Source organism: Lactobacillus sp. A27 (assembly GCF_016742815.1).
In the GTDB taxonomy this organism is placed as follows: Bacteria; Bacillota; Bacilli; order Lactobacillales; family Lactobacillaceae; genus Lactobacillus; species Lactobacillus gallinarum.
In genome coordinates this window covers 1-57,671 of sequence record NZ_JAEHNT010000037.1, presented here as the reverse complement: position 1 = coordinate 57,671, position 57,671 = coordinate 1, and the positions used below count along the sequence as shown (strand labels likewise).

57 protein-coding genes, 1 tRNA gene, 1 riboswitch and 1 other annotated feature (1 of these 60 running past the window's edge) are annotated in these 57,671 nt (G+C 36.8%); of the genes, 45 read left to right on the top strand and 13 right to left on the bottom strand.

Annotated elements, in window-relative coordinates; all coding sequences use genetic code 11:
- On the top strand, positions 1-257 hold the 3' end of the coding sequence (locus JEM49_RS06095; RefSeq protein ID WP_255404982.1) for a GNAT family N-acetyltransferase. The gene continues 277 nt to the left of window position 1, outside the view; the window shows 257 of its 534 coding nt (coding positions 278-534); its start codon lies beyond the left edge, outside the window; it ends in the stop codon at positions 255-257.
- A gap of 56 nt (positions 258-313) precedes the next feature.
- Positions 314-1,150, top strand: a complete 837-nt coding sequence (locus tag JEM49_RS06090) for an aldo/keto reductase (RefSeq protein ID WP_201874131.1) — start codon at positions 314-316, stop codon at positions 1,148-1,150.
- A 57-nt stretch (positions 1,151-1,207) separates the two neighbouring features.
- On the opposite strand, the gene JEM49_RS06085 is transcribed toward JEM49_RS06090, so the two are convergent.
- From JEM49_RS06085 to JEM49_RS06075, 3 genes are all read right to left on the bottom strand, one after another.
- Positions 1,208-2,536 (bottom strand): solute carrier family 23 protein, encoded by a 1,329-nt coding sequence (locus tag JEM49_RS06085; protein WP_098036887.1) that lies wholly within the window; start codon positions 2,534-2,536, stop codon positions 1,208-1,210.
- A gap of 10 nt (positions 2,537-2,546) precedes the next feature.
- Positions 2,547-3,077: a bifunctional pyr operon transcriptional regulator/uracil phosphoribosyltransferase PyrR gene (gene pyrR / locus JEM49_RS06080; protein WP_098045702.1), complete on the bottom strand. Its 531-nt coding sequence runs from the start codon at positions 3,075-3,077 to the stop codon at positions 2,547-2,549.
- A gap of 198 nt (positions 3,078-3,275) precedes the next feature.
- Positions 3,276-4,067 carry a Cof-type HAD-IIB family hydrolase gene (locus JEM49_RS06075; RefSeq protein WP_201874129.1) on the bottom strand — a complete coding sequence of 264 codons (792 nt, stop codon included), beginning with the start codon at positions 4,065-4,067 and terminating at the stop codon, positions 3,276-3,278.
- Positions 4,068-4,195: 128 nt separating this feature from the next.
- Here JEM49_RS06075 and JEM49_RS06070 point away from each other — a divergent pair, with 128 nt between their 5' ends.
- Positions 4,196-5,665: an MFS transporter gene (locus JEM49_RS06070; protein ID WP_201874127.1), complete on the top strand. Its 1,470-nt coding sequence runs from the start codon at positions 4,196-4,198 to the stop codon at positions 5,663-5,665.
- A gap of 31 nt (positions 5,666-5,696) precedes the next feature.
- Here the strand turns inward: JEM49_RS06070 and JEM49_RS06065 are convergent, their stop codons facing one another.
- Positions 5,697-6,896, bottom strand: a complete 1,200-nt coding sequence (locus JEM49_RS06065; RefSeq protein WP_087235680.1) for an MFS transporter — start codon at positions 6,894-6,896, stop codon at positions 5,697-5,699.
- 91 nt (positions 6,897-6,987) lie between these two features.
- Here JEM49_RS06065 and JEM49_RS06060 point away from each other — a divergent pair, with 91 nt between their 5' ends.
- The 4 genes from JEM49_RS06060 to JEM49_RS06045 all read left to right on the top strand — a co-directional run bounded on the left by JEM49_RS06060 (position 6,988) and on the right by JEM49_RS06045 (position 11,428).
- Entirely contained in the window at positions 6,988-8,070 is a 1,083-nt protein-coding gene (locus tag JEM49_RS06060; protein WP_201874125.1) for a M42 family metallopeptidase, read from the top strand.
- A 105-nt stretch (positions 8,071-8,175) separates the two neighbouring features.
- Positions 8,176-9,798, top strand: coding sequence for an ABC-F family ATP-binding cassette domain-containing protein (locus JEM49_RS06055; RefSeq protein WP_201874123.1), 1,623 nt, complete (start codon positions 8,176-8,178; stop codon positions 9,796-9,798).
- A gap of 156 nt (positions 9,799-9,954) precedes the next feature.
- Positions 9,955-10,746, top strand: a complete 792-nt coding sequence (locus JEM49_RS06050; protein ID WP_201874109.1) for an XRE family transcriptional regulator — start codon at positions 9,955-9,957, stop codon at positions 10,744-10,746.
- Between the two features lie 13 nt (positions 10,747-10,759).
- The gene (locus JEM49_RS06045; protein ID WP_191335482.1) at positions 10,760-11,428 is read left to right on the top strand and encodes a type 1 glutamine amidotransferase; all 669 of its coding nucleotides are present in this window, start codon (positions 10,760-10,762) and stop codon (positions 11,426-11,428) included.
- Positions 11,429-11,471: 43 nt separating this feature from the next.
- Here JEM49_RS06045 and JEM49_RS06040 read toward each other — a convergent pair whose 3' ends face one another.
- Positions 11,472-12,290: a transporter substrate-binding domain-containing protein gene (locus tag JEM49_RS06040; protein ID WP_087175908.1), complete on the bottom strand. Its 819-nt coding sequence runs from the start codon at positions 12,288-12,290 to the stop codon at positions 11,472-11,474.
- Between the two features lie 142 nt (positions 12,291-12,432).
- On the opposite strand from JEM49_RS06040, the gene JEM49_RS06035 reads away from it, so the two are divergent.
- From JEM49_RS06035 to JEM49_RS06015, 5 genes are all read left to right on the top strand, one after another.
- A complete protein-coding gene (locus tag JEM49_RS06035) occupies positions 12,433-12,894 on the top strand; it encodes a MarR family winged helix-turn-helix transcriptional regulator (RefSeq protein ID WP_025005428.1) in 462 nt (153 codons plus the stop codon).
- On the top strand, positions 12,873-14,603 hold the full coding sequence (locus tag JEM49_RS06030) for an ABC transporter ATP-binding protein (protein WP_201874107.1): 1,731 nt from the start codon (positions 12,873-12,875) through the stop codon (positions 14,601-14,603). The genes JEM49_RS06035 and JEM49_RS06030 overlap by 22 nt, the downstream gene beginning before the upstream one ends.
- On the top strand, positions 14,603-16,372 hold the full coding sequence (locus JEM49_RS06025) for an ABC transporter ATP-binding protein (RefSeq protein WP_201874105.1): 1,770 nt from the start codon (positions 14,603-14,605) through the stop codon (positions 16,370-16,372). Before JEM49_RS06030 ends, JEM49_RS06025 begins: the two co-directional genes overlap by 1 nt.
- A 27-nt stretch (positions 16,373-16,399) precedes the next feature.
- A riboswitch (TPP riboswitch) is annotated at positions 16,400-16,490 on the top strand.
- 47 nt (positions 16,491-16,537) lie between these two features.
- Positions 16,538-17,116 (top strand): ECF transporter S component, encoded by a 579-nt coding sequence (locus JEM49_RS06020; RefSeq protein ID WP_201874103.1) that lies wholly within the window; start codon positions 16,538-16,540, stop codon positions 17,114-17,116.
- 310 nt (positions 17,117-17,426) lie between these two features.
- Positions 17,427-19,130 carry an MFS transporter gene (locus JEM49_RS06015; RefSeq protein WP_201874101.1) on the top strand — a complete coding sequence of 568 codons (1,704 nt, stop codon included), beginning with the start codon at positions 17,427-17,429 and terminating at the stop codon, positions 19,128-19,130.
- 35 nt (positions 19,131-19,165) lie between these two features.
- On the opposite strand, the gene udk is transcribed toward JEM49_RS06015, so the two are convergent.
- The gene (gene udk, locus JEM49_RS06010) at positions 19,166-19,798 is read right to left on the bottom strand and encodes a uridine kinase (protein ID WP_201874099.1); all 633 of its coding nucleotides are present in this window, start codon (positions 19,796-19,798) and stop codon (positions 19,166-19,168) included.
- Positions 19,799-19,955: 157 nt separating this feature from the next.
- Positions 19,956-20,200: a binding site (T-box leader), on the top strand.
- A gap of 247 nt (positions 20,201-20,447) precedes the next feature.
- On the opposite strand from udk, the gene JEM49_RS06005 reads away from it, so the two are divergent.
- The 5 genes from JEM49_RS06005 (at position 20,448) to JEM49_RS05985 (ending at position 24,320) form a co-directional block, all read left to right on the top strand.
- A complete protein-coding gene (locus JEM49_RS06005; RefSeq protein ID WP_087175915.1) occupies positions 20,448-21,188 on the top strand; it encodes an amino acid ABC transporter ATP-binding protein in 741 nt (246 codons plus the stop codon).
- A 10-nt stretch (positions 21,189-21,198) separates the two neighbouring features.
- Positions 21,199-22,017 (top strand): transporter substrate-binding domain-containing protein, encoded by an 819-nt coding sequence (locus JEM49_RS06000; protein WP_087175916.1) that lies wholly within the window; start codon positions 21,199-21,201, stop codon positions 22,015-22,017.
- Positions 22,017-22,658, top strand: coding sequence for an amino acid ABC transporter permease (locus JEM49_RS05995; RefSeq protein ID WP_087175917.1), 642 nt, complete (start codon positions 22,017-22,019; stop codon positions 22,656-22,658). The genes JEM49_RS06000 and JEM49_RS05995 overlap by 1 nt, the downstream gene beginning before the upstream one ends.
- A gap of 14 nt (positions 22,659-22,672) precedes the next feature.
- Positions 22,673-23,326, top strand: coding sequence for an amino acid ABC transporter permease (locus JEM49_RS05990; protein WP_087175918.1), 654 nt, complete (start codon positions 22,673-22,675; stop codon positions 23,324-23,326).
- Between the two features lie 76 nt (positions 23,327-23,402).
- The gene (locus JEM49_RS05985) at positions 23,403-24,320 is read left to right on the top strand and encodes a DUF2974 domain-containing protein (RefSeq protein WP_201874097.1); all 918 of its coding nucleotides are present in this window, start codon (positions 23,403-23,405) and stop codon (positions 24,318-24,320) included.
- An 80-nt stretch (positions 24,321-24,400) separates the two neighbouring features.
- Here the strand turns inward: JEM49_RS05985 and JEM49_RS05980 are convergent, their stop codons facing one another.
- Complete coding sequence (locus tag JEM49_RS05980) at positions 24,401-25,702, bottom strand: extracellular solute-binding protein (RefSeq protein ID WP_201874095.1); 1,302 nt, start codon at positions 25,700-25,702, stop codon at positions 24,401-24,403.
- Positions 25,703-25,855: 153 nt separating this feature from the next.
- On the opposite strand from JEM49_RS05980, the gene JEM49_RS05975 reads away from it, so the two are divergent.
- The 8 genes from JEM49_RS05975 to JEM49_RS05940 all read left to right on the top strand — a co-directional run bounded on the left by JEM49_RS05975 (position 25,856) and on the right by JEM49_RS05940 (position 33,018).
- Entirely contained in the window at positions 25,856-26,659 is an 804-nt protein-coding gene (locus JEM49_RS05975; RefSeq protein ID WP_025005439.1) for a DUF4931 domain-containing protein, read from the top strand.
- A gap of 85 nt (positions 26,660-26,744) precedes the next feature.
- Positions 26,745-27,671 (top strand): ribokinase, encoded by a 927-nt coding sequence (gene rbsK / locus JEM49_RS05970; RefSeq protein WP_098036911.1) that lies wholly within the window; start codon positions 26,745-26,747, stop codon positions 27,669-27,671.
- Positions 27,671-28,363, top strand: coding sequence for a ribose-5-phosphate isomerase RpiA (rpiA, locus tag JEM49_RS05965; RefSeq protein WP_056945570.1), 693 nt, complete (start codon positions 27,671-27,673; stop codon positions 28,361-28,363). Before rbsK ends, rpiA begins: the two co-directional genes overlap by 1 nt.
- Before the next feature lie 150 nt (positions 28,364-28,513).
- Positions 28,514-30,529, top strand: a complete 2,016-nt coding sequence (locus JEM49_RS05960; RefSeq protein ID WP_201874093.1) for a KUP/HAK/KT family potassium transporter — start codon at positions 28,514-28,516, stop codon at positions 30,527-30,529.
- Positions 30,530-30,648: 119 nt separating this feature from the next.
- Entirely contained in the window at positions 30,649-31,575 is a 927-nt protein-coding gene (locus tag JEM49_RS05955; protein WP_191335606.1) for a nucleoside hydrolase, read from the top strand.
- Positions 31,575-32,300: a GntR family transcriptional regulator gene (locus tag JEM49_RS05950; protein WP_087175925.1), complete on the top strand. Its 726-nt coding sequence runs from the start codon at positions 31,575-31,577 to the stop codon at positions 32,298-32,300. Before JEM49_RS05955 ends, JEM49_RS05950 begins: the two co-directional genes overlap by 1 nt.
- 102 nt (positions 32,301-32,402) lie before the next feature.
- A complete protein-coding gene (locus tag JEM49_RS05945; RefSeq protein WP_025005444.1) occupies positions 32,403-32,642 on the top strand; it encodes a hypothetical protein in 240 nt (79 codons plus the stop codon).
- Positions 32,643-32,847: 205 nt separating this feature from the next.
- Positions 32,848-33,018, top strand: a complete 171-nt coding sequence (locus tag JEM49_RS05940) for a hypothetical protein (protein WP_199161198.1) — start codon at positions 32,848-32,850, stop codon at positions 33,016-33,018.
- 77 nt (positions 33,019-33,095) lie between these two features.
- Here JEM49_RS05940 and JEM49_RS05935 read toward each other — a convergent pair whose 3' ends face one another.
- The 3 genes from JEM49_RS05935 to JEM49_RS05925 form a co-directional block, all read right to left on the bottom strand.
- Positions 33,096-33,914, bottom strand: a complete 819-nt coding sequence (locus JEM49_RS05935; protein ID WP_087175926.1) for a Cof-type HAD-IIB family hydrolase — start codon at positions 33,912-33,914, stop codon at positions 33,096-33,098.
- A 133-nt stretch (positions 33,915-34,047) separates the two neighbouring features.
- Positions 34,048-34,401: a bacteriocin immunity protein gene (locus tag JEM49_RS05930; RefSeq protein WP_087175953.1), complete on the bottom strand. Its 354-nt coding sequence runs from the start codon at positions 34,399-34,401 to the stop codon at positions 34,048-34,050.
- A 5-nt stretch (positions 34,402-34,406) separates the two neighbouring features.
- A complete protein-coding gene (locus JEM49_RS05925) occupies positions 34,407-35,171 on the bottom strand; it encodes a DeoR/GlpR family DNA-binding transcription regulator (RefSeq protein WP_201874091.1) in 765 nt (254 codons plus the stop codon).
- Between the two features lie 296 nt (positions 35,172-35,467).
- On the opposite strand from JEM49_RS05925, the gene JEM49_RS05920 reads away from it, so the two are divergent.
- The 7 genes from JEM49_RS05920 (at position 35,468) to JEM49_RS10525 (ending at position 42,759) form a co-directional block, all read left to right on the top strand.
- On the top strand, positions 35,468-37,864 hold the full coding sequence (locus JEM49_RS05920) for a phosphoketolase family protein (RefSeq protein WP_201874089.1): 2,397 nt from the start codon (positions 35,468-35,470) through the stop codon (positions 37,862-37,864).
- A 63-nt stretch (positions 37,865-37,927) separates the two neighbouring features.
- Complete coding sequence (locus tag JEM49_RS05915) at positions 37,928-38,776, top strand: patatin-like phospholipase family protein (protein WP_201874086.1); 849 nt, start codon at positions 37,928-37,930, stop codon at positions 38,774-38,776.
- A 336-nt stretch (positions 38,777-39,112) separates the two neighbouring features.
- Complete coding sequence (locus tag JEM49_RS05910; RefSeq protein ID WP_158227432.1) at positions 39,113-39,586, top strand: CPBP family intramembrane glutamic endopeptidase; 474 nt, start codon at positions 39,113-39,115, stop codon at positions 39,584-39,586.
- 464 nt (positions 39,587-40,050) lie between these two features.
- A complete protein-coding gene (locus tag JEM49_RS10370; RefSeq protein ID WP_207187926.1) occupies positions 40,051-40,347 on the top strand; it encodes a hypothetical protein in 297 nt (98 codons plus the stop codon).
- Between the two features lie 78 nt (positions 40,348-40,425).
- Positions 40,426-40,839, top strand: coding sequence for a hypothetical protein (locus JEM49_RS10365; protein WP_207187925.1), 414 nt, complete (start codon positions 40,426-40,428; stop codon positions 40,837-40,839).
- 8 nt (positions 40,840-40,847) lie between these two features.
- Complete coding sequence (locus tag JEM49_RS05900) at positions 40,848-41,630, top strand: LytR/AlgR family response regulator transcription factor (RefSeq protein WP_098045960.1); 783 nt, start codon at positions 40,848-40,850, stop codon at positions 41,628-41,630.
- A 151-nt stretch (positions 41,631-41,781) separates the two neighbouring features.
- Positions 41,782-42,759 (top strand): CPBP family intramembrane glutamic endopeptidase, encoded by a 978-nt coding sequence (locus tag JEM49_RS10525; RefSeq protein ID WP_242509785.1) that lies wholly within the window; start codon positions 41,782-41,784, stop codon positions 42,757-42,759.
- Between the two features lie 158 nt (positions 42,760-42,917).
- Here JEM49_RS10525 and JEM49_RS05890 read toward each other — a convergent pair whose 3' ends face one another.
- Positions 42,918-43,724, bottom strand: a complete 807-nt coding sequence (locus JEM49_RS05890) for a Cof-type HAD-IIB family hydrolase (RefSeq protein WP_201874084.1) — start codon at positions 43,722-43,724, stop codon at positions 42,918-42,920.
- Between the two features lie 522 nt (positions 43,725-44,246).
- Here JEM49_RS05890 and JEM49_RS05885 point away from each other — a divergent pair.
- The 8 genes from JEM49_RS05885 (at position 44,247) to hpt (ending at position 51,236) form a co-directional block, all read left to right on the top strand.
- Entirely contained in the window at positions 44,247-46,127 is a 1,881-nt protein-coding gene (locus JEM49_RS05885; protein WP_087175933.1) for an alpha-glucoside-specific PTS transporter subunit IIBC, read from the top strand.
- Between the two features lie 61 nt (positions 46,128-46,188).
- Positions 46,189-46,998, top strand: a complete 810-nt coding sequence (locus JEM49_RS05880) for a MurR/RpiR family transcriptional regulator (protein WP_087175934.1) — start codon at positions 46,189-46,191, stop codon at positions 46,996-46,998.
- Positions 46,985-47,482: a hypothetical protein gene (locus JEM49_RS05875; protein ID WP_025005454.1), complete on the top strand. Its 498-nt coding sequence runs from the start codon at positions 46,985-46,987 to the stop codon at positions 47,480-47,482. Before JEM49_RS05880 ends, JEM49_RS05875 begins: the two co-directional genes overlap by 14 nt.
- A 19-nt stretch (positions 47,483-47,501) precedes the next feature.
- Positions 47,502-47,984 carry a PTS sugar transporter subunit IIA gene (locus JEM49_RS05870; RefSeq protein ID WP_025005455.1) on the top strand — a complete coding sequence of 161 codons (483 nt, stop codon included), beginning with the start codon at positions 47,502-47,504 and terminating at the stop codon, positions 47,982-47,984.
- A gap of 126 nt (positions 47,985-48,110) precedes the next feature.
- Positions 48,111-48,416 (top strand): hypothetical protein, encoded by a 306-nt coding sequence (locus JEM49_RS05865; protein WP_201874082.1) that lies wholly within the window; start codon positions 48,111-48,113, stop codon positions 48,414-48,416.
- Positions 48,417-48,449: 33 nt separating this feature from the next.
- A complete protein-coding gene (locus JEM49_RS05860; protein ID WP_087175935.1) occupies positions 48,450-49,106 on the top strand; it encodes a nitroreductase in 657 nt (218 codons plus the stop codon).
- Between the two features lie 91 nt (positions 49,107-49,197).
- A complete protein-coding gene (locus JEM49_RS05855; protein WP_087235415.1) occupies positions 49,198-50,559 on the top strand; it encodes a hemolysin family protein in 1,362 nt (453 codons plus the stop codon).
- A 107-nt stretch (positions 50,560-50,666) separates the two neighbouring features.
- Complete coding sequence (gene hpt / locus JEM49_RS05850) at positions 50,667-51,236, top strand: hypoxanthine phosphoribosyltransferase (protein ID WP_201874080.1); 570 nt, start codon at positions 50,667-50,669, stop codon at positions 51,234-51,236.
- Positions 51,237-51,253: 17 nt separating this feature from the next.
- Here hpt and JEM49_RS05845 read toward each other — a convergent pair whose 3' ends face one another.
- Positions 51,254-52,564 carry an APC family permease gene (locus tag JEM49_RS05845; protein WP_025005460.1) on the bottom strand — a complete coding sequence of 437 codons (1,311 nt, stop codon included), beginning with the start codon at positions 52,562-52,564 and terminating at the stop codon, positions 51,254-51,256.
- A gap of 109 nt (positions 52,565-52,673) precedes the next feature.
- Between JEM49_RS05845 and JEM49_RS05840 the strand changes: the two genes are divergently transcribed.
- From JEM49_RS05840 to JEM49_RS05825, 4 genes are all read left to right on the top strand, one after another.
- Positions 52,674-53,378, top strand: a complete 705-nt coding sequence (locus JEM49_RS05840; protein WP_087175937.1) for a GH25 family lysozyme — start codon at positions 52,674-52,676, stop codon at positions 53,376-53,378.
- Entirely contained in the window at positions 53,378-54,613 is a 1,236-nt protein-coding gene (locus JEM49_RS05835; RefSeq protein ID WP_087175938.1) for a DEAD/DEAH box helicase, read from the top strand. The genes JEM49_RS05840 and JEM49_RS05835 overlap by 1 nt, the downstream gene beginning before the upstream one ends.
- Entirely contained in the window at positions 54,610-55,938 is a 1,329-nt protein-coding gene (locus JEM49_RS05830; protein WP_201874078.1) for a PTS sugar transporter subunit IIC, read from the top strand. The genes JEM49_RS05835 and JEM49_RS05830 overlap by 4 nt, the downstream gene beginning before the upstream one ends.
- Before the next feature lie 51 nt (positions 55,939-55,989).
- Positions 55,990-56,062, top strand: a tRNA-Arg gene (locus tag JEM49_RS05825).
- Positions 56,063-56,105: 43 nt separating this feature from the next.
- On the opposite strand, the gene JEM49_RS05820 is transcribed toward JEM49_RS05825, so the two are convergent.
- Positions 56,106-56,294, bottom strand: a complete 189-nt coding sequence (locus JEM49_RS05820) for a hypothetical protein (RefSeq protein WP_025005464.1) — start codon at positions 56,292-56,294, stop codon at positions 56,106-56,108.
- Positions 56,295-56,401: 107 nt separating this feature from the next.
- Here JEM49_RS05820 and wecB point away from each other — a divergent pair, with 107 nt between their 5' ends.
- Positions 56,402-57,544, top strand: a complete 1,143-nt coding sequence (gene wecB / locus JEM49_RS05815; RefSeq protein WP_191451028.1) for a non-hydrolyzing UDP-N-acetylglucosamine 2-epimerase — start codon at positions 56,402-56,404, stop codon at positions 57,542-57,544.
- Positions 57,545-57,671 lie beyond the last annotated feature (127 nt).

Genomic DNA, 57,671 nt, shown 5'->3' with positions numbered 1-57,671 from the left:
TTGAAGATCGTTTTCCAGATAAGCAAATTGTGATTGATATTGAGCCAGTAACTTCAAAGGCGAAGAATTATAAACAGCGAGTTAGCCGACTTAAGTTCTATGAGCGGAATGGTTTCCATAGAACGGATCAAAAGTTGAAAGATCCTGATGGAGAATTTGAGGCGCTAACGACAGGGAAGAAGCTGGATAAGGAAAGCTTCATTGATACCTTGCGTCAGATGAGCTTCGGCTTTTATCAGGCAAAAGTTGAAAAATAATGGAGGAGTGAAGCCGTTGTGGTTTTACTCTTTTTTCTTAAATAAGGAATAACATCATGGAAAAATATGTAACTTTAAATAATGGCGTAAAAATGCCGCGCCTTGGCTTTGGCGTTTATCAAATTAATGATCTAGCTCAAACGCAGCAAGTCGTAGAAGATGGACTTGAAGTCGGCTACCGTCTAGTCGATACTGCGCAAATTTACGGCAATGAACAAGCTGTGGGGGATGCAATTAAGCACAGTAATGTCCCTCGAGAAGATATTTTCGTCACTTCCAAGGTCTGGGTCGACGATTACGGCTATGATGCAACGCTCAAGGCTTTTGATGAGACGATGAAGAAATTGCAGCTAGATTATCTTGATCTGTATCTAATTCATAAGCCTTATAACGATTATTATGGCACGTGGCGGGCAATGGAACGTTTATACAAAGAAGGCCGCATTCGTGCAATCGGTGTTAGCAGTTTTTGGAATGAACGGTTAGCTGATTTAATTACCTTCAATAATGTGAAGCCAGCGGTAAATCAAATTGAAACAAATGTCTGGAATCAAGAGTGGAAATCACAGGCATATATGGAAAAAGAAGGTGTACAGCCTGAAGCATGGGCCCCATTTGCGGAAGGTGCTGAGCATATTTTTACCAATCCTGTTTTAGCAGAAATTGCGCAAAAGCATGCTAAAACTACAGCCCAAGTGATGATTAGATGGTTCTTGCAAAGAAATTATGTTGTAATTCCAAAATCTGTTCATAAAGCAAGATTAGCTGAAAACTTCGATGTCTTTGATTTTGAGATTGATGCTGAAGACATGGCAAAGATTAAGACACTGGATCAAGGACATAGCGTTTTAGAAGATGAGATGGACCCAGAGATTGCTGAAAGTTTTAGATAAAAATAAAAACAGTTAGTTATCGTTAGTGATAGCTAACTGCTTTTTGCTTAATATTAATTATTGGTAAATCTTACCATCTTGCTTTTGCTTATTCTTTTCTTCAAGTGCCTTTTCACTGGCAGCTTTCTTAGGAAGAACCCAGTTCAAGATCATACCGATAATGGTTGAAAGGGCAACTGAAGTTAATTGGAAGTTGCCAAGTTGGAGGTATGCACCACCGATACCGATAACCAAGATAACTGAAGCGATTAACATGTTGCGTTTTTCACCAAAGTCAACCTTATCGTCAACTAAGATCTTCAAACCGTTAGAAGCGATTGTACCAAAGAGTAAGAATGAAATTCCTCCAATTACTGGCATTGGAATTGATTCGATTAACGCAGCAAGCTTACCAACAAAACTGAAGATGATCGCACAAACTGCGGCACCGGCAAGGACCCAAACAGAGTGCACCTTAGTCATAGCTAACACACCGATGTTTTCACCGTATGAAGTTGTAGGAGGACCACCGATGAAACCGGCGATAATCGTTGAAATACCGTCACCCATCATAGTTCTGTGAAGACCAGGATCTTTAAAGAAGTTACGCTTAGTCAATGAGTTAAGCACCATAATGTGTCCCATGTGTTCCGTCATCGTCACGAAGGCGATTGGTGCCATGGCTAAGATAGCAGCTGGATACCATTTGAAGTGGTAGCTAATGCCCATCACATCAAGTGAAGGAATAGAGAACCAAGCGGCTTTTTCAACACCTGAGAAGTCTACAATGCCTAAGAAGCAGGCTAAGATATAACCACAGATGATGCCGAGCATGATTGAAACTAAGCTCGTGAAGCCTTTGAAACACATTTGGAAGACCAAAGTCATGACCAATGTGAAAATGGCAACGCCAAAGTAGGTTAAATCATACTTTTGGTTGTTCATCATCGCATCATTGGCAGCAGTCGTAGCAAGAGACAAACCAATAACGATGATAATTGGTCCTACAACGATTGGTGGCAAAACCTTGTTAACCCAACCAGAACCAACCTTGGCAATGATCAAAGCCACGATTACGTAAACTAAACCAGAGGCAATCGCACCTTGAGCAACAGCGGGATAACCGTCAGTCTTCATCAATGCTTGCATAGTTGCAACGAAAGCAAAACTTGAACCTAAGTATGCTGGGATCTTAAAGTGGGTCAAGATCATGTGGACTAAAGTACCGACGCCTGATGAAAGCAGGGCGATACTTGGGTTGATTCCGATTAAGATTGGAACCAAAACGGTAGAACCGAACATGGCAAACATATGCTGCAAGGAGAGCAGGATACCTTGACCAAGTTCAGGCTTTTCGTAGACGTCTAAAATCGCGTCCGGGTTTCTAAACTTTTCTTTTTCACTCATTCAAATACTCCTATTTGTTCATGATATCAATGCCGTCTTTATCATCGACTTCGGTCAATGATACCTTAACTTCCTCATCCATTGCGGTAGGGATGTTCTTACCGATAAAGTCAGGACGAATTGGCAATTCACGGTGACCACGGTCGGTCAAAACTGCCAAGTTGATCTTAGCTGGACGACCTTGATCCATGATTGCATCAAGCGCAGCTCTAATAGTTCTACCGGTGAACAAAACGTCGTCGACTAAAACAACGTTTTTGTCGGTGATATCAAAGTCGAGTTGTTGACCATGAATCATCTTTTCCTTTTCGCTTTCTGGCAGGTCATCACGATATTGAGAAACATCGATTGCTCCCACAGGAACATCAACATCTTCAAGATTCTTAAGGTTCTTAGCAATTCTTTGCGCTAAGTAAAGACCACGAGTCTTGATTCCGATTAAAACTAAGTTTTCAGTACCTTTGTTGCGTTCGATAATTTCGTAGGTCATTCGCATTAAGGCACGTTTCATACTAATTGCATCAACAATTTCTTTTGCCATATATTTTTCCTTTCTTGGATGACCAAAAGAAAAAGACCACCAAGGACACTGAGTCCAAGATGGTCTTTCTGTTTCTACTAGCACAAAAAAGACTAGCTCACGCAGATTTCCTTCTTAGCCTCACAGGACTAACTTTAAAGGTCATCACTATATTTTTATTATATTAAACTAGCAAAAGCGGATATTGTCAAGCAGATTCTAAAGAATGTTTTTTTCGATGTAGTTCAAAACGCCTTCTTCATCGTTAGTGTCAGTCACGTGGTTAGCCACTTCAAGAAGGGCTGGAACGGCGTTCTTCATTGCGACGCCATCGCCAACTTCTCGTAGCATCTCTAGATCGTTTCCACCGTCACCGAATGCGCACATTTCGCTTAACTTAATGCCTAAAATATCACCCAATTCTTTTAAGCCGTTAGCTTTGTGAATGTCAGGTTGGATGATGTCGATGTCTCCGTGACCGCTGCTTGTAACGCCGCTATATTGACTCAAGTTGTCCTTGAATAATTGAACAAAATAGTCGGTTTTTTCATCGGGACATTGAACTGCAAATTTTAGGATTTTATCGTGAATGTCACTAAAGCTCTTAATTTTTTCTAAGTGATGATAGTAATGGCTAGACATCTTAAAGTATTTTTCTGGCAAGATATCTAGGCCATAAGCTGCTTGTTCACCACAGACTAAGAAATTAAGATTGGGTACTTGATCTAATAAAAATTTTTCGATGGCTTTAACAGCTTCAGTAGGGTAAGAGTGTACTGCATAAACCTTTTCTGGATTACGGATAAGTGCACCATTTTCAGCTACGTAGTCAATATCATCATAATCGGTGAAAAAATCTTTTAATTGATAATATTGGTTACCACTAGCTACGACAAAATGAATACCTTTTTCATCAAGTTTAGAATGAATCTCCTTGAATCTGACTTCGTTGTATTTACTTTGTGAGTTTAAAAAAGTTCCGTCCATATCGACAGCGATTAATTTAATCATAGAAAATCTCTCCTATAAAAAGTAGGTATTTATATTTTATCATGAAACCGTTTACTATTTTGACAATTATAAAGGTAACTTGCATAATGTTCTAGTTAAAAAGTTTCTAAGTAAAAGGGTGAGATTGAATGAATAAAAAGCAAATTTCGATGGTAACTTGGTCCTTACTTTTGGCTAATATCATGTCAGGACTAGACGCTACCATTATTAATACGGCAATTCCTGCGATCGTTTCTGATCTGCACGGAATTCAATATATGGGCTGGATTGTTGCCTGCTTCTTGCTGGGGATGTCCGTTTCAGTACCAATTTGGAGCAAATTAGGTGAAAGAATGGGCAATAAATTTGCTTTTGAACTTTCACTTATCCTCTTTATTGTTGGTTCTCTACTTGAAGGGATAGCGCCAAATATTTACTTCTTCTTAATTGCCAGAATTTTAATGGGTATCGGTGCCGGCGGTATGGGCTCGCTGCCTTATGTTATTGTCGGTTTTATTTATCCGAATATTAAGAGAAGAACGGTTATTTTAAGCTACATTGCGGCCAGCTTCAGTGCGGCATGTATTGCGGGACCGCTTGTTGGTGGCTGGATTGTTGATGCCCTTTCTTGGCACTGGGTCTTCTACATCAATGTCCCATTAGGACTGATTTCCATTATTTTGAGTTTTGTCTTTTATCGCGATGTGCACAAGGCTAAGGAAAAAGTACACTTTGACAAAATGGGTGCCTTCACTTTGATCGCTGGCTTGTCCTGCTTTTTAGTTGGAATTCAGATGCTGGGTTTAGCTAGTGGTATCATGGTTGCAGCTTTCGTCATTATCGGAATTGCCTTACTTGTTGCCTTTATCTTTGTGGAAAACAAGGCAGATAGTCCTGTTGTACCGTTGAGTGTTTTTATGAATAAAGCGTTGGTGGGCGACTTTATCCTGTTTGCCCTAGCATGGGGTGCTTATATTTCAGTTAACACTTATTTGCCAATGTGGTCGCAGGCCATTTTAGGGACCTCCGCTTTAATCGGTGGGATGACCTTGATCCCTAACTCCATTTTGGATATTGCCGGTTCACAAAGCGCGCCATATTTCTTGCGTCACTTTAGCAATTATCGTTTGCTCATTATCGATTTTACTTTGATCATTATTACCATTTTAAGCTTGATCTTGGTGCCAATGAACACGCCATATCAAATCTTGATGATCATTGCAGCTTTATCTGGTTTAGGTGTAGGTTCGATCTTTGTTATTTTGCAGATCAAGGTGCAGATTGACGCCAGTGAAAAAGATATGGCACCGGCTACGTCACTGAGTTTCTTGATTCGAATTCTTGCTCAAACTGTGATGGCTGCCATTTATGGGGTCATCATGAACTTGGCTTTGGCTCGAGGAATCGCCGGCCATCGCGGCATTACGATGACCATGATGAACAAGTTGAGTGATGCGGAATCGGCTAAGAGTCTGCCAACTGCATTATTGCCAATCATGAGAAGAATTTTCCATTCAGGAATTATCGAAATTATGTATGTGGCACTGTTTTTAATGATTTGTGCGTACGTAGTTAACTTTATTTATAACAGACATGAAGCCAAAAAAGCGGCAGAATAAAAAGCTTGAGATTTTTCTCAAGCTTTTATTTTTACTGTAAATTGCGAATGACGTTGATTCTGAACAAAAGTAGATTGATTAATACGATCACCGTGGTGACGATGAAGACCATGCTATAGTTGAACATCCCTGATACGAATGAACCAAGTAGTGGTCCTACGATGTTGCCGATGTACATAGCCGACTGGTTCCATGAAAAGATACGGCCAGTAACGGCGGCAGGTGAGTTTTTGGTTAACATCGTTTGTACTTGTGGGAATAAACAAGCGTCAGAAAAACCAACTAGGAAGCGCAAAATTCCTAATTCAACTGTGTTTCGTACAAAAGCGGTCAGGAAGAAGAAAATTGATGCCGCAATAAAACCAGCCACGATGATTTTGTGAGTACCGATTTTATCACCGAGTGCACCGAAGCGGGAGGCCACTAGGAAAGTAGCAATCCCAGGAAGGGCGGCGATAACACCAGAAATGAAGACAACGTTGTCATGGCCGTTAAGTAATTGGCGGACATATAGTGAAACGATTGGGTTAATGGAGTTATTAGCTGCTTGAATAATTAAAGTGGTTAATAGCAAACCAAAGATCAGATGAGGCGAACGAAGCGACTTAATTACGCCGCTGGCTTTGTCCAATTTTTTTGCGGTAACTGGCTTAAAGTCGTCTTCATGAACGAAGAATAGAACTAAGATTGAGCATAATAAGAGCAAGCCACCAGTGATCATAAAGGTAATGCGGTATGAAAAAATTGATGTTAAAGCACCACCAACAAGTGGTCCCAGCAAGGTACCGGCAGTGGTCGCTGAAGCAATCGTTCCTAGAGCTTGTCCAGAATTTGTCTTCGGCGTTTCGGTGGCAACTAAGGCATTAGAGTTAGAAATAAAGCCGGCAAATACACCTTGCAGCATTCTAAGCAAAAGCAATTGCCAAACATTTTGGACTAACCCCATGCAGGCGATAACGACGGACATCCCGATTCCGGCCCGCAAAATCATTGGTTTACGTCCTTTTTTATCAGCTAATTTGCCCCACCAAGGAGAAACAACCGCTGAAACGATGAACGTACCAGAATAAACGATCCCAGACCAGAAGTTAAGTTGTTGGTGAGAGAAGTTGCCTAACGTGTTAATGTATAACGATAAGAAAGGCATAATTTCTGAAAATGCGATTCCTGCAATGAAGACCGCGATCGATAAGACGAATAGATTTTTCTTCCAAATAGGTTTTTCTTTCACGATGTAAACCCTCCTAATTTTAGTTTAGCAAAAAATAAAGATAAAGAACTATGATAAAATTTGATGTAAGGACTTACAGAAGGAGAAAATTATGGAAAAAGCACAAGAAATCGAAATGCTTAAAGAATTCTCAGATGCTAACGCTACATCTGGTTTTGAAGAAGAATTCGTTAAACTTTTTACTAGCTATGCAGAAAAGACAGCCAATATTGAGACTGACGGGATGCTCAATGTTTATGCATCAAAGAAGGAAAACAAGGGCAACCGTCCTGTAATTCAACTTGATGCCCACTCAGATGCGGTTGGTTTTATCACCCAGGCCGTTCGTCCAAATGGTTTAATCAAGTTTGTTCCACTCGGTGGCTGGGTAAAATACAATATCCCTGCTTTGAAGGTTAAGGTTAGAAACCGCGATGGCGAATACATCCCTGGTGTTGTCGCAACTAAGCCACCACACTTTATTACTGCTGCTGAAAGAAACAACGTGCCTGACGTTGCCGATATGTCAATTGATGTTGGTTCAAGCAGCCGTGAAGAAACAATTAAGGACTACAAGATCGACACAGGTTGTCCAATCTTTGTTGATGTAAAATGCGAATACCACGAAAAATCTGGTTTGTTCTTTGGTAAAGACTTCGACGACCGTTTTGGTGCCGGTGCGATGATTGACGTTTTGGACAACTTGAAGGGTGAAGAAACTAACTTTGATGTTGTTGCCGCTTTGTCTAGCCAAGAAGAAGTAGGTCTTCGCGGAGCTTACGTAACTGCTAGAAAAGTTAAGCCAGATCTATGTATTGTACTAGAAAGCTGTCCAGCAGATGACACCTTCACTCCTGATTGGCTTTCACAAACCGGTTTAAAGCGTGGACCAATGCTTCGCGATATGGATACTACTTTCTTGCCAAACCCTAAGTTCCAACAGTATGCTTGCGACTTGGCTGACAAGATCAACATTCCATACACTCGTTCAGTTAGAACTGGTGGTGGCCAAGACGGTGCCGCAATTTACTACGAAAATGGTGCTCCAACAATTGTCATCGGTATTCCAGTGCGTTACGAGCACTCCCCATATTGCTTCAGCAGTTACAAAGACTTTAAGGCATCCGTTGATTTAGCTACTGCAATTATTCGTGATATTACCCAGGAAAAATTGGATAGCTTCAAGAAATTTTAATTAAAAGTAAAAAAAGCAGATTCGTACTTCATTTGGATCTGCTTTTTTTGATATACTGATACATAATTTTAACTTTTTTAAATTAATAATAGTGAGGTATAACGATTGATTACAGTATCCGACTTAAGTCTTAAATTTGGCGGCCGTACACTTTATGAAGATGTTAACTTAAAATTTACCCCAGGTAATTGTTACGGTGTGATTGGTGCAAATGGCGCTGGTAAATCTACTTTTCTTAAATTGCTAGAAGGTAAGCTTGAACCAACGACAGGCTCAATCAGCATTGATCCGAATGAAAGAATGTCTAGTCTTAACCAGGATCACTTTGCTTTTGAAGATTTCACCGTTATGGATACGGTTATTCAAGGGCACAAAGAACTTTATCAAGTAATGAAGGAAAAAGATGCGCTTTATGCTAAGCCTGATTTTGGTGATGAAGATGGTGTTAAGGCGGCAGAACTTGAAAGTAAGTTTGCAGAGCTTGATGGCTGGAATGCTGAAGCTGATGCTTCTAAATTGTTACAGTCATTAGATATTCCTGAAAGTGAACACCAGATGTTAATGAAGGAATTGCCTGAATCAGAAAAGGTTAAGGTGCTTTTAGCTCAAGCTTTATTTGGTAATCCAGATATTCTTTTACTTGACGAACCAACTAACGGTCTTGATGTTCACACAGTGGAATGGCTAGAAAACTTTTTGGCTGATTATCCAAATATTGTGATCGTAGTTTCACACGACCGTCACTTTTTAAATCAGGTATGTACTGAAATGTGTGATGTTGATCGTGGCAAGATTCAACTTTATGTTGGTAACTATGATTTCTGGTATGAATCAAGTAAGTTGGCTAATGAATTAGCAGCTAATCAGAATGCCAAAAAAGAAGAAAAGATTAAGCAGCTGCAAGAATTTATTGCCCGCTTCTCAGCTAATGCGTCTAAGTCACGTCAAGCCACTTCTCGTAAGAAGCAACTTGATAAAATTACTTTGGATGATATTAAACCATCATCAAGAAAGTATCCATTTGTTAAATTTGAAATGCATCGTGATCTTGGAAATGATTTGGTTAAGGTAGAAAACGTTTCATACTCAGTTGATGGTGAAAAGATCTTAGATAATGTTTCATTTATAGTTCGTCCCGGTGACAAGGTTGCATTTTTATCACGTAACGCTTTAGCAACAACCGCTTTGCTTGATATTATTGCTGGCAAAATTAAGCCAGATACAGGCACTGTTACCTGGGGTCAGACTACAGCCTTTAACTACATGTCTCGTGATTTAAATGCAAACTTTAATAACGATGATTTAACTATCTTAGATTGGTTAAGACAATATGCGACTAAGGAACAAGATGATAATACATTCCTTCGTGGTTTCTTAGGAAGAATGCTTTTCAGTGGGGAAGAAATTGAGAAGAAAATTAAAGTATTATCTGGTGGTGAAAAAGTTCGCTGTCAATTGTCTAGAATGATGCTTGAGCCGGCTAACGTATTAATTATGGATGATCCAACTAATCACCTTGATTTGGAATCAATTACTGCTTTGAACGACGCTTTGGTAGCATATCCTGGTTCAATATTATTTACTTCTCACGATCACGAATTTATTCAAACAATTGCCAATCATATCATCGAAGTTGGCCCTAAAGGAATCGTCAGCAGACAAGATACTAGTTATGATGAATTCTTGGATAAAGACAGTATTCAGGAACAAGTTAAAAAAATATATTAAAATTAAGAGGATTCAGATGAAAAGAATCCTTTTTTGTGTTAAAAATACAAGTAGAAAAGTAAAATAAAATTAAAAAAGTTAGCTTTATAAGAGTTGTTCTTTATTTATTATATTAATATAAGAAAAATATTATATTGGAAATAGGGAAAGTTGTTAATGAAAGAGCAGATTATTTTTGAAGATTTTATTCAAGATCGTGAAGTAAGAATGTATGATAAGCATTTTTCTGATATGGATAATAAGGTGGAATACGATGTTTACGTTCAAGTTTTTACGATAGATAACTTACCATTTTCTTCTGTCACAGGTAAGTTGGAAAATATACCTTTTAATTATGATCATGCAAGTACAAAAGAAGTTGTAGTAAATAATGTAATAGGTGATTTTTTTAATCCTGTTACTAAAAAGTATGAGGTGTCGGATCATACCTTTGTCGTGGGACATATCAAGAATAGTAATCTTGATCGAGATGCCGCAATCGAACAAATGCAGCGAGCTGCTATGAACATAATTAATGAGTTGAATAAGCGTCAAATACCTCCTCATATGGTTATGCCACACCTTTTAACAGATGTAGAAAAGGCTAAACGAGTAGTAACAGATGATAATATTAAAATATCACAGTTAAGTAAAGAAACGGGTATTTCTACAGATGATTTAAACAATTACCGTAAAAATCCCGCAACTTTAAAGCAAGCATCAAATTCTACAATTAATTTCTTAATAACTAAATATTATGAAAAATATTTTAATCGCAATGAAATAGAAAAATTCAGATTTATGCTGATTAAGACTGTGCTAGCCTATTTGAAGGAAAACAAAAATGACACAATTGATTATGATCCTGTTTATGAATTATACAAATTGTGTCAGCAAGCCGACTGGCATCGTTTGGCTAGAATGGAAGAAATTTGGCGAGCTTTTTATAGTGTAGATAATCAACGTTAAAGGAAGTATTGAAATGCGCGTTAATGTATTGCAACATGCACCTAATGAGGGCCCTGGATCTATTCAAGATTGGTGCCATGAACATAACCATGAAATGTTTGTTTATCATCCAGCAGATTTTGGTATTTTACCTACGCTTGATGAAACTGATTTGTTGGTGATATTAGGAAGTCCTAATAGTCCTAACGATGAATTGGATTGGGTAGAAAATGAACGGGTGTTAATTAAGCAAATGCTTGATGCTCATAAACCAATTTTAGGTATTTGTTTTGGTAGTCAACAGATTGCTAAAACATTGGGATATCGGGTACTCGATGCACCAGCTAAAGAAGTCGGTTGGGCTCCAGTATATTTACAAAATCATACAATTACTGAACTTCCCGAAAAATTAACAGCACTTCATTGGCATCAGCAAATGAGTGAAATTCCTAAAGAAGCTAAATTATTATTTTCAAGTGATTTAGTAAAGAATCAGGGATATTTACTGGGAAATAAGGTAATTGGATTGCAATTCCATTTTGAACCTAAAGAAGACAATGTGCGAGAGATCGCTATTAATGATGGAGCATATGCATTAGAAAATAATGATTTGCATCAGACACCACAAGAAATAATTGCTCATGGTGTTCCAAAAGAAAATAAAGATGTAATGTTTCTTTTGCTTGATTACATTACTGCTTAGTAAAAAAGAGATTAGCTATGAATTTATAGCTAATCTTTTTTTATTAATATTTTTCAGCTGTTTTTACATTAAAACCAGGAATATTGCCGAACCACTTTTTAAGCAAGCGATTGTAAGTGCCATTTTTTTCTAGCTTGGTCAGAGCTAAATTAATTTGTTTATCTATTTCGGTCTGACCTTTATTTACAGCAATTCCGTATGGTTGATTGGTAAAGTTTCCGCCGACTAATTTATAACCTGAACTGTCGCGTAAAATACCAACTAAGATACCATTATCAGTTACAAAAGCATTACCTTGTCCAGCTTTTAAGGCAGCAAACGCTTGACCATAATCATCAAATTGGAGGATTTCTGCTTTTGGAGCGAACTTTTTAACTGCATCGGCAGCAGTTGTTCCTTTTACTACTAAAACTTTCTTATTATTTAGATCCTTAACATTTTTAATCTTACTATCTTTGGCAACCATAATTGACTGACCAGCAGGAAAGTAAGGCTTGCTAAAGTCAACTTGTTTTTCACGTTCAGGTGTAATGGTCATCGCCGCAATTACCGCATCTACGTTTCTATTCTTTAATAATTGAATTTTAGTATTTGCCGTTGTAGTAACAAAATTTGCTTTAGCATTTTTACCTAGCATTTCTTTGGTTAATGCTTTAGCAAGATCAATTTCAAAACCATTGATTTTGCCAGTTTTGATGCTCATTGATCCAAACAACGGCGTATCTGCCTTAACACCCCAATTGATTGTTTTAGTAGATTTCACCGTTTGGTAGACATTTTGATTTTTATTTTGTCCACAAGCTGATAGTGTAAAAAGCGCTATTCCAATTAGTAAAGTTGAAAGAAAAAATCTCTTTTTCATGGTGTCACTTCCTAACTTCCTATAATAATTTTTTATTATACCAATTTATTCTGAAAAAATGAAAATTTATCTTCTTGATGATAGTCTCTGTATATACTAATATTATTGGTATGTGTAGAGACTAAATAAGAAGGTGAAACAAATGAAAATAAGTGAGTCGGAAAAATTGAATATGGCCATAGTTCATGGGAATAGGGCCTACCAGCAGTGGGATCAAGATCATGAACTCTCAGATTATTTATCAGTAATTTTATATGAATTGCTGTTACGTAAAAAATTAACGCAAAAACAATTAGTTGGTTTAACTGATTTACCCAAACAATCCATTAATAAGGGAATAAAAATATTGCATGATTCAGGCTATCTTATTATGAGCGTGGATCCTCAAGATAAGCGAGTACGTTTTTGCGAATTGACTGCTGACGGAAATAAGTATGCTAAGCAAAAGATGCAGTCATTATTTAAGTTAGAAGAACGGACTGCTCAAAAACTTGGCTCTGAAAAGATGCAGCTTTTAACTGATTTATTAACAGAATGGGGCAATACCTTTTGGGATTTTTTTAATGAAGAAAGGAGTAATAAATGCAAGCATTCAAAATCTTAATACCGCACTTTAAGCATTACAAGAAAGATATTTTTGCAGCCCTTGTTGCAATCATCGTTTCCGCCTTTGCAACATTATATCAACCGCGTTTGCTAGAAAATATTCAACGAGCAATTATGTTGGATCAAAAAGATATCGTTGTTCGCGACGGTATCATCTTAGTTGTATTAGGCATTGTAGCCATCATTTCGGGTGTCTTCAACGTTTACTATGCCGCTAGAATCGCACAAGGAGTGACTAGTGACTTACGTGAAGAAACCTATGCTAAGATCCAGAGTTTTTCTTTTGGTAATATTGAAAACTTTTCAGCGGGATCATTGACCACGCGTTTGATCAACGATATGAATCAGATCATGAACATGTTGATGCAACTCTTTATGCAATTGCTCAGAATGCCTATTTTAATTGTGGGATCTTTTATTTTCTGTATTGTAATTATCCCACGTTTTTGGTGGGCAACTGTAATAATGGTGGCCTTGATCATTGGTTTTGGTATTTATGTTTTAAAACAAATGAACAGTTTGTTTGATAAATTTCAAAAAACAATGGATAAGATTTCGGGTCGAGCACAGGAAACTCTGCAAGGTGTACGAGTGGTGAAATCTTTTAATCAAGGTCCTCAAGAAATAAAGAAATTTAATCAGACTTCAGATCGTTTGAACAACTATAATATTGTGATTGGTTATTGGTTCTCTACGATTATGCCGGCCTTTCAACTTATTGCGTATTTAGTAATTACGCTGGTAGTTTATCTAATTGGACAAGGTATTGCAGCTCATCCAACTGATGTAGCAGTCGTCAGTCCATTTGTTAACTACATATTAACACTTCTGTGGACTATCATGATTGCCGGAATGACTATGATGCAATTTGCCAGAGGTAACATTTCCTTAGGCCGTATTAAAGAAATTTTGGATACGGAACCGGATGTTAAATTCAATGAAAATGCGTCTACTGATATATTAGGCAGTTCTGTTGAATTTGATCATGTCTCATTTACTTATCCTGATGGTGAAGATGAAACTCTAAAAGATATTTCATTTAAGATCAAGCCAGGACAAATGGTTGGTATTGTTGGTGCTACAGGTTCAGGTAAATCAACCTTGGCGCAGCTAATTGCGCGTCTTTATGATCCAACCAAAGGTGAGGTTAAAATTGGTGGCCATAACTTGAAAGATGTTAATGAAACGGCTCTGCGTAAAACTGTAACGTTTGTTTTGCAACGTGCAATTTTGTTCTCTGGCACGATCGCTTCTAATTTGCGTCAAGGAAATTCTAGAGCTAGAATGCATGAACTACAAAGAGCGGCTAATATGGCTCAAGCATCTGAGTTTATTGAGCGATATAATGATTCATTTGATCATGAGGTAGAAGAGCGGTCATCCAATTTCTCCGGTGGTCAAAAACAACGTCTTTCTATTGCACGAGGATTAGTTGCTAAAACACCAATTTTAATTTTAGATGATTCCACTTCTGCACTTGATGCAGAATCTGAAAAGAAGGTGCAACAGGCCTTAGAACATGAATTACCAGATACAACGACGTTTATTATTGCGCAAAAGATTGTGTCAGTTGTGCATGCAGACACGATTTTAGTTTTAGATGATGGTAAGCTGGTTGCTCAAGGCACTCATGCAGAATTATTGAAGACATCACCTGTTTACCAAGAAATCTTCAAGACACAAAAGGGCAAGAGAGGAGGAAAATAATGAGTGATACAAGAAAAGCTATTCACTATTTTATTAAGTATCTAAAACCATATAAAAAAGGCATTGCTATTGTAATTCTTCTATCTTTGCTATCAAGTGGTGCACAAGTAATTGCTCCAACGTTTTTAGGCCGTGCTGTGACTGATTTGACTAACTATTTAGCCGATTTAAAGAAAGACACAGCTAGTTTAAATACGTTCTATAGTGCATTATGGTCAATGCTCTTGTTCTACGTTCTAAGTCAAGTTGCAATTTTCATCGCATGGATGGTTATGTCCAAATTCAATGCAGATTCAACTAACGATATGCGTGAAAATTTATTTGCTAAGTTTCAACGTATGTTAGTGCGCTATTTTGACACGCATCAAGATGGTAAGCTACTTTCTTTATTTACTTCCGATTTGGATAATATCTTTAACGCAATGAACAACGCCATCTTTGAAATTATTTCCCAAGGAATAATGTTCATTGGGACGATTGTCATCATGTTTATGGTCAACCAACAACTTGCTTGGACTACAATTGCGACCACACCATTAATCCTGATTGTTAGTGTATTAATCATGAAAAAGGCTCGCATTTATCTTGATAAACAACAAGATGAAATCGGAGATTTGAATGGTTATATTACTGAGCAGATTAATGGTGAAAAAATCATTATTACCAATGATTTAAGAAAAGAATCTATAGAAAACTTTAAGACCTATAACAACCGAGTTCGAAATGCTATGTTTAAGGGACAATTTTACTCAGGCATTCTTTTTCCATTAATGAACGGACTAAATTTGCTTAACTTAGCCATTGTTATCGCGATGGGAGCTTGGATGATTATTTCCGGTCAAGTTAGTCAAGCAATCGGTTTGGGCTTAATTGTAACTTTTGTGGAATATTCGCAGACTTATTTCCAACCATTAACCCAAATTACTTCTATTTATTCTATGATTCAGTTGGCATTAACAGGTGCTAGAAGATTGGCAACGGTTGAAGAACAAAAAGACGAAGATGCAGTGCCAAATGGTAAAAAGATTAACGGTTTGCAAAAAGCTGTTAAATTAGAGAATGTCCATTTTGGCTATGATGAAAATAAAGAAATCTTGCATGGAGTTAACATTTCAGTAAATAAGGGTCAATCTGTTGCCGTAGTTGGACCAACCGGATCAGGAAAGACTACGATCATGAATCTGCTTAATCGTTTTTATGATGTTAACTCAGGTAAGGTAACCTTCGACGGGGTCGATGTGCGTGATATTCAGCTTGAATCGTTACGGAATAATATCGGCATTGTATTACAGGATTCTGTTTTGTTTACTGGTACAATTGCAGATAATATTCGTTACGGTAAACCAAACGCGTTGATGGATGAAGTAATTAGTGCCGCAAAACAGGCAGATATTCATGACTTCATTGAAAGTTTACCGGGTGGTTATGAAACCAAGGTGAATGATAGTAGTTCTGTCTTTTCAACAGGACAAAAGCAATTAATTTCAATTGCACGGACTATTTTGATTAATCCCGATTTCCTGATTTTGGATGAGGCTACTTCGAATGTGGATACGGTAACCGAAGAAAAGATTCAACAGGCGATGGATGCGGTAATTGCCGGTCGGACTAGCTTTGTAATTGCACATAGACTAAAGACAATCTTAAATTCTAATAAGATTGTTGTACTCAAAGATGGTAATGTAATTGAGTCAGGAAGTCATGAAGATTTATTAAAAGAAAAAGGTTTTTATTACAAACTTTATACTGACCAAATGGCATTTGATTAATGTGGTATACTGACAATAGTTGAATAAAAAAGTCACTAGGGGTGCTGAAAAGCTGAGACATACCCTTTGAACCTGAACAAGGTAATACTTGCGTTAAGGAAAGTGCGATGAAATCGATTATTTTTGTGCTCCTACTGACTGTAATAGTTAGTTAGGAGCATTTTTATGTTTACACGATCAGCAAAGTGGAATGTTAAATCAATTATTTTAGTTGCCTTAATTGGGATCATTATGGGAGTTATCTACACTTATGGTTTTAATAATGTGTATAACTTGGTTAAACTTAGCTTTTTACCGACTGGATATGCACCGGTTGTGGACAATATCTTTACTGGACTCTGGTATATGGCTGCACCACTTGCAATGTATTTTGTCCCTACGGCAGGCTCAGGTACGATTGGTGAATTATTAGCGGCAACAGTTGAGATGGCAATTGGTGGCCAATGGGGTGCTCTGACTATTTTTGAAGGGTTAATTCAGGGTGCTACAAATGAAATTGGCTTTTTTCCTAAAAAAGAACGTTATGAAAGATTTTCTTGGAAGAGCGTTTTAACAGGAGCCTTCTTTGCTAACTTAGGTGGTTTTATTCCATCATATTTCTTATTTGGATGGAGTCATTATAGTGTCAACTTGCAGATCGCAATGTTCATTGCTAGCATGATTTCAGCCCTTCTTTTTGATGGAGTACTAGTAAAATTAATTACTAATTTGTTTGATAAAACATTAAAGCCGAGAATCAAATAAGCCTTATCTAAAACGTATATACTGAATTAATAATGGGTGAGTGCTAAAATGAATATGGATATGTGTATACGTTTTCATGAAAAGAAGAGATTTTTTTGACTCGACGAACAAGTGAAGAAAAGAAAGAAGAAGCGGAAGCGATAAAAAATTGGAATCCGCGATATCGTAAAAATGTCATTATTTATGGATCTATGGTATTTTAGGCGCAGTTACTGGTATTACTAATGATGCTGCACTTTCTTACTATAAGATTGTTGCGCCACACTTAATTTCAGGACTTAATATTTTTAATGCCGCAACGGCGATTCCGATGTCTTTAATGATTGCTACTGTTCACAAATATGGTTATAGAAATATCTTATTGGTATTGCCACCAATGACTGCTATTTTTATGGCCTTAACTTGTGTGACTACCAATCAAATTATCATTATGATTGCATATACGATTTCATGGACCGCAATTGGGGTTTATGACTTAATGTATCCGTTGATGTGGACTTCATATGTACCAGAGAAGATTAGAACTAAAATGTTCTCTGTCGTTATGATTGTAAACTTGATTACTCAAACGATCTGTACTTTCTTTGGTGGAAAAGCAGTTGTTTGGTTCTTTAGTTTACTTCAAGGTACTTCATATCGGGATGCATCTATTGCATCAGGACGGCCAGAATTAATGCACGGCCAAGTATTAGCAAACTATACTAATGCTTATCGGATTTTGCTCGTTATTACCGCCGCTGTAACGATGTTAGCCTTCATTTTAGCTTTATTCATTCATAATGTACCACGAGACTATCGTTCAGAAGCAAGTGAAGAAAGCACCACACCCGCTCAAAAAGCTGCAATGTACAAAAAGTTGCTTAATAAACGAACCATTATGTGGATTGTTTATATTGCGGGTGTACAACTTGGTGCGAGATTGATCGCTGTCTATGTGCCAATCTATTTAAATAATTATTTACATATTCCACGTGACGTATCTTCTTCGGCAATTGGAGTTTATGATTTAATGTACCCACTGATGTGGACATCTTATGTTCCTAGCAAAATAAGAACGAAAATGTTTACTGTAGCTATGGTGGTTAACTTAATCGCTGAAAGTATCATGATGTTTATTGGTGGTAAAGCCGTTGTATTTATTTTTAGTAAATTACAAAGTATCAGTTATCAGACAGCTTCAAATTTGTCAGCCGATTCAAATGCAATGAAAGGGACAATGCTTTCAAATTATATTAGCGCGTATAAATGGGTAAATATTATTACAGCCGTGATTACCTTTATTGCCTTTGTTCTCGCTTTATTTATTAAAGATAAGCCAATTGATTATCGTTCAACTGAAAGTAAAGATAAAAAAGAAACATTGCAGCAGAAAATGACAACTTACAAACGACTCGTTAACTATAAAACGGTTGTCTGGGTACTTTATTTATGTGCTGTCCAATTAGGTGCTGGATTGTTTATCCAATACGTGCCAATTTATTTGAATAATATTTTACATATTCCACGGGGAATAACTTCAACTATTAATACGTTACAAACCGTTGCCATCTTTGTAGGTTACTTCTTTGCACCTTATTTGGCTAAGAAGTTAGGTTCAATTATGACGATTGCGATCAGTACAATCATTTGTGCACCATTAATGTTAGTAATGGCCAATGCCAAGATGCTCGGAACGGGTGCCGCTTTATTTGCAGTTGTAGGCACAATTTTATTCTTCCGTTCAGGCCTTGCAAATGCCTCTATGCCTGTACAACAAGAAGTACAAATGATTTTAGTAGATAAGGATATGCGTCCTGCCTTTAGTGCGGTAATTGAAATTGCATTGTCAGTTGTTGGCGTCATCGATGGATTATTTACTGAATTCTATCTTTTGAAGACGCAACAAGGTTATGCCAATGCTTATATTATTGCGGCTGCATTATATATTGTGTCAGGAATTGTATTGATTCTCGTATTTGCTAAAAAGTATAATCGGATTTTGCGTGATAGTCATGCATCTGAAGAATCCAAATAATAAAAAAATAAAAAATGGAGCTTAGCCCCATTTTTTTATTGGTTTAAAACTGATTGTAATTTAGTAGTAAGCATGTCGATTGCCACATCATTTTCTCCGCCTTCTGGCACAATGATGTCAGCGTAACGCTTAGTTGGTTCGATAAATTGATTGTACATTGGTTTTACCGTACCAAGGTATTGGTTAATGACTGAATCAAGAGAACGACCACGTTCCTTCATATCGCGTTCAAGTCGGCGAATGAAGCGAATGTCATCGTCAGTATCAACGTAGACTTTAATATCCATTAAGTTGCGGATATCTTCGTTGAAAAGAACCAAAATTCCTTCCAAAATAATGATGTCAGCTGGTTCAACGTGGATTGTCTCATCACTGCGTATGTGTTGAGTGAAGTCATAGGTTGGCATTTCAATTGGCTTACGATGAAGCAATTGATTAAGTTGTGCTTCAAGAAGAGGCATATCAAATGCATCAGGATGATCGTAATTGATTTTCATCCGTTCTTTCATTGGTACGCCGGTATTGTCCTTATAATAAGAATCTTGCGTCATGATCATAATACGATCGTGTTCGTTAATATTATTAGCAATCTCGTGGGCGATAGTTGTTTTCCCACTTCCCGATCCCCCAGCAATTCCGATAATAACAGGTTTTTCAAGTTTTCCCATCATAAACTCCTTTATTTTTCTACATATCAATAAACATTTTAAGCTATTTTCCGAATATTAACAGACCTAATTTGCTCTAAAATCAAACTTCTTTTCAAAAGTAAGGAAATTGCCTTGCATTTTTATAAAAAATACTGTTAAATATATATCAATAAATTAAAAGGCTATGAAAAAGACGAGTAGATAATCTATTCTTTGCAGTGAACTGATGGTAGTGAGAAGTCAGTAGACCCTGGATTATTGAAAAACACTTTTAGCAGCTCACCGAAATAATAATTATTAAAGTAGGTCGAGACGTTTCCGGTACGTTACCTTGCCGGTGGAGCATGATTGTGCTTCATGAGATGGTCTATTTAATAGACAATTTGGGTGGTACCGCGGAAAAAGCCTTTCGTCCCTGTAACAGGAAGACGAAGGGCTTTTTCTTTGTCTTCTAAATGAAGTTTATAATCTATACAAAATTCGTAAAATTACCAAGTTATATTTGATTTTTTGAATAAAATCGAATAGCTTTTTTGAAAATCCGAATGAATATTATTAGTGATATTATAAACGTATCATTTTGACTGGTATAGGTGTTTAGTTTTAACCATAAAAAAGGTAAAATAGTATTATTACATAACATAAAACGAAAGAAAGGGTAGAAACCATGGCAGCAATTATTGAATTTAAACATGTTGATAAATATTACGGAAAGCTTCATGCATTGAAAGATATTAACTTAAAAATTGATGAAGGCCAAGTGGTTTCAATTATTGGTCCCTCAGGTTCTGGTAAGAGTACTTTAATCAGAACAATGAATGGACTTGAACCAATTAACAGTGGTCAATTGATTGTAACAGGTTATGACTTAGCTGATAAAAAGACTGATATCAACAAGATTCGCAAGAATGTAGGAATGGTATTCCAACACTTCAATTTGTACAATAATCACACTGTGCTTGAAAATGTAATGTTGGCACCTAAGATCGTGCTTAAAAGACCTGATGATGAAAATCGTAAGGTAGCAATGGAATATCTTGAGAAAGTTGGTATGGCAGATAAGATTAATTCATACCCTCGTCATTTATCAGGTGGTCAAAAGCAGCGTGTAGCCATTGCCAGATCACTTGCAATGCACCCTAAGGCAATTTTATTTGATGAACCAACTAGTGCCTTGGACCCAGAAATGATTGAAGATGTGCTTGACGTTATGAAGTACGTTGCTGAACAAGGTATTACAATGGTCGTGGTTACTCACGAAATGGGCTTTGCTAAACAAGTAAGTAATCGTTTGATCTTCTTTGATAAGGGACAAATTTTGGAAGATCGCAAACCAGAAGAATTCTTTGCACATCCTGATACTGAACGTGCTCGTCAATTCTTAAGCAAGGTTATTTCTAAAGACTAAGGTAATTATTATGAAAAAAGCAAAAAGATTCCTTTTAATTCCGCTATTATTTTTTCTGTGTTTTGCATTAACTGCTTGCGGTAAAAGAAATAATCAAAACGTTTATCAAAAAGTAAGGGAAAATAAGCAAATAATTTGGGGCGTTAGAGCTGATACCAGATTATTTGGTTTAACTAATGTTAAAACTGGCAAGATTGAAGGCTTTGAAATTGATTTGGCACATGCCTTAACTAAGCAAATGCTAGGTAAAGATGCTACTGCCAGTTTTGTAACAACGACAGCCAATACTAGAATTCCTTTGCTTAAGAATGGAAATATCGATGCGGTTTTGGCTACAATGACCATTACGCCGGAACGTGCAAAACAAGTCGATTTTTCTAAGCCATATTTCCCAGCTGGTTCATCTTTGCTTGTTCCAGATAATAGCAAAATTAAAAGCGTTAAGGATTTAAATGGTAAAACAGTTTTGGCTGTAAAGGGAACGACGGCCGTAGATGACGTGCATAAGTTTGCGCCGAAGGCACGAGTTCTTCAATATGATGATTATGGTCAAGCAATGTCAGCTTTAAAGGCAAATCAAGGTGTAGCTTTAACTACAGATAATGGTCTGCTTGCCGGTATTGCACAAGAAAATCCAGGTTATAAATTAGTAGGTGGCGTTTATAACAATGCACCTTATGGTATAGCTGTGAATAAGGGACAAAAGGATATGGTTGATCATATTAATAAGGCCTTAGATCAGCTTGAAAAAAATGGTACTTATGACCGTTTAATTAAGAAATGGTTTGCAGGAATTCCTGGTTTTAGTCTTAAGGGGGTACTGAAATAATGTGGCAAATTATTACTAATAACTGGGGAAGTTTTTTAACAGGTTTTTGGAATACTATTTTATGTAGTATTATTGCCTTGATTTTTAGTTTGATTTTGGGTGTGTTCTTTGCTTTGCTTGAAGTTGCACCACCTAAATTTGGACGTGTAATTGCGAAGATCTATATTGCAATTTTCAGAAATATTCCATTGTTGGTTATCGTTATGATCTTCTATTTGATCGTGCCACGCTATATTGTCAAGCTGTCAGGTTTTCAAGCAGGTACGATTGGATTGACGCTTTATACTTCCGCATTTATTGCTGAAACAGTGCGTGCAGGTATTAATTCAATTGGTGATGGACAAATGGAAGGCGCTCGTTCAAACGGGATGACTTATACGCAAGCGATGCGTTATGTCATTTTGCCACAAGCAATGAAGATCGTGATTCCACCACTCGGCAACCAATTCGTAAACTTGGTTAAGAACTCTTCAGTTTTGGCCTTCGTAGCTGGTTTTGACTTGATGTATCAAGCACAATTAATCGCATTTTCAACATTTAGAACGATTGATACTTACGTCATTGTAGGACTATTTTACTTGATTTTGACATTGCCACTTAGCTACTACATGCGTCACTTAGAGAAAAAGTTAGCACAATAGGAAGGGGATAGAAAATGGAAACTTTTATTCATGCGTATTCATGGGTTGATCTCCGCTTCTTGTTGCAGGGACTTTGGGTAACGATCTATGTTTCGTTGATTTCAATTGCACTTAGTTTTGTAGTTGGTCTGATTTTGGGTCTGATTCGTTATATGAAAATCAAATATGTTTCAGCAATCGTGGGCTTTATTATCGATATTATCCGTAACTTGCCACTTTTGCTTATTATCTTCTTTAGTTACTTCGGACTTCCTCAACTGGGAATTGTAACGAATCCAACAACGGCTTCAATTGCGGCATTGGTAATCTTTGAAGGAGCAATGCTTGCAGAAATCGTTCGTTCAGGGATCGGTTCAGTTGATCCAGGACAAATGGAAGGTGCCCGCTCTAATGGTATGAGTTATGGTCAAGCGATGTACCATGTTGTGATGCCACAAGCTTTGCACAACATGATTCCAGCTCTTCTTTCACAGTTCGTATCATTGGTTAAAGATACGTCACTTGCGACAATTATCGTGTTGCCAGAACTTTTATATCATGCACAAATTATCTACAGTCAAAATACGACTTATTTAATTCCAATGTACGTCATTATTGCGATCATGTACTTTGTTGTATGTTTCTGCTTGTCAACAGTGGCCAATTACTTACAAAAGAAATATAACTAGAGCTTTATGTCTAGACCAAAAAACTAACTATGCTACTATGAGAGTAGAAGTTAGTTTTTTTGTTTGGATAAAAATTATGAATGTAAATGAACAATTAACAGATCTAGAGCGAATTGAATTAACTAAAAAATCTTATGATGAATTAAAATTGGGCGAAGAAATCGTAATTGGTAACCATCACATTGGAATTGTCTGTCGCAACGTTCATGCAGAAGATGGCATGCGTGCGTTTATCATTAGTAATCCGCATGAAGTGACAATCTTATTTAAAGGATCATACGGCATAAAGAGAGGAAATCCGCAGACTTGGAGAGATGAGTGGTTTAAAACCAATCTACCGATTTTGCGTGCGATGTTATTGCATGAAAGACGAGTTCCTAGCCAATTAAAATCTGCTAGTAAATTATTAAATGAAACGATTAGTCAGTTTAAGGGAAAACAAATTTACATATATGGTCATTCTTTAGGTGCGATTAATGCTCAATTTGCATTGGCTAATTGTCATCATCCAGAGGCAATTGGAGCTGCATACTTGTATGAGGGAACCAATATTTGGTTATTGTTTACGCCAAAAGAACGTAGGCGAGTTGCCTTAATGCGAGAGAAGATTTTTAATTATGTCGATATATATGATCCAGTTACGTTGGGAATCACTGAAACACACCACATGGTCGGTAAATTGTGTTACGTGGATAGTGAACCGATGAAGCCAATTAAACAGCATATGTGGGGCGGATATTTGTTTAATCCTGATGGCAGTGTGAAGTTGCGGGAGATTGATCAGGCATTCTTGGCAGAAGCTAGAAGTGAACATAAGTTGCTTACTAGGTCTGGAGATTTGACCGAGTTCATTGAAAAGATTAGTTCGGCTGATGAGATTAAGAAGATGGCGACTGAAAAAATTGATCGGATGGTAGAGCATTATCCGGATCATAGTAGTTTGGCTAAGTTGGCCACGTTGTTTAAGTCGGAACTTCTTAAAGATAGGGATTGAAGATCGTATTAGCTAATTTAGCAATTAAAAAAGAGGTTCCAAAATGGAGCCTCTTTTAAATTGATCAATTTATTTCTTTATTATTGCTTCCAAGAAGCGTCAAGCTTAGCCTTACCAGTCTTAATATCACTGGTCCAGTTTTGACCCTTGCTTGCCTTAGCCAAAATATTTTGCATATTTACATTAACTTGGTCATATGCAGTAATTGAGTTCTTAGTTACAGGTAAGAAGTAAAGCTTCTTTGAAGTCTTAGACAAAATTGCTGGAATCTTGCTGTTCTTAGCTTGTTGGTAAGCTGAGTCGTTCAAAGCAGCAGTGTTAACTGGCATGTAACCAGTTTGCTTTGCCCAGTAAAGTTGTGATGACTTAGAAGTTAAAAATTTAAGGTACTTGAATGCGGCAGCCTTTTGCATTGCGCTAGCCTTCTTGAACATGTAGATGTCAGTACCTTGTTGTACGTTCATTTGACTTGGACGAGCAGCTACGCCGTAAACGTACCCCTTCTTAAGACCTTGCTTAAGGTAGGCTTCGTTAGCAGTTGAACCGATGAACATGGCAACTTGACCATTGTTAAATGGAGTTGACATGTACTTTTGTGTACCAGCTTGCATGAAGTAGCCAGCCTTAACGCCGTTAGCGTAGTAGTTGATGGCTTTTATAGAATCTTTAGCAGCAAAGTTCAAGTTCTTGTTAAAGTCTTTGCCGTAATTTTCCTTCATTTGCATCATGTAGTAGTTGTTAAGTGCATCGAAGCCCATGCCACGTACCTTATGGTGACTTTCACGGTAGATCTTAGCTGATGCAGAAGCAAGTTCACTCATGTTAGTTGGAACCTTAACGCCATACTTATCAAGCAAAGTCTTGTTGTAGAAAAGCACTTCTACAGACTTGTTAAATGGCACACCGTATTGTACGCCGTTGATGTTGGCGCCGTCCCAGAGTGCCTTCTTAATACCACTGTCTTTGTATGAACCCCAACCAATTTCTTTATTATTAACGTATGGAGTTAAGTTAACCAACATCTTATTCTTAGCGGCATTGTAAAGCCAGCCTGGATAAGCTTGAGTAATGGTTGGCAAATCTTTTGGTGATTGAAGTCCTGAAACAAGCTTGGCTTGCAAGTCAGAATAGTTACCACCTTGGCTTTGCAACTTAATATGAATGTTGGGATTTTTCTTTTCAAAGTCATTAGTTAACTTCTTTAAAGCACTTTGAGAAGTACCAGTTAATGAGTACCAAAAGTTAATCGTTGTCTTCTTGCTAATCTTAGTAGGAATCTTAGAAGAACTCTTAGAACTACTATTGTTGTTTGAACAAGCACTAAGACTGGCAACTGCTAAAACGGAAGCTCCAATTAGTGCCATTTTTTTGTAAAATTTCATTTTTTCTGCCTTTCGCTTTTTTACATTTCAAAGGTAGTTTACCATAGATAAGCGTACTATTCACAGATAAAATATAATATTGTTCATAATTGACACCGAAATATAATGATTCTAATATTGAAAGTAAGTAAATATTTTTAGCAGGTGGAAAATATGGACAAAAATCCTTTAGTATATGAATATTCAATCGGTAAACGTAAGCCTTATGATTATGATTATGGTAATCGTCAGGGTAACCAAAATGCAGGTTGCCCCTTCTGTGACGTTGCACATTTAACCAATATCTATGAAAAAGATGGGGATAAAATTTGGTTAAAGAATAAATATCCAACTTTACAGGATACTGACCAAACAATTCTGATTGAATCAAGCGATCACCAAGGTGATATTTCAACTTATACACGCGAAGACAATCAAGAATTAATGAAGTTTGGACTGAAATGTTTTCAAAAGATGAATAACTCAGGCCGCTATGAAAGTGTTCTTTGGTATAAAAACTTTGGTCCTAAATCTGATGGTTCTTTAACGCATCCCCACATGCAGATCGTTGGCCTTTACCATAAAGATGGCTATCACGATATTGGACCTGACAATTTCAAAGGCTTTGAGGTTGGTCGATCTGGTTCAGTAGAAATGAATCTTTCAGCTTATCCGATTCAAGGCTATCAAGAAGTAAATATCTTAACTCAAGATAATACCAATTTAGAAACGTGGGCAGATTTAATCCAAAAAGGTGCGCAATATATGCGTTCTGTTTTGTCACACGGTGTAGATTCATACAACTTATTCTTTTATCCGATTAATGATGGCAAAGGAACTTGCTGCAAGATTATTCCACGTTTTTATGCCTCACCATATTTTGTTGGCTATAAGATCTCGCAAGTCGATGATTCCGATACTTTAAAATGGGAAGCAGAGCGACTTAAGGGCTTCGTCAATGGCGGTATTTTACATTAAAATGTCAAAAAACGCATTTGCGAGATTGAATGCGTTTTTTTGATATAATTGAAATGATTAAATACATTTCTAAGAAGGGATGCTCATGAAGAAGATTGTAGTTATAGGTTCAAGCAATGTTGATACTACATTGCACGTAAAGGACTTTCCAAAACCAGGTGAAACAATTAATGCCACAGAAATAACCTCTGCTGGTGGTGGTAAAGGTGCAAACCAAGCTATCGCTGCAGCTAAAAGTGGCGCAGAGACTTATTTTATTAATCGTGTCGGTGAAGACAGCGAAGGCGGTTATATCACCCATCAATTGAAGAGCTATGGCGTTGACACTACCTATGTTCAAACCACGATAGGAAGCAAGACCGGTCATGCTTATATCACGCTTAATGAAGCAGGACAAAATGATATCATTATTGATCATGGCGCTAACTATGAATTAACTGTAGAGGATATTCAGGCTGCTAGTGATTTGTTTAAAGATGTAGATTGTGTGATTGCTCAATTCGAGACCCCACTTGAAGCAACAATTGAGGCTTTCAAGTTGGCTAAAAAGGCAGGAAAAATCACAATTTTAAATCCTGCACCTGCTATTGATAAAATTCCGGAAGAATTGTTGCAATACACAGATATTATTACGCCAAATGAAACTGAAAGTGCCAAGATTACGGGCATCCAAATAAAGGATAATTCAACTTTGGCAACGAATGCTGAAAAGTTGCATCTTCTTGGCGTAAAAAATGTAGTAATTACGTATGGTGATAAAGGTGCCTATATCTCATCTGCAGATATTGAAACTTTGGTACCAGCTTACAAGGTTAAGGCAACTGATACCACTGGTGCAGGCGATACCTTTATTGGTTACTTGGCAAGCAATTTAAAAGCAGACTTGTCCAACTTTGAAGAAGCCGCTAAAATTGCTAGTCGTGCTTCATCAATTGCCGTTCAACGTTTAGGTGCCCAACCTTCAATTCCTACTGCCAAAGAAGTAGAAAATGCAATGGAGGACGATGAATAATGGATAAAACAGAACAAGATCGCTTGAAAAAAGAAGCTGCTGAGAAGGCAGCAAGCATGGTAAAATCTGGCATGATTTTAGGCGTAGGTACTGGTTCAACCGTTGCTTTCTTTATTGATGCTTTAGGCAAGCGCAAGGATAATGATGGCTTAAAGTTAAAAGCAATCGTTACTACCAGTAATAGAAGTAAAAAGCAACTTGAAGACTTAGGCTTTAAAGTTAGTGAATTAGCTGATGTTGATCAAGTTGATTTAACTGTTGATGGTTCTGATCGTGTTGCCGACAACTTAGACGGAATTAAGGGCGGCGGTGGTGCCTTAACCCTTGAAAAGAATGTTGCCATTAATTCTAAAAAGATTATCTGGATTGTGGATGAATCAAAACTTGTCCACAGATTAAGTGGATTTCCTTTGCCAGTTGAAGTATTGCCTATTTCTTGTGAACAAAACTTTAAGCGTTTTAAGCAAGAAGGCTTGAAGCCACAATGGCGAATGGATGGCGATAAGCGTTACATCACGCACTATGGCAACTACATTATTGATTTGGCTGCCGATCCAGTTCCAGCACCACATGGTTTAGCCGATTATCTTGACCGTACTGTAGGTGTAGTTGAACATGGTTTATTCCTTGATATGTGTGATGAGGTAATCATTGCTCATAGCGACGGCACAATTGAAGATAAGATTAAATAATAATTTTTAGCAAAAATGGTTAACTTTAACCATTTTTTATTTTGTTTTTTTAATATCTTTTGTTAAAAATATATTTTTATTGTAAACACTGGATTAATTATCTATACTAGTGAAGATTTTATTTTTAAGTGTTGTAGAGGATTAATAGACATGAATAAAATTACTAAAAAGCAAAAGATGAGTTTTGCGGGATTGTTGATCGCCATAGGTATTGTGTATGGTGATATTGGAACAAGTCCGTTATATGTAATGAAATCAATTGTGACTGAAAATGGCGGGATTGCCAACGTTAATCGAGAATTGATCGTTGGTTCAATCTCGTTAATTCTTTGGACAGTAACTTTGTTGACTACTGTCAAATATGTCATGATTGCTTTGAAGGCAACTAATCATGGCGAAGGAGGAATCTTCTCTCTTTATGCTTTAGTTAGAAAAAGAGCCAAGTGGCTGGTTATCCCGGCTCTGATTGGTGGTGCAGCTCTGCTTGCCGATGGTACTTTGACACCAGCAGTGACCGTTACCACTTCGATTGAAGGGTTAAAGAATATGCGCTTTGGTGATGTGATTCCGGTTCCTTCTCAAGAAGTTGTAATTATGATTACTATCATCATTTTGGTAATTCTATTCTCAATTCAGAGGATGGGAACCAGCGTTATTGGTAAAGCATTTGGTCCAATTATGCTGGTATGGTTTACCTTTTTAGGAGTAGTTGGCATTGTTAACTTGAGCCATGATTGGAGTCTTTTGGAAGCGATTAATCCCATTTATGCTATTCGAATTTTGTTTAGTCCAGCTAATAAAGTCGGGATCCTAATTTTGGGTTCTATCTTCTTGGCTACTACTGGTGCTGAAGCGTTATATTCGGATGTTGGACACGTAGGTAAAGCGAATATTATGGGCTCTTGGCCATATATATTTGTTTGTCTTTCATTAAACTACCTAGGCCAAGGCGCTTGGATTTTGCATAATGCTAGCTATCATGCTGGTAATGGTGACTTCAATCCATTCTTTGAAGTTGTTCCTAGCAATTTGCGTCTTTTTGCCATTGCCTTGGCTACGATCGCAGCTATCATTGCTTCCCAGGCATTGATTACTGGATCGTTTACTTTGGTCGCTGAGGCCAGCAGTTTAAAGTTTTTACCAAGAATGAATATTATTTATCCTTCAACTGAAAAAGGACAAATTTATATTCCATCAATTAACAAAATGATCTGTGTGGTAACTGTAGCAATTGTGTTCTTATTCAGAACTTCACACCACATGGAAGCAGCATATGGTTTGGCAATTACTGTCACTATGTTGATGACTACAATATTATTGTTTGAATACTTGGGTAAAAAAGGCAAACCACTTTACTTACGCGTGATCTTTTTGATTGCATTTGCTTTTATTGAAGGGATGTTCTTAATCTCCAGTTTGACTAAATTCTTACACGGCGGTTACGTAACTGTTTTAATTGCTGGCTTTATCTTGGCAATCATGTATGTTTGGTTTTATGGAAATAAGATTCGTGATAAGCGTGAAGCTAAGAATGCTTACGTTCGTTTAGACGAGTATACAGAAATGCTGACAGATTTAAGCCACTGCGAAGATTACCCTGTTTATGCCACTAATGTTGTTTATATGGCAAAGGTTAAGTATAATAAGTTCATTAAGCGTGAGATACTTTATTCAATTTTGGATAAAAGACCTAAACGTGCTAAAGCCTATTGGTTTGTTACTGTCAATGTAACAAACGAACCATATACCGCAGAATATGCAGTAAATACGTACGGTACTAAGAACGTAATCAACGTTCAGCTTTATCTAGGTTTTAGAAAGCAAACTAGCGTTAACGTCTACTTACGGCAAATTGTTCATGAATTGATTGCAGATGGTACTATTGAGGCTCAACTACAAAGATTCACTACTACTCCTGGTAGAGATGTAGGTGACTTCTCCTTCGTCATTGTTAATGATGTAATTAGTCCATTAACTAAATTGACTGGTTATGAGAAGTTTATGGTCGAGGCTAGAGTCTGGCTGCAAAATCTATCTTCTAACCCAGCTTCTTGGTTTGGTTTAGAGTATGCAGATACAGTGGTAGAACGAGTACCATTGATCTTAGGCAAGCATCAAGAAAGCTATATTAAGCGAATTAAACCTAAGAAACAAACTAAAAAGTAACTGAAAAAAGTCTAGCCAAGCTAGGCTTTTTTCAGTTAGATTAGATCGAACCACTTTTTTATTTGGTCGGTTTTTTGTTATTATAAATATACTTAATACGCTTAGAAGAGGTAGAATTTATGAATAAGAAACCTTTAATTATTAGTACAGATCCAGGAATTGACGATATTGCAGCAATGACGATCAGCCTTTTTGCTAAAGAACTTGATGTCAGAATGATCGTGCCAACCTGGGGAAATGTTCAACTTGAATATACTTTGCAAAATACTTTGAATTTAGAAAAGTTTTTGCACACCAAGGTTCCCGTAGTAGTGGGGGCTAATCAACCATTAGTTGCACCAATGATTAGTGCCGCATCAGTACATGGTAAAACTGGTATCGCTGGCTTTGATTTTGAAGAAGCAGATCGCAGTTTGGCTAAGCCAGGCCTTGCTGCAACTGTGATGGCTGAAGAAATTAAGAATAGTCCTGAAAAAGTTACTTTACTTGGAATTGGACCGTTAACTGACTATGCTTTGCTTTTTAAACAATATCCTGAAGTAAAGAAAAATATTGATCAAATCGTCATCATGGGCGGTAACATCGGTCGCGGCAATCACAGTCCACTTGCTGAATACAATATTGCGGGAGATCCTGAAGCTGCTCAAGTTGTTTTCCACAGCGGTTTACCAATTAAGGTGGCGCCGCTTGAAATCGGCAATAAGGCTCATTTAACCCAAGATCAAATGAGCAAGGTAAAGGAATGTGGTGAAGTCGGCAACATGCTTTACTCACTATTTTCACATATTCATGAGCCAGATGGTGATCCTCGTATTAAGATTTATGATCCAACGGCTGTGGGCATTTTGCTTCATCCAGAAATGTTTACCTTGAAAAAGGCTAACGTAGAGATTGAATTGCGCGGTCAATTTACATATGGTGCAAGTGTAATTAACTTTATGGATCAAGAACATGCTAATGCAGAAATTGCAACAGATGTAGATCTAGAGCAATTTTCAAAGTGGTTTATTGATAGTATTAAAAATTCTGATCAAGGAAGAGAATAATGGCAGATTACGTTTATCGGACAGTAATGCAGGATATTAAACAAAATATTTTAAATAATAAATATAATGGGATGCGGATTCCCGATGAGCGTAGTTTAGCTAAGCATTATGACGTTAGTCGTTCATCGATGAAACGAGCCCTAGAATTATTGGCCCAACAAGGGATCGTTTTTAAAAAGCGAGGTAGTGGCACGTTTATTAATCCACTGTATTTGAAAAATCAGGCGATGTTTCGTTATGACGGCTCGAACTTGGGAATCACTGATAGTTTTAAGGTACCTGGTAAAAAGCAGCAAATAAAACTGTTAGATTTTCAGGTGATTAAAGCTAACAAAGAAATTGCGGAAGACTTATTTTTAAATGAAAATGCTTTTGTTTATGAATTCAAGCGCCTGCGTTTACTCGATGAACAGCCATTTTTGATTGAAACAGGTTATTTACCTATTAAAATTATGCCGGAATTGAAGCCTGAAACGTTGCAGAGCTCTTTATTTAATTATTTGGAAGATGAACAAAGCAAAACCGTAACTAAGGCATTTTTGAATATTACAGTTGAGCCCTCGAATGCTGAAGATCAAAAGCAGATGCATTTAAAAGAAAATGAGCCAGTTGGTGTTATGGAAGGTATTTTCTTTTTAGATGATGGAACGCCGTTTGAAGTGTCAAACATGCGAGTTCATTATCACTACATGAATTTCAATACTTTTGTTAATTTGGGGAAATAGAAATATTATATGAAGCAGCCATTTAATGACTGCTCTTTTTTTGGCTAGCGTAAATATGATATAATATTAGTGGGAAATCCCACAGAAAGAGAGGGCTTAATTATGCAAGTCGTCAATAATTACATTGCTCATACAGATAGTAAAAAGAGAATAACATTACGTAAATCTAAATTTAAATATTATGATGTTAAGGAATATGATAATGGATGTTTAGTTTTAGAACCTAGAGAATTGGTTAAGCCAAAAGATGTTTCAAATAAGGCTCTGGAAGTAATGGATGAATCTATTGCTAACTTTGAGAAAGGAAAAGTGTCTGCTCCAGTAGACTTATCAGATTTTTAGAATGCGGTTTAAAATCAAAATGGGTATTTCCCAGATGGCTGAATTATGGCAGGAATTACAGGTAAGTTATCGGAATGGTTCAATTAGTAAAAAAGATACAGTTTTATACAAAAAATAGGGAAAAGCATTAAAATCGCTATCTGAAGATCCTCAATATCCTGGATTACGTACTCATGAAATATCTTCTTTATCAGCTAGATACGGCATGAAAGTTTGGCAGTCTTATTTAGAAAATAATAATAGTGAAGCTCGGCGAATGTTTTGGGTTTACGGCCCTAATCGAAGAGATATTACTATCATCGGATTAGATCCCCATCCAGAAAGTAGAAAAAATGGTGCATATAATAGAGTAGAATTGTCTAATTTGCCAAAATAATGTATTATTAGATAGTTAAAAGGTGCATAAGTGCGAAGAAAAAATAGGACTTTTATTGTGAAAGTCCTATTTTCTTTTTACTCATTCAAATATTTATCTAGCACTTGCAAAACACCATCATCATTATTGCTTGGTGCAATATATTTAGCGACTTTTTTAAGTGCAGGTTCAGCATTTTCCATAGCATAGCTATAGTCGGCGAGTTCCAGCATTTCTTTGTCGTTCATGCCATCGCCAAACGCAATTAATTCACTAGGCTTAGCATCGAAGTAACGTAAAAAGTATTTTAACGCGATACCCTTGTTGACGCTATAAGGAACGATATCCATTAGCCCGAATCCACTTGAAGTACAGTGGATTTTTTCTGCGTGGTGGGCATTGAATTCCTTTTCTAATTCTGCTGAAAAATCATATCGATAACTCAAAGTTAGTTTAGTAATTTGATCATGAGGACTTACGGCGGTCATTAAGTCGGGTACTTCCACACGATCAGGATAGTAGAAGTTCATTGTTTGCTTAAAGGCAGGGGATGCATCCATCGTTGTATATGAGCTATTGATGCCAGTGACGATGACGGAACTCTCAGGATAATGAATTTGAATAAATTCTAGTAATTCCATTGTAGTTTTGTGAGTTAATAGGTGAGTGCTGATAATGTTGTCATCTTGAATAAGAAGTGAGCCATTGTCGGCAATCATGTCAATTCTATCTAAAAATCCAGTGAAATCTTTTCTCAAACGAGAATATGGTCGACCACTTGAAACAATAAAGTGGGCTTTATTTTCATGAATTTGATCTAAAATTCGGTCAAATCTTTTATGATCAAAAGTCTGATTATCACGCATGAATGTACCATCCATGTCTACGGCAATAACTTTAAAAGGTAATTTGCTCATGTAATTTGTCCTCTTTTTATAAAATCTATATCTTTTCTATTTATTTACTATTATAAAGCAAAAAGCCGAGTAAATGTTTTACCCGGCTTTTTGGAGTTCATTTTTTTGATCTAGAGCAGATACACTGTTCACTTTAGATCTTAACAAATTGTTCTGCTGAATCAATTGGACTTAAATAAACGTAAGAAAGATTTAAATATTTTGTTTTTTCTATTAAGTTTTTCATTATTTTTTCTTGATCAGGGGTTAAATGTAAATGATTCAATGCTACCTTGGCTTGAATATACATTACTAACTTACTTGTATATTCAAGTGGATGGTCATTACTATCGAATTTGTTAATAACCAGTCCAATAGCATCGCGAATAGGACGATAGCGTCCAATATTCATTTCATTATAAATATTGCTGAAAAAACTATTATAGAAATTTTTTAAATCTTGATAGACCTCTTTGGTATCTGAGTTATGTTTAAAAATGCCGAACATCATAATCACTCCTTTAAAACCGGTAGGATTTGTGTTTTAGGATTAAACCAACTTCTCTGCTCATTGGTTAAAGGAGTATCTGTTATTAAGACATCCACCTTGTCCAATGGAGCAGACATATATGGAGAAGATGAATCGTTAGTGAATTTATATTTTTCTGCTACTAAAACAACTTGATTAGCGCGTGCAATTGCCGTACGTACAACTTCTGCGTCTTCCATTTTTGGCGCATATACACCATCTGGTCTAATACGAGAAGCGCCAATGAAAGCTGTATTGAAATGAATCTTACAAATTGTTTCAAGAGCGACTTTTGAGTAAATGTAGCGCTGCGACTTGTTGATTAATCCGCCTAGCAATCTAACAGAAGGGACTTCGGTTGTTAACATGCTTAAAGCATTGTCGATTGAATTAGTAACTACTTGCATATCGATACCGTTAAGCATGGGACAAAGTTGTTTTAGAATTGTTGAAGAACCAATAAAATCACATTGACCAGGATGAACGAATCGTTTAGCTTTTTTTGCCATTTTCAATTTAATTGGTGATTGAACTTCATTTCTAGTTAAAAAATCAGGTACGCTATTTTGATTGACCTCCATCAGCCCGCCGTGTACTCGGATTGCCTGTCCAGTTGTCGTTAAATGAATTACATCACGACGTGCAGTATCAAAAGATACATTAAAATATTGGGCAATTATTCTAGTTGAAAGATGATGTTTTTCTTTCAATAGCTTTTTGATTTGAATTAATCGTTCTTCTTGAGACATTTTTCTCTCTCCATGAATTAGTCTAGCATTTTTACAGGTAGCCGTATTTGTTTGATCAGCATTTTGCATTTATTTATCAGTACTTTTAAGTATATCAAAACATAAACACTTATATTTCATTATAAAAAACTGATTAGTTCAAGGATAAGGCTATTCTGATTTAAATCTAAAGACTTATTTAAATTGGTAGGATCCAATTATAAAAATGATTGACTTTTCATCAGTGATTGGTATGATATAGGTATAAAGAAAAGGATTACAAAACAGAGCGCTTAAACTTGCTCAAAGGAGGAAAAATGACGAATTACGATTCAAAAGAATACTTAAAGAGCGTCGATGCTTACTGGCGTGCTGCAAATTACTTATCTGTTGGACAACTCTTCTTAATGAAGAATCCATTGTTAAAGCATAAGTTGATTGCTGAAGACGTAAAGCCAAAGCCTATTGGTCACTGGGGTACTATTGCTCCACAAAACTTTATTTATGCACACTTGAACCGTGTACTTAAGAAGTATGACTTGGATATGTTCTACATTGAAGGCTCAGGTCACGGTGGCCAAGTAATGGTTTCAAACTCATACCTTGATGGTTCATATACTGAACGTTATCCAGAAATTACCCAAGATGAAAAAGGTATGGCTAAATTATTCAAGCGTTTCAGTTTCCCAGGCGGTGTTGCCTCTCACGCTGCTCCTGAAACTCCAGGTTCAATCCATGAAGGTGGGGAATTAGGATACGCTTTATCTCACGGTGTTGGTGCAGTTTTAGATAATCCAGATGTAATTGCTGCTGTTGAAATCGGTGACGGTGAAGCTGAAACTGGCCCGCTTGCAGCAAGTTGGTTCAGTGACAAGTTCATCAACCCAATTAAAGATGGTGCTGTTTTACCGATCCTTCAAATCAATGGCTTCAAGATTTCTAACCCAACTATCGTTTCACGCATGAGTGATGAAGAATTAACCGAATACTTCCGTGGTATGGGTTGGGATCCACACTTTGTTTCAGTATTTAAGGGTGGCCGTTTCGATGGTGAAAAGGATCCAATGCAAGTCCACGAAGAAATGGCTAAGACCATGGACGAAGTAATCGAAGAAATCAAGGCCATTCAAAAGCATGCTCGTGAAAATAACGATGCAAGTTTGCCACACTGGCCATTGATCATCTTCCAATGCCCAAAGGGTTGGACTGGTCCAAAGAAGGATCTTGATGGTAACCCAATTGAAAACTCATTTAGAGCACACCAAATTCCAATTCCTGTCTCACAAGGTGATATGAAGCATGCCGACATGTTGACTGATTGGCTTGAAAGCTACAAGCCTGAAGAATTATTCAACGAAGATGGTTCACCTAAGGAAATTGTTACTGAAAACACTGCTGAAGGCGACCACCGTATGGCAATGAACCCAATCACTAATGGTGGTAAGGATCCTAAGCGCTTGAACTTGCCAGACTACCGCGACTTTGCTCTTAAGTTTGACAAGCCAGGTTCAATGGAAGCTCAAGACATGGTTGAATGGGCTAAATACTTAGATGAAGTTGCTAAGCTTAACCCAACCACTTTCCGCGGCTTTGGTCCTGATGAATCTAAGTCAAACCGTTTGTTCCAACTTTTGGATAACCAAAAGCGTCAATGGGAACCAGAAATCCACGAACCAAATGATGAAAACATGGCTCCAAGTGGTCGTGTGATCGATTCACAATTATCAGAACACCAAGATGAAGGCTTCCTTGAAGGCTACGTATTAACTGGTCGTCATGGCTTTTTCGCAACTTACGAAGCATTTGGTCGTGTAGTAGACTCAATGCTTACACAACACATGAAGTGGCTTAGAAAAGCTAAGGAACAATACTGGCGTCATGATTACCCATCACTTAACTTTGTTGCTACCTCAACTGTGTTCCAACAAGACCACAACGGTTACACTCATCAAGATCCAGGTATTTTGACTCACTTATACGAAAAGAATCGTCCAGATTTGATTCATGAATACTTGCCATCAGATACTAACACTTTGCTTGCTGTTGGTGACAAGGCCTTTAAGGATCGTGAATGCATCAACGTTTTGGTAACTTCAAAGCAACCTCGTCCGCAATGGTTCTCAATTGAAGAAGCTCAAAAGTTGGTTGACAAGGGCTTAGGCTACATTGACTGGGCTTCAACTGATAAGGGTGCAAAGCCAGATGTTGTCTTTGCTTCAACTGAAACTGAACCAACTATCGAAACTTTGGCAGCCATTGACATTTTGCACGACAAGTTCCCAGATCTTAAGATCCGTTACATCAACGTTGTCGACGTGATGAAGTTAATGTCACCAAAGGACAACAAGAATGCTATTTCTGATGAAGAATTTGACCGCTTATTCCCAAAGGATGTTCCAGTAATCTTTGCATGGCATGGCTACAAGAGCATGATGCAATCAATCTGGTTCGACCGTAAGCGTTACAACGTTCACATCCACTGCTACGAAGAAAATGGTGACATTACCACTCCATTTGACATGCGTGTCTTGAATCACCTTGACAGATTCGACCTTGCAAAGGACGCTGTTGAAAGCGTTGCTAAGTTAAAGGGTAAGAACGCTGACTTCATTAGTCACATGGATGATTTACTTGAAAAGCACCACCAATACATTCGTGATAATGGTAAGGATATGCCAGAAGTTACCGAATGGAAATGGAAGGGCTTGAAGTAATTTCTAAATAAGAATAAATTAGACCTATGTCGAAAAACATAGGTCTTTTTTGTAGGGGTAGATATGAAATCAGGTTTAGTACTAGAAAGCGGAGCCATGCGTGGACTTTTCACCGCGGGTGTGCTCGACGTCTTAATGGAAAATAATATAAGTTTTGATAGTGCAATTGGCGTTTCGGCGGGTGCAGCGTTTGGCGTTAATATGAAGTCAGAGCAGATCGGACGAGTATTGCGTTATAATCTGCGTTTTACGGGTAAGCCGTATTACGCTAGTTGGAAGTCATGGCGCAGATCAGGCAATTTATATGCCGCTAACTTTTGTTATCACGTTTTACCAGATAAGTTAGATGTGTTTGATAAAAAGACTTTTATGGCTAATCCAATGGACTTTTGGTGCGTGGCAACGGATGCCGCAACAGGTGAGCCGGTTTACCATAAGTTGAGGGATGCGGGGTATGTAGATTTAGAATGGATCAGAGCATCATCATCCATTCCATTTTTTGCCCATCCTGTAGCTATTGGCGGTCATTATTACTTTGATGGCGGCGTTTCAGACTCGATTCCATATGGCTTTTTGAAGAAAAATAATTTTGATAAAAAGATCGTGATTACAACGCAGCCTAAGGAGTACAGAAAGAAGCAAAGCAAGCTTTTTCCGGTTGAAAGGGTATTATTGCGTGAGTATCCAGCTGTGCTTGATAAATTGGCTACAAGAGCGGAAGACTATAACGCCGTGTTAGATAATATTGAAGCGGATGAAAATACTGGAGAAACTTTCGTCATTAGACCGCCAGAGGCATTAAATATTGGAACGCTTGAGCAAGACAAGAATGAAATTAAGCGTGTCTATTATGTGGGACGGCAAGAGGCAGAAAAAGTTTTGCCAGGCTTAATTAATTATTTGAATAATTAGAAATAGGAAAATGAATTAGCTTTAAGCAGCTATGTAGATTTAGATGATGAGAATGCAAGGAAAAGAAATAGCTGGAAGATGCTAGTCAGCTTTGTGGTGTTAACGGTAATATATGCGTTATGGCCGCTAGTATCGCATTTATCAAGGCTCTGGTATATCAAGGATTTATTGATAATTGTATTAACCCTAGTTTTAGCATCGTTATTGCTGCATTTGTGTCGTACCACTAAAGTATTACAAACAAGAATGCAGTCTGGAAAAGCACAAAAAATTTGGAGCTGGATTTTATTGATAGTGGGTGTGCCATATATCATTTCGATTCTGCTGGCGCCTATTATGCAAATTACTCATATGGCGATCAATAAAATTATTTCGATGTTTGTGATAGCGTTGATGGCAGGGGTAATCGAAGAATTGCTGTTTCGCGGCTTGCTTTTTAATAGCTTATTAAGCTTCTTTTATCACAACAAGAATCGGTTCTTGATAGCTGGGTTGATCAGTTCAATCTTATTTGGCTGTATGCACTTAATTAACTTAACGCACCAACCGTTACAATCTACTGTTGGCCAAGTCATCTTCGCTTTTACTACCGGAATAATTTTGATATATTTGCGCTTATTATCGAATAATATCGTTTGGTGTATGGTATTACACTTCTTCATCGACTTTAAACCTGTGATTCTTACTTCTAATACAGGCTCGCATAACATTTCACTTGTCAAAGTCTTCTTAGCAGTTTTGCCATTAATGATCTTGGCAATAATTTGTCTTTGGTTGTTTAATCGGCATTATGTGCAAACAAATAAATAGAATTAATAATCACTATCATTTCGGTAGTGATTATTTTTTGCCCAAATTTGATTGAAAAATAACCGAATTTGAATCAGTACAATTATACCTTTGCAAATAATGCTAAAGTGAAGAGTAATAAATAGTAGGAGGAAAAGGGAAATAAATATTTCATCATACGATCTAGGTTATTACACAGGAGCGGTAGTTCTTGTAGTACTAGAGCTAATACTTTTTTACGCTATTACTAATGTCAAATTTAAAAAGCGAGATTTAATATTTGCATTGGTCGTTTTTATTTGCAATCAAGTAATTGCAGAGTATATCCCAGAATGGAGCAATATTATCAGTCCCGTTACAACTATTGCTCTTTATTACTGTTACTTTTACAAACGAGCAGGTAAGTTGTTAACTGTTGCAGCAATTACCTTAATTCACTCGGTTTTAATCTTAACTTATTAATGAGCAATTATGTTTTTTCCTATTTGCCAATAATTTTTGCTTTCTTGTTTTATCCGGTAGTTTTAACTATTTTGTATCTAATTTTGAAAAAATGGCGTTATCAGATTCATCAATTTTTAACTAATGAAAATCGCCGGATTGCTGACTGGCTAGTAGTCTATCTTTATGCTTGCGCATTAATTGTCAATATTATGCGAGTGCCAGAAATCAAATTACCAGCTGAAATTTTTGGGATTTTGATCATGGAAATGCAGTCTCTATTTATTGTGGCGGTCTATATTGCAAGTGTACAGCTACAGAAAAAATTGTTAAAAAAGTAGGAACAGCGCAACTTTAAGCTCTATTTATATGATTTAGAAGATAGTGAAGATCGTTTGCGCAGATTTAAGCATGATTATTTGAATTTACTAGCAACGATGCGGACAGTAGCTGTGAATAATCATGATCAAAAATTAGTTCAAGAATTGGCACAATATACGGAAAAACAGATTAATGATGAAAATAGTTGGCATTTTAAAAATTTGAATCACTTACATAATGATGCACTTAAAAGTTTGGTTGTGAATAAATTAGCCCAAGCTAATGAATTAGGAATCAAGTATTCTTTTGAATGCGAAAAAGAGATTAAAGTTTTACCTAAAAACGTGAAATTGTTTGATTTAGTGCGGATTATTGGCATCGCCTTTGATAATGCTATTGAAGAAAGCGAGCAATTAGCTAATGTTCAAGCAATAAATGATCAATATGACAACATGTTTATTGAATATAGTGAAAAAGATAATTGGTTTAATTTTACTATGGTAATTGACTAGGAATAGAAATGAAATATAAAGTGATTATTTGTGATGATGATCTTGCGCAAGCAAGTAATTTAGCTTTGAAATTGGGAATTGCGGCAATGATGCAGCCCGAAGAAGTTGAACTTGAAATCGGTACGACTGCTCAAAATGCAAATGAGGTCTTGAACTATCTAAATGAACATCACTTAGACGGCGGAATCTATTTTTTAGATATTGAATTAGGCGATAACCAGGACGATATAAACGGTGTGGATCTAGCTGAAGAAATTAAAAAGTTAGATCAGCGAGCACAAATTGTTTTTGTAACTGCTTATGACGAATACATGGAGTTGACCTATCAACGGCGTATCGGGTCGATTGACTATATCAACAAAAGTAATTCTGATTTGCAGCAGCGATTGAATGAGACGGTACGGGATGCTGTAAATAATTTAGCTAAGGCTAATTTTAGCAAGAAGATGACGTTTTCTTATCGTTTAGGCAGGATCATTCGCAACGTTAATATTGATGATATCTATTATATTTCAACAACCAGGGCACCACACAAGCTGTGTTTGGTGCGTAATGATGGCACTGCCGAGTTTGCAGGCGATATTAAGAACATTGATCAGCAAAATGAGTTTTTAAAGAAAGTATCACAATCATATTTGGTAAATCCGAAAAATATTGCACAAATCAATTTAAAGAAAAATGAGATTGGCTTTCCTAATGGGGATGTAATCAAGTTTTCTCGTCGCTTTACCTATGTGATGAAAGGTATGATAAACACTTATAATTTGAAACAAAATAGTTACCGAATTTGACTAAAAATTAACCGGATTTGAAGTTATATTTCTGCCTTTACTAGAAAGCTAGATAATAATCTTGAGATAAAGGAGAAAGAAAATTAACTTAAGAAAGTGGAATATTTACTTCAGATGGGAAATAGCTATCGTCATCCTACTTTGGTGGGGGATGGCAATTTTCAATATTGTTAAAGTACATCTAGCTACAGCAGGACTATGTATTGTGGTTAGTATTTTACCAGTGCTGGTTTTAGCTTTTAATTGGTTAAAAAAGAAGTCAGCAGTCACTCGCTGGTTAACAATTATAATCATGCCTGCAATTTTATCAGTGACGTGGTACATACTTTTTCACAATATTTTGTGTTATGTCAGTTTTAAATTAGGCATTATCGTTTTATTTGGACTTATTTTGCTAGTAATGGACTTACCAGTCGCAGTGGTAGCGATAGGGCAAGTGCAAAATTGGTTTGGCCGCTTAATTGCAGCTTGCTACTTTGACATGGTGCTCTTGTCATCGACAGCGATTGAATTAAAGCCGCAAGGGATTAACGTCTTGATTTCTTCCGGTTTGATGGCTGGAGTAGCTGCATTTTTAGCAGCAATGCTGATTGCAAAATGTTGGGGCTTTAGCTTCAATCCTGATTTAAAATGGCAGAAGTCTAGTAACTGGTCGAATGTGACATTTATCTTATTACTTCTATTCTGTATTGTCTTTGCCTTCTGGGCAGAGTTTTGCGGAAAAGGAAATAATCTAGTAGAGATCTTATTCAAACCAGATTTTGGTCCGTTGAAACCAACTTGGGCATCGTTTTGTAGAGCCTTAGAAGAAGAAACCAACCGCTATTTGACGATCTTAGCTTTGATAGTTGGCTTTGCTAACAGTAAATATCGAGTTCAGATCACTGTGATTGTTAGTGCGGTTGTCTTTGGCTTGTTGCATTTTACTAATTTAGGCGGTCAGGATTTTGCGGCGATCTTGAACCAAGTAATCTATGCCGCAGCGTTGGGCTTAGTTCTAGCTATCTTATATTTATATACTGGCAAATTGTGGTTACCGATGGTGTATCACTTTGGCGTTGATTTTTTGAATTATGCAGTTAATGGTGGAATTAAAGCGCAGGTTTGGTCAGGCACTCTTAGTGATTGAGTCAGCTCGCTTGTTTCAATTGTAGTTCCAGTAGCTATTGCGATTTGGATGATGACGGGCAAGAGAAAATTAGTCATAGATGAAAATATTGAGTGCTTGTTAGGCTAGAATAATATAAAAAAACAGGATTTAGCATATGCTAAGTCCTGTTTTTTCGTTTATAAGAATTTTTCAAAAGCCTTACTAATACCATCTTCATCATTTGAAGCAGTAACATAATCGGAGTGTTCTTTAGCGACTGGACTGCCGTTACCCATGCAGACCGCTGTTCCTGCAAATTCAAACATCGTTAAGTCGTTACGCTCATCACCAATTGCCATTACTTCATCTGGCTTAATTCCTAATTTTTCAGTTAATTCCTTTAAGCCGTTACCTTTGCTGACGCCAGGATGCAATAATTCAAGAAAACATGAATCAGCGCGAACTACATATAAATCCTTTTCAAATTCTTGGCTAATTTTTTCTTCCCATTGATCAATTAATTGTTCTTTGCCTACAAAGCATCCCTTAGCTATTTCAAAATCAGCAGGCAATTCATCCGGCTGGCGAATATATAATGTAGCAGAATTTTCGTAAGCTTGTGTGTAGATCATCAAATCAACGTCATGATCTCCAGTAATGATCTTTGAATCAGGAGATACGACATTGAATGGAATGTGATGTTTCTTACCGAAATCGTACATTTTGCGATAAAACTTGTTTGAAACCAAATCTTCAGTCATAACTTGACCATCTGCAGTTATAGTAATTGCACCATTTAGAGTGATTGCATATTGATCAGGCCCAACTATGCCTAATTCATCCATAAAATGTTTTAAACCTGCGATAGGACGACCAGAGCATAATGCGACTTTAATTCCTTGATCTAATGCTTTTTTAACTGCTTCTTTCGTGCTAGGTAAGATTTTACCGTTTGAATCAAGCAAAGTTCCATCTGTATCTAATGCAATAAATTTAATTGCCATAAAGAGCTCCTTATTTTTGGTAATCGCTTTCATTATACCTAAACATGAAGCGTATGAAAATGAAATATTTTGCATACATTTAATATATATAAATAATAAAATAAACAGCATATTTCTTGACACACTAAATTGGCATGTAAACTTTTTACTTGAACATACGCTATAAAAGGCACAAAAATATTTCATTTGATTAAATATGCTAAAAAAATATCTGAAATATATTTCAGGCGATGAAATATTATTTTAATACCTTGAAACAGCTTTTCAGCTTTTTTAAAAACGCTTACACAAAAGAAAAACTATGGTATAAATAAGAATGTAAGCTAGCTGCTGAGATAGAGATAAATCTGAATTTGATATCACTTAGATTTTCTATCTTAATCAATTATCTAGAGGAGAAATATTTAGATAAGATCTAGTTGTATGAGCACCTTGCAACTAGTTAGATTTGGTGAAATAGATTAGGTGTAATACAAGAAACAATTGATTTAGTTTGATTCTTTCTTTCAGGGGTAAATTATTATGATGCAAAAGTTTCAGCGGTTTGGGGCCGCAATGTTCGTCCCAGTTATGCTGTTCTCGTTTGCGGGTATTGTTGTAGCTCTAGGAAGCTTATTCAATAACCCAACTCTGTTTGGCTCAATTGCTAATCCAGGGACGGCATGGAACTCAGTTTGGGACACAATTTCAGCTGGTGGTTGGACAGTCTTCAACCAAGAGGGTATTTTGTTTACTGTAGGTTTGCCTATCGGTTTAGCTAATAAGGCTAGAGGTAGAGCAGCCATGGAAGCAGTTATTGCTTACTTGACTTACAACTACTTCATCGGTGCAATGCTTACCCACTGGGGTGCAGCATTTGGCATTCCTAACTTTGACAAGATTCAAATTGTTGCTAACGCTACTAACCACGGTTTAACTAACATTGCTGGTATCAAGACTCTTGACACTAGTATCTTAGGTGCCTTGGTTGTTGCTTTGATCGTTGTATGGTTACACAACAAGTACTTCGACAAGAAGTTGCCTGACTGGCTTGGTACTTTCCAAGGTTCAACTTATGTCTACGCTTTAGCATTCTTTGTAATGATTCCTTTAGCACTCATTACTTGCTGGGGCTGGCCAAAAGTTCAATTGGGTATCACCAGCATGCAACACTTCATCGTAGATAGTGGATTTATCGGTGTTTGGATTTACCAATTCTTGAACCGTGTATTGATTCCTACTGGTCTTCACCACTTGGTATACATTCCATTCCAATTCGGTCCAGCCGTTGTTGCCGGCGGTTTGCAACCATACTGGTTGAAACACCTTGCTGAATACGCTGCAAGTACTAAACCACTTTCACAAATCGCTTCAGTTGAAGGATTCCAACTTTACGGTAACGAAAAGGTATTCTTAGTACCATTTATCTGTCTTGCCTTCTACGCAACTGCTAAGAAGAACAAGAAGAAGCAAACTTCAGCTTTGCTTATCCCAGCTGCTTTAACCTCAGTATTAGCTGGTATTACTGAACCTATCGACTTTACTTACTTGTTCGCAGCTCCTGTACTTTGGGTAATTTACTCAGTATTGTCAGCTACTATGAACACTGTAATGTGGGCCTTTGGTTTAAGAGGTTTCATGTCAGACGGTGCCATTGGTATTGCATCAATGAACTGGTTACCACTTTGGGAAAACCACTGGCATACATATGTAATGCAATTTATCGTTGGTATTATCTTCGGTATTATTACTTACTTCGTATTTAAGATCATGATTGAGAAGTTTAACTACATCACTCCAGGTCGTGAAGCTGATGATGAAGACGTTAAACTTATCAACAAGAAAGAATACAAGCAAAAGATGGCTGCTAAAGCAGCAGGTAAGGATGCAAACGACCCTTACATCGCAAGAGCTACTGCATACCTTGACTTATTAGGTGGTGCTTCAAACATTACTGAATTGTCATCATGTGCTACTAGATTACGTGTATCTGTTGCTGATCCAAGCAAGGTTGCTCCAGACTCACAATTTAAGGCCAACAAGGCCGTTAACGTTGTTCACCACGGTAAAGCATTACAAGTTATTGTTGGTCTTGACGTTCCTCAAGTTTTGGACGAAATGACTCAATTGATGCAACAAAGCGGCAGTGACGCTAAGGTTTCAACTGAACAAGATAATCCATACATTGAGAGAGCTACAGGTATCGTTGACCTTCTTGGTGGTGGCGAAAACATTAAGGATGTAATTGCTTGCTCAACTAGAGTAAGAACTCACGTCTTTGACACTAAGAAAGTTGCTCCAGATTCTGAATTCAAGAAGATCGCAGATTCATATGAAGTTCAACACAAGGACAACAACGAAATTGACATTGTTGTTGGATTGGATGCCGATCAAGTTGTTGATCAGATGAAACAATTATTATAACTGTAAGCGCTTGTGGTATTATTAATATATAAATTATATATTGATAAGGACACAGGTAAATATGGCAAATTTAAGATCGATGGTCTATGAAAATAGTAATAAACTAAACGATTCTGAAAAACAGATAATTCAATTTGTTTTAAATAATCCGAAAGACTGTAGTAAGTTAAGCCTTGCAAGATTAGCGAAGAAGCTCTATGTATCTGAATCAGCAATATTTCGTTTATGTAAAAAGTTAGGCTTAACTGGCTACAGCGAATTGAAATTTGATTTAGCAGAATTGGCTGAATCAAAGCAAAAGCCAATCAAAATTGAAAATAATTTTGCAAGAGAACTCAGTCGAGTAAATGATGACGTTTTGAAGTATTTTAAGCAACGTGATTTTGATAGCTTATATCATGATCTAGACGATGCTAGTACAGTCTACATCTATTCAACTGGTTGGCAGCAGGAGCTGATTGCACAGTATCTAGCTCACGAACTATTTATAGTTGGCAAGCATGCAACAGTTTTACCGTCAGCTCTTGATGAATTAAAGGCGGTTAGCCGCTTTGCTAAAAAAGGCGATATCTTATTCGTAATTTCATTTACGGGTGATAATGAGACAATTAATGAGGAAATTACCAAGCTTGAATTGGTAAATGATAAATTTAGATATGTTTCATTTACTAATATGAAACAGAATAAATTAGCTTCAATTGTTCAGCATAATATTTATTTCCCAACAATTGCCTTTACTGATGATGCCGATTATAAGAGTGGCAAAGTAGCCTTTACTCCAGCATATTATTTGATTGATTTGCTTGTTAGTGAATATGTGGCTTGGCAACAGAGCCAAGGAGAGGATATAGAAGTCAATGTGGGCAATTAGTAAACAAAAAGTTGAAAACTTTTTTGATCGAATGACCAGAAGCATGAATTTGGATACTAAAAAGATTCTTACTTGGTATTCGTACATCCTATTCATTGCTCCGCTGTTATTCTGGGCATTGATAGCGTTACGTAGCGGTGCGTCGGATCAATCGATCAAAATGATCGTTATTAAGCAGCCAGCTGTGGCAATCGTTACTATTATTGCAATCGTTGACTTTGTTCTCGGCTACTATTTGCTGCTAAATAAAAAGCAATTTTTGATTAATCGACAAACTTATCGCTTTTTGATGGTAAGTCAACTCATTGGTCAAATTTTGGTTGGCAACTTGCTCTGTGGTGTTTTAGCCATCTTGGGAATGTATAAAGCCAAAACTTTAAAAAAGACACAAGATAATATTAGTCCAGTAGTAATTGCTATCTCACTGGTAGCGGCCGTTTTATCGGTACTATGCTTTATGTTGATATTGTTACTTGAATTTTAGAAATCTAGAGGTTTAAATTATGTTTAATTTCTTTAAGAAGAATAAAGGTATGGAAGTAGATGCAGTGGTTGATGGCGACATTATGCCAATTACTGATGTAAAAGATGATGTTTTCTCAACCAAGATGCTGGGTGATGGTTTTGCAATTAAACCACAAGATAATCAAATTTATGCACCAGTTGACGGTACTATTTCTACACTCTTTCCAACTAAACACGCCATTGGAATCAAGACAAATAATGGATTAGAAATCTTAATTCACTTAGGTCTTGATACAGTTGAATTAAAAGGTGCTCCGTTTACAGTTAGTGTTAACCAAGGCGATAAAGTTGAAAAGGGTCAGCCTTTAGCCACAATGGATTTCCAAATGATCACTGACAAAGGCTACGATGACAGTTGTATCGTAGTTTATACCAACATGGATCTTGTAAAGTCAGTTACTCCAATTGAAAAGGGTGCTGTTAAGCATTCCCAAAAAGTACAAACTATTGAATTTAATTAGTCATTTTCCCTCTCTCAAATAAAATCTTAATAAGACTAATAAAAAAGTAGTTTTAAATCCTAGCTTCTAAGGTGAAGCTAGGATTTTTTTGTTAAGATAGAAGCAGAGAAAAGATGAGGAGAAATAATGAAAAGATATCGACCAAATACAAAAGCGGTGCTTATAGGAATTATTTTGATGCTGATTGGAATTTTGTGTTGGGTAATTAAAGCCTCGTTTATTCCTAAAGGAGCATTATATTTATTTCCAGTTGGTTTGTTACTAATCTGTGTAGGCGGATTAGAGCTGACAATTACTGCTTTTATAGCTATGAGGAAAAATGATTTAGCAATGAGTGCCCACTTAAAAGAAATTGAAGCTCAAAGAAAAAAGCTGAGGGCAAAAAAGAGTAAAGATAACCTAGACCGGTTAAACCATAATATGCATGAATGAAACAGAGTAATTTTTTAGAAGGGTAGAATAACAATGGATTTTAAAGAAGTTTTTCAAAAAGAGCATGTAACTCGGAAATTTACTAATAGAAAAGTTCCTGAAAATGCGATTGCCGAAATAATTAAAAAGGCACAACAATCACCATCATTGCTTAATTCACAGCCTTGGAGAGCATATGTGTTAGTAGGGGATGCCTTAGAGAAATTTAAACAAGCTTCAATTGAAAATAATGATAATGATATTAAGCCAGATGAAGATTTTGCTTCAATGTTGTCACTTGATTGGGATGTTTTCCCAAGTAGAAACATGGTTACTATGGGTGCATCTCAAAGTTTTTTCTTTAGAAACAAGTTGCAATTATTTTCACATGCTAACAAAACAATGTTTAATGCCCCAGCTATTATTTTCTTAACAGTACCTAAGAAATCACCAGCTTGGTCAGTATTTGATTTGGGTATCTTTGCACAGAGTATCATGCTTTTAGCTATTAACCGCGGATTGGGGATTATGCCAGCTCACTCAATGGTTTCTTATCCAGATCTTGTTAGAAAATACGCTAAGATTCCTGAAGATGAAGCAGTCGGTATGGCTATTGCAATCGGTTATATCGATAAAAATGCGGAAATTAATGATCCGAAATTTATTCCAGCACGTGTGCCTTTTGACAAAATTTATAAGTTAACAAAATAAACCAATTTCACTTGTGCAAAACTGAACTATTATAGTTAATAAATGGTAAAATAGGTTTTAGTAATTAAGTTATAAAAAAGGTGATAATGCTTTGAGTCCAGCTCAGATCGCAACTAATTTAGTTGCAACTTTGTTAATTTTTGTTGTTGCTGCATTCTTTGTTGCTGCAGAGTTTGCTTTAGTACAAACCAGACCTAGTAAACTTGAAGATATGCTGGCTAAGGGTCAGGGCAATAAAAAGAAACTACAACGTGCGCTTCACATGACGCATAATTTGAATGAGTATCTTTCAACCACACAAGTAGGTACTACTCTTGTCGGAGTAGTTTTAGGTTGGTTCTCAGCTGATACATTTGCTGTTATTTTAGCGGATGCATTTCATTTAACTCCAATGAGTGAATCGCTTATTAAGTCAGTGAGTGCGATTTTGGGTGTGATTCTTTTAACCTATTTGGAAGTTGTATTAACTGAAGTCGTTCCTAAGAATATTGCTATTGATAAACCTGTAGAGATGATGATGGCAATTGTTACACCACTTCATATTTTCCACACGGTTGTTTATCCATTTGTATGGCTGCTTAATACTAGTTCTAATGGAATTCTGAAATTAATGGGTTTTGCCCCAGCTGATGAAGAAAATGAGGTTTATTCTCAATCCGAAATTATTAAGTTGTCACGTAATGCGGTGCATGGTGGTTCGCTTGATAAAGAAGACCTCACATACATGGAACGGGCTTTCGAATTAAACGATAAAGTAGCTAAAGATATCATGACTGATAGAACACGTTTATCAGTCCTTGATTCTACTGATATTATCGAATATGCCCTTAAAAAATACTTAGAAGAGGGTTACAGCCGTTTTCCAGTAGTTAGGGATAATGATAAGGATGATGTAGTAGGATATGTCTATGCTTACGATATTGTCCAACAAAGCCAAGTTGATAGCAGTGTTCCAGTAACTAGAATTATCAGAACAATCATTACTGTTCCTGAATCAATGCCAATTCAATATATTTTGCACTTGATGATTTCTAAGCACACTCCAATTGTTTTGGTTGTTGATGAATACGGTGGTACAAGTGGTATTGTTACTGATAAGGATATTTACGAAGAGCTCTTTGGTTCTGTAAAAGATGAAATTGATGATGTTTCTGATGATTACATCATCAAAGATAAAGAAGGTAATGTCCATGTTTCTGGTAAGACTACTTTGTATGACTTTGAACGTTACTTCCATATAGATCTGAAGGCGTTTCAAGATAGTGACATCATTACTATTGGTGGTTATATGATGGAACATTATCCTAACCTTAAGAAGGGTGAAACGATTGAACTAGAAGGTTATAAATTTACGCTTGATAGTATTGAGCAAGGATTTATGCGTTGGTTTATCGTGGCTCCAATTAATGCTAAAGGTAAAGCCAAAGAAAAAACAGAAAATAGTAAGAAATAGAAACTATTCAGAAGAAGCGTCATTTAAGACGCTTTTTTTGTACAAAGATGTTATAATTTCTTAATAATAAGAGTTTTAAACATAAATTGGATTGAGGGGTAGGTAAATTGGTTAAAGCCGACAATATCAACGATATTATTGATCATAAATTATTTTCTGAAGATGACATTCATGAAATGTGTGTCCGTTTAGGTAAGCAACTAACTGAAGATTATGCAGGTAAGAAGCCATTAGTAGTTGGTGCTTTAAAGGGTGCTATTTATTTCTTAACAGATTTGACTCGTCAGATGGATGTCGCTCATCAATTAGATTTTATCGATGTTTCTAGTTACGGTGATGGTTTTGAATCGACTGGTAAGGTCAAGATCGTGACAGATTTAGCCACAGATGCTAAAGATCGTGACGTCTTGATTGTGGAAGATATTGTCGATACTGGTTTGACCTTGAAGTTTATGAAGGATTTAATCAAAAAACGTGGTGCGAAGAGCGTTAAGTGTTGTGCAATGCTTAATAAGGAAGCTCGCAGAAATGTTGACGTTGACCTTGAATACTACGGTTCAAAAGTTGGTAATGAATTTGTAGTAGGTTATGGTTTGGACTTCTTGAACATGTACAGAAACATCCCTTACGTTGGAGTATTAAAGCCTGAAGTTATTCAAAAATATGTGAATAAATAAAAAATAAGGAAGAACCGTTAAAGTTCTTCCTTATTTTGTTTTTGCATATAAAAGTAGATTGGCAAGCCCAATAAAGTTAATCCGATTCCGATGATTGATAAAATGAATTGATTAATAATAGTGGAAACTACGATAAAGATACCACCTAGGATTGAAATGATTGGAATAATTGGGTACCACGGAACTTTAAATGGCCGCCGTAATTCGGGTTCACGTTTTCTTAAAATAATGACGGCAATAGCTAACATGGTATTAAAGGTCCACATGACGAAAACCAGCATATCTGTCAAGACTGTGAAGTTACCCAGTAAAATCATCACGATTGCAATTGCATCTACAATCAATGCTCCCATGACCGGCACGCCAGTGTGAATGTTAGCTTTACCAATTTTATTTGAAAATGGTAAAAGATTATCTTGAGCCAGAATATATGGTGTACGCATCCCCGTTAACATGAAGGCATTAACTGCACCGTAAACGGAGATCAGAATACCTATAGTCACTAATTTACCGCCGAATTGACCGAATAATTTCATCGAAGCCTCAAAGGCAGCATTATTATTGTTTACTAAGTCATGAATTGGCAAGACCGTTAAAAAAGTATAATTTATTAAAACATAAATTAAAGTAATGGCAGACAAACCCAAAATGATTGCACGGGATAAATCTTTCTCAGGATTTTTGACCTCATTGGCCAAGTTGGTGACAACGATCCAACCTTCAAAAGCAAAAAGGGCAGATAGTAATCCTTGACTGATGGCATTAGGAAAAGAAATATTATTTCCAACTGTTAATGGAAAGATGGGAGCTGCAATTTTATTTTGATTGAAGAATCCCCAAATGATAATCAAAACAATTGGAATCACTTTTAAGATGGTGATAACTGACTGCATTTTGCTGGAAAATTTTGTGCCAATTAGGTTAATAGCTAGTAAAAATAATACAAGAAAGATTGCTATTAGATTGGCATATTTGGCATTAATGCCAAATAGTGAAACAAATTGAACACCAAAAATCGAGCTCAATGCTCCAATTTGTGCGGGGAAATAAACAATCATTTGTGCCCAGCCAAATAAAAAGCCCCAGACGCGGCCATAGGTATAATCCAAATATTTAATCGCACCATTAATTTTTAAGCTCGCTGCAATTTCAGAAATTGTTAGTCCCGACGCAATCGAAATTATTCCGGCTAATATCCATACAAAAATTGTGGTTGAACTACTGCCAGTTTGGGCCGTAATTGTTCCAATTTTAAAGAAAACTCCGGCTCCGATAACTGAACCAATTACTGTGGCGAGAGCTTGTCCAAAAGAAATTTGTCTTTTCACATTTTCACCATCCTTAAAAAAGTTAATATATAAATTATTTTAGCACATGAAATATCAAGGGTTGGTATGATTCGCATTTTTGGTTAAAATATTAGCGGGAGGAAAAGTCATGAAAAGGTATCATCATAAATATACTTTACCTGCAATCTTGACTTTATTAATTTTAGCAATTGCATTTCTTTTGATTGGCTTTTTTAATTTTAAAAAGCAAACAACACTGCCACCGGATTCTAATTCTAGTCCGATCGGGATCGAACTGAATCAGGACATAGATTATGTAGATCTGCATAAGTTACAGTCTAATGGCATTTCATTTGTCTATTTGAAGGCAACACAAGGCAGATCTTATTTTGATGAAAATTATTTATCCTATCGAGATCAAATTTTGGGTACACAGCTCGCTTTTGGTAGTGAAATCTCATATAGTAATGAATCAACTGCCTTGCAGCATTATCGTTACTTTTTTAACCAAGTAGGGAATAATACAGGCAGCTTACCTATTTTAATTATTCCGGTAGCCGGACTTAGCAAAAAGTATTTGAAATCAATGAGTAAATTTACCCAGATGTTGCAGCAACGAGGTAAAACGGTAATGGTGGAGCTTGATCAAAAGTATCGCCATTACTTTGATTCAGCAACGTTATTTATGTCGACGGATAAAAAAGCGCCCAATAAATTAAAGTATTCATTTTGGCGTTATACAACTAACGGACGCGTAAAGGATGTTTCTGGCTTAGAAAAAGGCATTACAATGTACGCGTATAACGGAACCGTTAGTCAATATAAACAGAAGTATGGACAATTAACACAATAATGTATCAAGAAAAAATAAAACAAATATTGCTCAAAGAGCATAAAACCGAACCAACAATAATTCAAAAACAAACATACGATGCAATCAAAAATGGAGCTAGCTTAATAGGCTTAGCTAAAACGGGAACAGGCAAGACTTTAGCTTACGCTTTGCCTAGCTTAGAAAGAACGGAAAAAGGTAAAGCTAATAGCGTAGTTATCTTGGCTCCGACTACCGAATTAGCTGTTCAAATTCGGCATGCCATTAATCCTTACTTGCATGCATTAGATGTAAAGGGTGCAACCTTAGTAGGGGCTGGTAATAGAAAGAGACAAGAAGATAATTTAAAGAAAAAACATCCTGAGGTAATTGTAGCTACTCCAGGAAGATTCTTTGATTTCTTTTCTAGTGGTCGGATTAAGGTAGCTCAAATTAAAACTTTGATTATCGATGAAGCAGATGATATTTTGGAATTTGCTAAATTAGAGCTATTGTCTGCATTAGGTCAAAATTTAGGTTCAGATAGTCAAATTTTGCTTTTTGGTGCTACTGATTCAGAGATTACTAGAGATGCAGAAGAATTATTTGCACGTAATTTTCTTTTAGTTGATGTGCGGAATCAGCAGAGTTCAACTACCAAGCATTATTTTTTGCAAGTTGATAATCAACATAAGATTGAATTTTTACAAAGAATGACCAAATTAGATCATTTTAAAGGTATTCTTTTCTTTGATTCTAATGAGACCATGATGCGTTTTGCCGGTATTTTTGGTCATACCAAGACTAAGTTCGAATTATTAGCCAATGAATTTGGTAAGCAGCGTCGTGAAAAGGCCTTAAATGATCTTGCTACAGGAAAAACAAAGTTGCTTTTGGCAACGGATCTTGCTGCGCGTGGTTTGGATATTCCAGGTGTGACCTACGTTATCAATTTTGATATTCCAAGTGAACAAAATACTTATTTGCATAGAGCAGGTAGAACTGGAAGAATGAATGCCACTGGTTATGTGGTCACTTTAGGCGATGATCATGATTTTCGTGATCTGAAGAAACTTTTAGCCGATCAATTGCAGATAGAGCGAGTTTACTTTGCTGGGTATCATTTGACTACTGCTAAACCTAAGAAAAAGAAAGAAAAGAAGCAAGAAGCTGCTGCAGAAGTTAAGCAGGTAGTTAAGAAAAAACAGAAAAAGCACAAGAAACGTAATAAGAAAAATAAGGGATATCATCCACATTATCTGAAGGTGAAAAAATGAATCGATTAGTTAGATGGCTGGAAGATTATGTATTGCCGCTAGCTAATCGTTTAGGACAGATAAGATGGTTAGTTGCGCTAAGGGATGCTTTTGTTTCTTTGATGCCAATCACTATTGCTGGATCGCTAGCTGTTTTGATTAAAAGCTTAGTTGAAGCTGCTAAAGTTCATTTAGGTTGGAATGCATTCGCTTTTGCAATGCAGCCTTTTGTGTCCATTAGCAATTTGGTGTGGCGAGGGACCTTTTCTCTTTTTGCATTTTTCTTTGCGTTGGCATTAGGATACCAGTTAGCTAAAGCTTTTGAAGGAAATAGGTTAGCGGCGGCTATTGTTTCGCTTTCATCCTTTGCTTTAAGTATCGCCAGTTTTGCAAAAATTAAATTTCATGGCGATAGTATTTTGATTAGGGATGCTTTTGATATCAGCCAATTTTCAACAACAGGATTATTTACTGCGATTTTATTTGGCTCGGCTGGGTTCTTTATTTATTGGGCCTGTTATAAAGCAAGAATTATGATTCATTTATCAGCTAATTTGCCACATGCTGAACAAGCGGCCTTTGACTCGATGATTCCTGCGATAATTGCGATCTTTAGTGTCGGTGGAATTAACTATGTATTTCAAGTTCTGACCGGGCAGTATTTTGGTGATTGGCTATTAACCAGTATTCAAATGCCATTGGTTAAATGGGGCCAGGGCTTTGGTACAGTGTTGTTAGTAACAATGTTGGTGCAGGTATTTTGGTTTTTCGGAATCAACGGCTTGGGAGTTTTATCACCAATTTTAGATTCAATCTGGCTAACCGCCCAAAATAGCAATATTACGGCTGTACGTAATGGACATGTTTCACCATATCTTTGGGGCCGTGGATCTTTTGATGTTTTTGCCTGGTTTGGTGGTGCCGGTGGTACATTAATGTTAATCGTTGCAATTTTAATGTTCTCTAAACGCAGTGATTATCGTACGGTAGCTAAAATTGCGCTTGCACCAGGTATTTTCAATATTGGAGAACCAATCTTATTGGGATTGCCTGTTGTTTTAAATCCAGTTTATTTAATTCCATTTGTATTAGCGCCAATAGTTAATGTTGCGTTTTCTTATTGGGTGAGCGTGATGGGGTTAGTCAATCCGGTACAAGTGGCGGTGCCAAGTATTATGCCGCCGATTATTGGTCCCTTTTTAGCCTGCAATTATGACTGGCGTGCGATTGTTTTAAGCATCGTCGATATGTTGATATCTTTAGCAATTTGGACACCTTTTGTTATTGTGGCAGATAAAATTGCAGATACCAATAATCCTAAAACATTTTTTACCACACAATTTTAGAAAAAAAGATTAACTATTACCTTATTTTTTGGTAAAGTTAATCTTAGGTTTGACCCCGTAGTTCATCTGGATAGAACAATGGTCTCCTAAACCGTAGAGGTGAGTTCGAATCTCACCGGGGTCATCAAAAAAGCCATCTGTGATGCAGATGGCTTTTTTTGTAAATATTAACCTAATGGATTGAGCATAATGTAAGTAATCAGGCCCCAGACGATAAAGACGCAGATTAGAGCAGAGTAAAGCAAGCGTCGTCTAAGTTTAGCAGGCTTAGCCTTGTCCAATCCAAATACTAAGCAGAAACTGCCAATGATAATAAATAGAGCTGTAGTAATTAAAAAAATTAAACTAGAATTCATAAATATATCCAACTTTCTGTAAGTACATCTTCAATTAAAACACAGAATTAAGATGCAAGATAGGAATAAATCAGTTATAGTTAAATAAGTTTATCGGAGGGATTTTTATGAAGAAGATTAAAGTAATGACTGTCTTTGGTACAAGACCTGAAGCGATAAAAATGGCACCGCTTGTTTTAAAACTAAAAAAAGATGAGCGCTTTGATGAAGTGACTGTAGTCAGTGCACAACATAGAGAAATGCTAGATCAGGTACTTGATATTTTTAAAATTAAACCTGATTACGACTTTAATATTATGCACAAGAATCAAACTTTGGAAGACATTACTTCGAAAGTTATGATCGATTTGTCAAAGGTTATCAAAGAAGAAAAGCCAGATGTTGTGCTGGTTCACGGTGATACAACGACTAGTTTTGCGGCAGGACTTGCTACCTTTTATCAACAAACTACGTTGGGACATGTGGAAGCTGGACTTAGAACTTGGAATAAGTATTCACCATTTCCTGAAGAAATGAATCGCCAAATGACCGACGATTTGGCTGATTTATATTTTGCTCCAACTGAATTATCTAAGAGCAATTTGATTAAAGAAAATCATAAAGCAGACAATATTTTTGTAACTGGTAATACCGCAATTGATGCATTAGAACAAACTGTGCAAAAAGATTACCATCATGCCGTTATGGATGAAATTACACCAGGCAACAAGGTGATCTTAGTGACTATGCACAGACGTGAAAACCAAGGCGAACCTATGCGCCGCGTCTTCAAGGTGATGCGTCAGGTAATTGATTCACATCCTGATGTGGAGATTATTTATCCGGTACACTTATCACCACGTGTGCAAGAAGTTGCTAACGAAGTTTTAGGCGGCGATCCTCGAATTCACCTGATCGAACCACTTGATGTGGTTGACTTCCACAATTTAGCAAAACGCAGCTACTTTATCATGACTGATTCAGGCGGCGTGCAAGAAGAAGCTCCAAGTTTGGGCAAGCCAGTACTTGTTTTGCGTGATACAACTGAACGTCCCGAAGGCGTGAAGGCTGGTACTTTGAAGCTTGTGGGCACGCAAGTCGACTCAGTTAGAGAGAGTATGCTGGAACTTTTAGAAAATAAAGAAGCATATGACAAGATGGCGAATGCCAAGAATCCATATGGTGACGGTCATGCCAGTGATCGCATTATGGATGCGATTTATTACTATTTCAATAAAGATAAAGTAAAGAAGCCAAAAGATTTTGAATAAGAGCAAAACAAAAAGTAGCAAAATTTAATTTTTGCTACTTTTTTTGGCTCTCTGTCAAATCGTGTTGATAGAAGTCAACTATAATTTAATAATTGGATTAAGCATCAAGCTGCTATGTACCAGCTTG

Bases quoted from the DNA above. Each gene is read 5' to 3' on its own strand.
- JEM49_RS06090 (WP_201874131.1), top strand. From the start codon at position 314: ATGGAAAAATATGTAACTTTAAATAATGGCGTAAAAATGCCGCGCCTT.
- JEM49_RS06085 (WP_098036887.1), bottom strand. From the start codon at position 2,536: ATGAGTGAAAAAGAAAAGTTTAGAAACCCGGACGCGATTTTAGACGTC.
- pyrR (WP_098045702.1), bottom strand. From the start codon at position 3,077: ATGGCAAAAGAAATTGTTGATGCAATTAGTATGAAACGTGCCTTAATG.
- JEM49_RS06075 (WP_201874129.1), bottom strand. From the start codon at position 4,067: ATGATTAAATTAATCGCTGTCGATATGGACGGAACTTTTTTAAACTCA.
- JEM49_RS06070 (WP_201874127.1), top strand. From the start codon at position 4,196: ATGAATAAAAAGCAAATTTCGATGGTAACTTGGTCCTTACTTTTGGCT.
- JEM49_RS06060 (WP_201874125.1), top strand. From the start codon at position 6,988: ATGGAAAAAGCACAAGAAATCGAAATGCTTAAAGAATTCTCAGATGCT.
- JEM49_RS06050 (WP_201874109.1), top strand. From the start codon at position 9,955: ATGAAAGAGCAGATTATTTTTGAAGATTTTATTCAAGATCGTGAAGTA.
- JEM49_RS06045 (WP_191335482.1), top strand. From the start codon at position 10,760: ATGCGCGTTAATGTATTGCAACATGCACCTAATGAGGGCCCTGGATCT.
- JEM49_RS06040 (WP_087175908.1), bottom strand. From the start codon at position 12,290: ATGAAAAAGAGATTTTTTCTTTCAACTTTACTAATTGGAATAGCGCTT.
- JEM49_RS06035 (WP_025005428.1), top strand. From the start codon at position 12,433: ATGAAAATAAGTGAGTCGGAAAAATTGAATATGGCCATAGTTCATGGG.
- JEM49_RS06030 (WP_201874107.1), top strand. From the start codon at position 12,873: ATGCAAGCATTCAAAATCTTAATACCGCACTTTAAGCATTACAAGAAA.
- JEM49_RS06025 (WP_201874105.1), top strand. From the start codon at position 14,603: ATGAGTGATACAAGAAAAGCTATTCACTATTTTATTAAGTATCTAAAA.
- JEM49_RS06020 (WP_201874103.1), top strand. From the start codon at position 16,538: ATGTTTACACGATCAGCAAAGTGGAATGTTAAATCAATTATTTTAGTT.
- JEM49_RS06015 (WP_201874101.1), top strand. From the start codon at position 17,427: ATGTCTTTAATGATTGCTACTGTTCACAAATATGGTTATAGAAATATC.
- udk (WP_201874099.1), bottom strand. From the start codon at position 19,798: ATGGGAAAACTTGAAAAACCTGTTATTATCGGAATTGCTGGGGGATCG.
- JEM49_RS06005 (WP_087175915.1), top strand. From the start codon at position 20,448: ATGGCAGCAATTATTGAATTTAAACATGTTGATAAATATTACGGAAAG.
- JEM49_RS06000 (WP_087175916.1), top strand. From the start codon at position 21,199: ATGAAAAAAGCAAAAAGATTCCTTTTAATTCCGCTATTATTTTTTCTG.
- JEM49_RS05995 (WP_087175917.1), top strand. From the start codon at position 22,017: ATGTGGCAAATTATTACTAATAACTGGGGAAGTTTTTTAACAGGTTTT.
- JEM49_RS05990 (WP_087175918.1), top strand. From the start codon at position 22,673: ATGGAAACTTTTATTCATGCGTATTCATGGGTTGATCTCCGCTTCTTG.
- JEM49_RS05985 (WP_201874097.1), top strand. From the start codon at position 23,403: ATGAATGTAAATGAACAATTAACAGATCTAGAGCGAATTGAATTAACT.
- JEM49_RS05980 (WP_201874095.1), bottom strand. From the start codon at position 25,702: ATGAAATTTTACAAAAAAATGGCACTAATTGGAGCTTCCGTTTTAGCA.
- JEM49_RS05975 (WP_025005439.1), top strand. From the start codon at position 25,856: ATGGACAAAAATCCTTTAGTATATGAATATTCAATCGGTAAACGTAAG.
- rbsK (WP_098036911.1), top strand. From the start codon at position 26,745: ATGAAGAAGATTGTAGTTATAGGTTCAAGCAATGTTGATACTACATTG.
- rpiA (WP_056945570.1), top strand. From the start codon at position 27,671: ATGGATAAAACAGAACAAGATCGCTTGAAAAAAGAAGCTGCTGAGAAG.
- JEM49_RS05960 (WP_201874093.1), top strand. From the start codon at position 28,514: ATGAATAAAATTACTAAAAAGCAAAAGATGAGTTTTGCGGGATTGTTG.
- JEM49_RS05955 (WP_191335606.1), top strand. From the start codon at position 30,649: ATGAATAAGAAACCTTTAATTATTAGTACAGATCCAGGAATTGACGAT.
- JEM49_RS05950 (WP_087175925.1), top strand. From the start codon at position 31,575: ATGGCAGATTACGTTTATCGGACAGTAATGCAGGATATTAAACAAAAT.
- JEM49_RS05945 (WP_025005444.1), top strand. From the start codon at position 32,403: ATGCAAGTCGTCAATAATTACATTGCTCATACAGATAGTAAAAAGAGA.
- JEM49_RS05940 (WP_199161198.1), top strand. From the start codon at position 32,848: ATGAAAGTTTGGCAGTCTTATTTAGAAAATAATAATAGTGAAGCTCGG.
- JEM49_RS05935 (WP_087175926.1), bottom strand. From the start codon at position 33,914: ATGAGCAAATTACCTTTTAAAGTTATTGCCGTAGACATGGATGGTACA.
- JEM49_RS05930 (WP_087175953.1), bottom strand. From the start codon at position 34,401: ATGTTCGGCATTTTTAAACATAACTCAGATACCAAAGAGGTCTATCAA.
- JEM49_RS05925 (WP_201874091.1), bottom strand. From the start codon at position 35,171: ATGTCTCAAGAAGAACGATTAATTCAAATCAAAAAGCTATTGAAAGAA.
- JEM49_RS05920 (WP_201874089.1), top strand. From the start codon at position 35,468: ATGACGAATTACGATTCAAAAGAATACTTAAAGAGCGTCGATGCTTAC.
- JEM49_RS05915 (WP_201874086.1), top strand. From the start codon at position 37,928: ATGAAATCAGGTTTAGTACTAGAAAGCGGAGCCATGCGTGGACTTTTC.
- JEM49_RS05910 (WP_158227432.1), top strand. From the start codon at position 39,113: ATGCAAATTACTCATATGGCGATCAATAAAATTATTTCGATGTTTGTG.
- JEM49_RS05900 (WP_098045960.1), top strand. From the start codon at position 40,848: ATGAAATATAAAGTGATTATTTGTGATGATGATCTTGCGCAAGCAAGT.
- JEM49_RS10525 (WP_242509785.1), top strand. From the start codon at position 41,782: ATGGCAATTTTCAATATTGTTAAAGTACATCTAGCTACAGCAGGACTA.
- JEM49_RS05890 (WP_201874084.1), bottom strand. From the start codon at position 43,724: ATGGCAATTAAATTTATTGCATTAGATACAGATGGAACTTTGCTTGAT.
- JEM49_RS05885 (WP_087175933.1), top strand. From the start codon at position 44,247: ATGATGCAAAAGTTTCAGCGGTTTGGGGCCGCAATGTTCGTCCCAGTT.
- JEM49_RS05880 (WP_087175934.1), top strand. From the start codon at position 46,189: ATGGCAAATTTAAGATCGATGGTCTATGAAAATAGTAATAAACTAAAC.
- JEM49_RS05875 (WP_025005454.1), top strand. From the start codon at position 46,985: ATGTGGGCAATTAGTAAACAAAAAGTTGAAAACTTTTTTGATCGAATG.
- JEM49_RS05870 (WP_025005455.1), top strand. From the start codon at position 47,502: ATGTTTAATTTCTTTAAGAAGAATAAAGGTATGGAAGTAGATGCAGTG.
- JEM49_RS05865 (WP_201874082.1), top strand. From the start codon at position 48,111: ATGAAAAGATATCGACCAAATACAAAAGCGGTGCTTATAGGAATTATT.
- JEM49_RS05860 (WP_087175935.1), top strand. From the start codon at position 48,450: ATGGATTTTAAAGAAGTTTTTCAAAAAGAGCATGTAACTCGGAAATTT.
- JEM49_RS05840 (WP_087175937.1), top strand. From the start codon at position 52,674: ATGAAAAGGTATCATCATAAATATACTTTACCTGCAATCTTGACTTTA.
- JEM49_RS05835 (WP_087175938.1), top strand. From the start codon at position 53,378: ATGTATCAAGAAAAAATAAAACAAATATTGCTCAAAGAGCATAAAACC.
- JEM49_RS05830 (WP_201874078.1), top strand. From the start codon at position 54,610: ATGAATCGATTAGTTAGATGGCTGGAAGATTATGTATTGCCGCTAGCT.
- JEM49_RS05820 (WP_025005464.1), bottom strand. From the start codon at position 56,294: ATGAATTCTAGTTTAATTTTTTTAATTACTACAGCTCTATTTATTATC.
- wecB (WP_191451028.1), top strand. From the start codon at position 56,402: ATGAAGAAGATTAAAGTAATGACTGTCTTTGGTACAAGACCTGAAGCG.